At 71.1% G+C, this 46550-nt stretch carries 45 protein-coding genes and 1 riboswitch (1 of these 46 only partly in view); of the genes, 19 read left to right on the top strand and 26 right to left on the bottom strand.

The features are described 5' to 3' along the window. The coding region (locus ACT3UL_RS11920; RefSeq protein ID WP_444578432.1) for an MFS transporter at positions 1-1147 on the top strand (1147 nt) is incomplete at its 5' end. Between the two features lie 185 nt (positions 1148-1332). Here the strand turns inward: ACT3UL_RS11920 and ACT3UL_RS11915 are convergent. After that, positions 1333-1605 carry an HPr family phosphocarrier protein gene (locus ACT3UL_RS11915; RefSeq protein ID WP_444578431.1) on the bottom strand — a complete coding sequence of 91 codons (273 nt, stop codon included), beginning with the start codon at positions 1603-1605 and terminating at the stop codon, positions 1333-1335. Positions 1606-1983: 378 nt separating this feature from the next. Between ACT3UL_RS11915 and ACT3UL_RS11910 the strand changes: the two genes are divergently transcribed. Then, on the top strand, positions 1984-2661 hold the full coding sequence (locus ACT3UL_RS11910) for a TetR/AcrR family transcriptional regulator (protein WP_444578430.1): 678 nt from the start codon (positions 1984-1986) through the stop codon (positions 2659-2661). A gap of 72 nt (positions 2662-2733) precedes the next feature. Here the strand turns inward: ACT3UL_RS11910 and ACT3UL_RS11905 are convergent, their stop codons facing one another. Continuing rightward, the gene (locus ACT3UL_RS11905) at positions 2734-4095 is read right to left on the bottom strand and encodes a M20/M25/M40 family metallo-hydrolase (protein ID WP_444578428.1); all 1362 of its coding nucleotides are present in this window, start codon (positions 4093-4095) and stop codon (positions 2734-2736) included. Between the two features lie 141 nt (positions 4096-4236). Next, positions 4237-4728 (bottom strand): DNA starvation/stationary phase protection protein Dps, encoded by a 492-nt coding sequence (dps, locus tag ACT3UL_RS11900; protein WP_444578427.1) that lies wholly within the window; start codon positions 4726-4728, stop codon positions 4237-4239. 182 nt (positions 4729-4910) lie between these two features. On the opposite strand from dps, the gene ACT3UL_RS11895 reads away from it, so the two are divergent. Further along, positions 4911-5777 carry a hypothetical protein gene (locus ACT3UL_RS11895; RefSeq protein WP_444578425.1) on the top strand — a complete coding sequence of 289 codons (867 nt, stop codon included), beginning with the start codon at positions 4911-4913 and terminating at the stop codon, positions 5775-5777. Positions 5778-5849: 72 nt separating this feature from the next. Here the strand turns inward: ACT3UL_RS11895 and ACT3UL_RS11890 are convergent, their stop codons facing one another. The 3 genes from ACT3UL_RS11890 to ACT3UL_RS11880 all read right to left on the bottom strand — a co-directional run bounded on the left by ACT3UL_RS11890 (position 5850) and on the right by ACT3UL_RS11880 (position 8189). Continuing rightward, on the bottom strand, positions 5850-6620 hold the full coding sequence (locus tag ACT3UL_RS11890) for a PadR family transcriptional regulator (protein ID WP_444578423.1): 771 nt from the start codon (positions 6618-6620) through the stop codon (positions 5850-5852). Positions 6621-6816: 196 nt separating this feature from the next. Further along, positions 6817-7287: a SufE family protein gene (locus ACT3UL_RS11885; RefSeq protein WP_444578422.1), complete on the bottom strand. Its 471-nt coding sequence runs from the start codon at positions 7285-7287 to the stop codon at positions 6817-6819. Then, on the bottom strand, positions 7284-8189 hold the full coding sequence (locus ACT3UL_RS11880; protein WP_444578420.1) for a sulfurtransferase: 906 nt from the start codon (positions 8187-8189) through the stop codon (positions 7284-7286). The genes ACT3UL_RS11885 and ACT3UL_RS11880 overlap by 4 nt, the downstream gene beginning before the upstream one ends. 145 nt (positions 8190-8334) lie before the next feature. Between ACT3UL_RS11880 and ACT3UL_RS11875 the strand changes: the two genes are divergently transcribed. Next, complete coding sequence (locus tag ACT3UL_RS11875; RefSeq protein ID WP_444578419.1) at positions 8335-8757, top strand: VOC family protein; 423 nt, start codon at positions 8335-8337, stop codon at positions 8755-8757. Between the two features lie 85 nt (positions 8758-8842). Here ACT3UL_RS11875 and ACT3UL_RS11870 read toward each other — a convergent pair whose 3' ends face one another. Then, positions 8843-9682 (bottom strand): inositol monophosphatase family protein, encoded by an 840-nt coding sequence (locus ACT3UL_RS11870; protein WP_444578418.1) that lies wholly within the window; start codon positions 9680-9682, stop codon positions 8843-8845. Between the two features lie 99 nt (positions 9683-9781). Between ACT3UL_RS11870 and ACT3UL_RS11865 the strand changes: the two genes are divergently transcribed. After that, positions 9782-10345 carry a DUF2127 domain-containing protein gene (locus ACT3UL_RS11865; RefSeq protein ID WP_444578416.1) on the top strand — a complete coding sequence of 188 codons (564 nt, stop codon included), beginning with the start codon at positions 9782-9784 and terminating at the stop codon, positions 10343-10345. Here the strand turns inward: ACT3UL_RS11865 and ACT3UL_RS11860 are convergent. Genes ACT3UL_RS11860 through ACT3UL_RS11850 form a run of 3 tightly spaced genes read right to left on the bottom strand, consistent with a single transcriptional unit; the run spans position 10333 to position 13393 of the window. After that, positions 10333-11373, bottom strand: coding sequence for an asparaginase (locus tag ACT3UL_RS11860; RefSeq protein ID WP_444578415.1), 1041 nt, complete (start codon positions 11371-11373; stop codon positions 10333-10335). The genes ACT3UL_RS11865 and ACT3UL_RS11860 overlap by 13 nt on opposite strands. Beyond that, entirely contained in the window at positions 11370-12128 is a 759-nt protein-coding gene (locus ACT3UL_RS11855; RefSeq protein ID WP_444578413.1) for an SRPBCC domain-containing protein, read from the bottom strand. Before ACT3UL_RS11855 ends, ACT3UL_RS11860 begins: the two co-directional genes overlap by 4 nt. Beyond that, positions 12125-13393: a methyltransferase domain-containing protein gene (locus ACT3UL_RS11850; protein WP_444578412.1), complete on the bottom strand. Its 1269-nt coding sequence runs from the start codon at positions 13391-13393 to the stop codon at positions 12125-12127. Before ACT3UL_RS11850 ends, ACT3UL_RS11855 begins: the two co-directional genes overlap by 4 nt. Positions 13394-13580: 187 nt before the next feature. After that, positions 13581-13697: riboswitch (SAM riboswitch) on the top strand. A gap of 25 nt (positions 13698-13722) precedes the next feature. Between ACT3UL_RS11850 and ACT3UL_RS11845 the strand changes: the two genes are divergently transcribed. After that, positions 13723-14847: a hypothetical protein gene (locus ACT3UL_RS11845; RefSeq protein ID WP_444578411.1), complete on the top strand. Its 1125-nt coding sequence runs from the start codon at positions 13723-13725 to the stop codon at positions 14845-14847. 46 nt (positions 14848-14893) lie between these two features. On the opposite strand, the gene ACT3UL_RS11840 is transcribed toward ACT3UL_RS11845, so the two are convergent. Beyond that, positions 14894-15361 carry a DUF3817 domain-containing protein gene (locus tag ACT3UL_RS11840; protein ID WP_444578410.1) on the bottom strand — a complete coding sequence of 156 codons (468 nt, stop codon included), beginning with the start codon at positions 15359-15361 and terminating at the stop codon, positions 14894-14896. A 116-nt stretch (positions 15362-15477) separates the two neighbouring features. On the opposite strand from ACT3UL_RS11840, the gene ACT3UL_RS11835 reads away from it, so the two are divergent. Next, a complete protein-coding gene (locus ACT3UL_RS11835; RefSeq protein WP_444578409.1) occupies positions 15478-16122 on the top strand; it encodes a GOLPH3/VPS74 family protein in 645 nt (214 codons plus the stop codon). A 44-nt stretch (positions 16123-16166) separates the two neighbouring features. Here the strand turns inward: ACT3UL_RS11835 and hrpB are convergent, their stop codons facing one another. Both hrpB and ACT3UL_RS11825 read right to left on the bottom strand, forming a co-directional pair. Beyond that, on the bottom strand, positions 16167-18779 hold the full coding sequence (hrpB, locus tag ACT3UL_RS11830; protein ID WP_444578408.1) for an ATP-dependent helicase HrpB: 2613 nt from the start codon (positions 18777-18779) through the stop codon (positions 16167-16169). A 144-nt stretch (positions 18780-18923) separates the two neighbouring features. After that, entirely contained in the window at positions 18924-19508 is a 585-nt protein-coding gene (locus ACT3UL_RS11825; protein WP_444578407.1) for a hypothetical protein, read from the bottom strand. 147 nt (positions 19509-19655) lie between these two features. Here ACT3UL_RS11825 and ACT3UL_RS11820 point away from each other — a divergent pair, with 147 nt between their 5' ends. Then, positions 19656-20528 (top strand): type II toxin-antitoxin system HicA family toxin, encoded by an 873-nt coding sequence (locus ACT3UL_RS11820; protein WP_444578405.1) that lies wholly within the window; start codon positions 19656-19658, stop codon positions 20526-20528. A 267-nt stretch (positions 20529-20795) separates the two neighbouring features. On the opposite strand, the gene ACT3UL_RS11815 is transcribed toward ACT3UL_RS11820, so the two are convergent. Next, positions 20796-21479 carry a MerR family transcriptional regulator gene (locus ACT3UL_RS11815; protein WP_444578403.1) on the bottom strand — a complete coding sequence of 228 codons (684 nt, stop codon included), beginning with the start codon at positions 21477-21479 and terminating at the stop codon, positions 20796-20798. A gap of 123 nt (positions 21480-21602) precedes the next feature. On the opposite strand from ACT3UL_RS11815, the gene ACT3UL_RS11810 reads away from it, so the two are divergent. Next, positions 21603-22136 carry a DUF2306 domain-containing protein gene (locus tag ACT3UL_RS11810; protein WP_444578402.1) on the top strand — a complete coding sequence of 178 codons (534 nt, stop codon included), beginning with the start codon at positions 21603-21605 and terminating at the stop codon, positions 22134-22136. Here the strand turns inward: ACT3UL_RS11810 and ACT3UL_RS11805 are convergent. The 5 genes from ACT3UL_RS11805 to ACT3UL_RS11785 form a co-directional block, all read right to left on the bottom strand. Next, positions 22082-22708, bottom strand: a complete 627-nt coding sequence (locus ACT3UL_RS11805) for a DUF4352 domain-containing protein (protein ID WP_444578400.1) — start codon at positions 22706-22708, stop codon at positions 22082-22084. The two genes, ACT3UL_RS11810 and ACT3UL_RS11805, sit on opposite strands and share 55 nt — an antisense overlap. A 152-nt stretch (positions 22709-22860) precedes the next feature. Further along, positions 22861-23553 (bottom strand): hypothetical protein, encoded by a 693-nt coding sequence (locus ACT3UL_RS11800; protein ID WP_444578398.1) that lies wholly within the window; start codon positions 23551-23553, stop codon positions 22861-22863. Further along, positions 23546-23740, bottom strand: coding sequence for a hypothetical protein (locus tag ACT3UL_RS11795; protein WP_444578396.1), 195 nt, complete (start codon positions 23738-23740; stop codon positions 23546-23548). The genes ACT3UL_RS11800 and ACT3UL_RS11795 overlap by 8 nt, the downstream gene beginning before the upstream one ends. A gap of 75 nt (positions 23741-23815) precedes the next feature. Next, positions 23816-25141 carry an ISL3-like element ISPfr2 family transposase gene (locus ACT3UL_RS11790; protein WP_444578394.1) on the bottom strand — a complete coding sequence of 442 codons (1326 nt, stop codon included), beginning with the start codon at positions 25139-25141 and terminating at the stop codon, positions 23816-23818. A gap of 107 nt (positions 25142-25248) precedes the next feature. After that, a complete protein-coding gene (locus ACT3UL_RS11785) occupies positions 25249-25560 on the bottom strand; it encodes a putative quinol monooxygenase (protein WP_444578393.1) in 312 nt (103 codons plus the stop codon). A 107-nt stretch (positions 25561-25667) separates the two neighbouring features. Between ACT3UL_RS11785 and ACT3UL_RS11780 the strand changes: the two genes are divergently transcribed. After that, complete coding sequence (locus tag ACT3UL_RS11780) at positions 25668-26609, top strand: GlxA family transcriptional regulator (RefSeq protein WP_444578391.1); 942 nt, start codon at positions 25668-25670, stop codon at positions 26607-26609. Between the two features lie 378 nt (positions 26610-26987). On the opposite strand, the gene ACT3UL_RS11775 is transcribed toward ACT3UL_RS11780, so the two are convergent. Then, positions 26988-27422, bottom strand: coding sequence for a hypothetical protein (locus ACT3UL_RS11775; RefSeq protein WP_444578389.1), 435 nt, complete (start codon positions 27420-27422; stop codon positions 26988-26990). 292 nt (positions 27423-27714) lie between these two features. Between ACT3UL_RS11775 and ACT3UL_RS11770 the strand changes: the two genes are divergently transcribed. Next, positions 27715-29508: a BCCT family transporter gene (locus ACT3UL_RS11770; protein WP_444578388.1), complete on the top strand. Its 1794-nt coding sequence runs from the start codon at positions 27715-27717 to the stop codon at positions 29506-29508. Positions 29509-29592: 84 nt separating this feature from the next. Here ACT3UL_RS11770 and ACT3UL_RS11765 read toward each other — a convergent pair whose 3' ends face one another. The 3 genes from ACT3UL_RS11765 to ACT3UL_RS11755 form a co-directional block, all read right to left on the bottom strand. Continuing rightward, complete coding sequence (locus ACT3UL_RS11765) at positions 29593-30588, bottom strand: bile acid:sodium symporter family protein (RefSeq protein WP_444578386.1); 996 nt, start codon at positions 30586-30588, stop codon at positions 29593-29595. 93 nt (positions 30589-30681) lie between these two features. Further along, entirely contained in the window at positions 30682-32178 is a 1497-nt protein-coding gene (locus tag ACT3UL_RS11760) for a glutamate--cysteine ligase (protein ID WP_444578385.1), read from the bottom strand. Between the two features lie 122 nt (positions 32179-32300). Further along, entirely contained in the window at positions 32301-33824 is a 1524-nt protein-coding gene (locus ACT3UL_RS11755; protein WP_444578383.1) for an OFA family MFS transporter, read from the bottom strand. Positions 33825-34045: 221 nt separating this feature from the next. Here ACT3UL_RS11755 and ACT3UL_RS11750 point away from each other — a divergent pair, with 221 nt between their 5' ends. Next, positions 34046-34945 carry a DUF817 domain-containing protein gene (locus tag ACT3UL_RS11750; RefSeq protein WP_444578382.1) on the top strand — a complete coding sequence of 300 codons (900 nt, stop codon included), beginning with the start codon at positions 34046-34048 and terminating at the stop codon, positions 34943-34945. Positions 34946-34994: 49 nt separating this feature from the next. On the opposite strand, the gene ACT3UL_RS11745 is transcribed toward ACT3UL_RS11750, so the two are convergent. After that, positions 34995-36347 (bottom strand): MFS transporter, encoded by a 1353-nt coding sequence (locus tag ACT3UL_RS11745; protein WP_444578381.1) that lies wholly within the window; start codon positions 36345-36347, stop codon positions 34995-34997. A 204-nt stretch (positions 36348-36551) separates the two neighbouring features. Next, positions 36552-37250 (bottom strand): hypothetical protein, encoded by a 699-nt coding sequence (locus ACT3UL_RS11740; RefSeq protein WP_444578380.1) that lies wholly within the window; start codon positions 37248-37250, stop codon positions 36552-36554. Between the two features lie 190 nt (positions 37251-37440). Here ACT3UL_RS11740 and ACT3UL_RS11735 point away from each other — a divergent pair, with 190 nt between their 5' ends. From ACT3UL_RS11735 to ACT3UL_RS11715, 5 genes are all read left to right on the top strand, one after another. Further along, positions 37441-38127 carry an NUDIX hydrolase gene (locus tag ACT3UL_RS11735; protein WP_444578379.1) on the top strand — a complete coding sequence of 229 codons (687 nt, stop codon included), beginning with the start codon at positions 37441-37443 and terminating at the stop codon, positions 38125-38127. Between the two features lie 27 nt (positions 38128-38154). Continuing rightward, the gene (gene nadA, locus ACT3UL_RS11730; RefSeq protein WP_444578378.1) at positions 38155-39525 is read left to right on the top strand and encodes a quinolinate synthase NadA; all 1371 of its coding nucleotides are present in this window, start codon (positions 38155-38157) and stop codon (positions 39523-39525) included. 107 nt (positions 39526-39632) lie between these two features. Next, entirely contained in the window at positions 39633-41666 is a 2034-nt protein-coding gene (locus ACT3UL_RS11725; protein WP_444578433.1) for an FAD-binding protein, read from the top strand. Next, positions 41660-42520, top strand: a complete 861-nt coding sequence (gene nadC, locus ACT3UL_RS11720; RefSeq protein ID WP_444578376.1) for a carboxylating nicotinate-nucleotide diphosphorylase — start codon at positions 41660-41662, stop codon at positions 42518-42520. Before ACT3UL_RS11725 ends, nadC begins: the two co-directional genes overlap by 7 nt. A gap of 52 nt (positions 42521-42572) precedes the next feature. Further along, on the top strand, positions 42573-43721 hold the full coding sequence (locus ACT3UL_RS11715; RefSeq protein ID WP_444578375.1) for a cysteine desulfurase family protein: 1149 nt from the start codon (positions 42573-42575) through the stop codon (positions 43719-43721). 54 nt (positions 43722-43775) lie between these two features. Here ACT3UL_RS11715 and ACT3UL_RS11710 read toward each other — a convergent pair whose 3' ends face one another. Continuing rightward, complete coding sequence (locus tag ACT3UL_RS11710) at positions 43776-44195, bottom strand: DUF2695 domain-containing protein (RefSeq protein WP_444578373.1); 420 nt, start codon at positions 44193-44195, stop codon at positions 43776-43778. A 237-nt stretch (positions 44196-44432) separates the two neighbouring features. Here ACT3UL_RS11710 and ACT3UL_RS11705 point away from each other — a divergent pair, with 237 nt between their 5' ends. Further along, positions 44433-45290 carry a nucleotidyltransferase family protein gene (locus ACT3UL_RS11705; RefSeq protein ID WP_444578371.1) on the top strand — a complete coding sequence of 286 codons (858 nt, stop codon included), beginning with the start codon at positions 44433-44435 and terminating at the stop codon, positions 45288-45290. Beyond that, positions 45287-46550: the 5' portion of a GHMP family kinase ATP-binding protein gene (locus tag ACT3UL_RS11700; RefSeq protein ID WP_444578369.1), read on the top strand. 53 nt of this gene lie beyond the right edge of the window; the window shows 1264 of its 1317 coding nt (coding positions 1-1264); it begins with the start codon at positions 45287-45289; its stop codon lies beyond the right edge, outside the window. Before ACT3UL_RS11705 ends, ACT3UL_RS11700 begins: the two co-directional genes overlap by 4 nt.

The raw sequence follows: 46550 nt of genomic DNA, 5'->3' as shown, positions 1-46550 counted from the left end.
CTCTCGTCCCGCACCTCTGCATAATCCGATTGTGATCGCGCTCGCGCTCTCTGCCGGAACCGCTGCGCTTGTCAGCGCTGAGTTCCTCCCCGCCGGAGTGCTGCCTGGGATGGCGCATGACCTCGGCGTGAGCGAAGGTCGTGCCGGCCTGACCCTCGCGGCGACGGCTCTGGCGGGCGCCATCACGGCCCCCACCATCGCCTCCGTGCTTCCTCGGGCCGACCGACGCTCCGTACTCCTCGTGCTGCTGGCTCTGGCCGTCGTATCCAACGTCGTGGTGGCGATCGCCCCGAGCTTCGGGCTCGTGCTGATCTCCCGCCTGCTGCTCGGCGTGGCGATCTCCGGATTCTGGTCCTTCGCTCTGTCCGTCGGGGTGCAGGTGACCGGGCGACCGGCACTCGTGTCCACCACAGTGGCGGTCGGCACCAGCATGGCCACGGTCATCGGGGTCCCGGTCTCCTCCGTGCTCGGCGACATCATCGGCTGGCGTGCCGTGTTCGGCGTCGCCGCTGTCCTGACGCTCGGGGCCGGCGCGGTGCTGTGGCGTCTGCTCCCCCCTGTTCCTGCGCAGCACGGCGCCGGGCTCGCCATGATGCGCTCGGTGCTGGGGAATCGCCGGCTGGTCGCAGGTGTCGTGGTGATCTTCGGGGCGGCGTTCGCGAACTTCGTCGCCTATCCGTACATCCGTGTCGCCATCGAGGCGATCGATGGCTCGATGGTCGCCGTGCTGCTCCTGGGATGGGGCCTCGGCGGCCTGGTCGGGAACCTCGCTGCCGGCTATCTGTCCCGCTGGCTGCGCTGGGCGGCCACCGCTGGGCCCGCGGTCCTCGCGATCTCCCTCGCCGCACTGGCCGGGACGGAGAGCAGCGTGCTGCTCGCGGTTGCCGTCGTGATGTGGGGCTTCGGGTTCAGCATGGTGCCCGTGACCACGCAGCTGTGGGTCTCGGCGATCGAGCCCCGGCGCGTCGAATCCGCCGTGGGGCTCCAGGTGACCGCCTTCCAGATCGCGATCATGAGCGGGTCCGTGGTGGGAGGCATCCTGGTGGATCAGCAGGGCCCGTCGGCCGCGATGCTGGTGGGCGCGGCCGCCGCAGTGCTCGCCGCGATCGGGTTCGCTTCCCTGCGGATCGTGCCACGGGCTTCGTGAGCAGGCCGTGACCGGTGCGTCGGCGCGAGCTGGCGACACCCCCGCGGGGTGACGCGGGACGACACGGGCCGACGCGGGACGACACGGGCCGACGTGGGGTGACACGGGGACGACGCGGGAAGACGGGGCCGGCTGCATCCGGGTGATCGCGCCGGCGTTGTGCCGGTGGGCCACGCCGGGTCGCGTCAGAAGTTCTCGTCGAGGTTCTTACCGAGCAGAGCCGCCAGAGCGTCGAGCGCGGCATCGGCGCCATCGCCTTCGGCGCGAAGGATCACTTCGTCGCCGTGGTCCACGTTCAGCGTCAGGAGCATGAGGATGCTGGAGGCCCGGACGGGCTCGGCACCGGGCTTCTCGATGGTGACGGCGACGGGTTGCTCGCTCGCAGCCTGGGAGAAGATCGCTGCGGGGCGGGCATGGAGCCCGCTCGTGCTCGCGATCTTCACAATACGTTCTGGCATCGTGGGTGCCTTTCTGGACGGTACGGCCACCAGCGTATCGCCGGGAACGCCCTCTTTGTGACCCGCGAGCGGTCGCCGCGACGCCGAAGTGTTCTTCGGCAGATGCCGGTCGCCGAAGTTCCCGAAACGAAACCGGACAGATGCGCAGAATAGTTGCGCGACATCGGAGTGTGCCGTGTAGCGTTCTGCCTAGTCCGTCAGGGGTGGCGCGACGTCCCCGGTGCGTCGCGGCGAGGGTGTGCTCGTCGCGCCTGAGACAGGAAGCAACCGGTCCATAGGAAGCATCCGGTCCACAGGAGGCTACCGTCCGCAGGCAGCGAACGGTCCACTGTGCAACGCTGGGGCGAGCCGCTCAGGCGTCGGGGTTACCATCTGTTCATGCCCAGCACAGAAGGTCGTGCGCCGGATCCCCGGCCCGCACGCACACGCGCGGCGATCTTCGCCGCGGCCAGGGATCTCAGCGCTACTGACGGTGAGGTCACGGTCAATGCCCTCGCGCGGCGCGCCGGTGTCAGCCGCGCCGCGTTCTACAGTCACTTCTCCGGTCTCGACGACTTGATGGGTGCCATCCTCCGCACGATGTTCGATCTCCAGTACGCCCGCGCCGTCGAGATGGCGGCAGATGGCCGTACGACTCAGGAGATGGTCCAGTCCTCGGTGGCGACCATGGTGGCCTACGTCGAACGACACCATGCGTTCCTCCGTGGCGCGCTGGATTGGAAGTCCTCCCATTCGACATATCTGATCCTGGTCACAACCCTCTCGGGCCTCCACGTCAATGCTCTGAAGCGCGTGGCGGACCAGATGCCGCCGCAGATCCCGATGGAGCAGACGGCTCGATACTTCGCCGGGGGCACGCTCGACGTGCTCATCCAGTGGCTCGTCGAGACCGGGGGCGACGCCCACGCCGGCAAGGAGTTGGCCGACTCCGGCCTCACCGAGGTCATCCTGCGACTCCTGCCGAGCTGGTACACCGGCCTGCAGCCCCAGGACCCGATCCCGGCCGACCTGGTCGTCGGCGATCTCTTCGCCGATACCCTCACTCGAGACGACTGACCACAGCGGCCTGCGTCGGCCCTCCGAGTCGGAGATCCCCGCCGGTCAGCGGCTCGGGTCAGCGGTCCGGCCTCAGCAATCGCGCGTGAGACGCAGCAGCACCCGGGCACCGAACCGGACCGCCTCCACGGGCACCCGCTCGTCGATCCCGTGGAACAGCGGCGCGAAGTCCAGGTCCTTGGGCAGCTGCAGCGGGGCGAAGCCGTACCCGGTGATTCCGAGCTCCCGGTAGAGGGCCTTGTTGTCCGTGCCGCCGCTGAGGCAGTACGGCAGCACCTCGGCGCCCGGGTCCTCCGCCTGGATCGATCGTGTCATCACGTCCATCAGGGCGGAGTCGCGCGGTGAGTCCACGGAGTTGCCGATGTGGTCGATGATCACCTCGACCTGCTCGCCGGCCAGCTCCTCGAGGAGTGCGAGAAGGTCGTCCTGGTGGCCGGGGAGGAAGCGTGCGTCGAAGGTCGCCTCGGCGGTCTGTGGGATCACGTTGCCCTTGTATCCGGCGCTGAGCATGGTCATGTTGACCGAATCGCCCAGGGTGCCGGAGACGAACTGCCGTGCCCCGCCCAGCAGCGGCAGGAAGGCATGGATGTCCTGCTCGTCCCAGCCGACGCCGGTGATCTCCGTGACGCCGTCGAAGAGGGCCTTCACGCTCGCGATGTATTCGAACGGGAACACGTGCTCGTCGATGGCGGCGATGGCGCGTGCCAGGCGCACGATCGCGTTCTCGTCGTTGGGGACGGAGCCGTGGCCCGCGCGACCGGTGGCGCGCAGGCGACCCCAGGCCAGGCCCTTCTCGGCGGTCTGCACGAGGTAGGCGCGCACGTCCTCGCCGGTGTCCTTCTGAGGGAGGGTGATCGAGTATCCGCCCACCTCGCTGATCGCCTCGGACATGCCGGCGAACAGCTCGGGACGGTGCTCGACCATCCACCCGCTGCCCCAGACGCCCCCGTTCTCCTCATCGGCGAAGAACACGAACAGCAGATCGCGCGGCGGGGTCTGGCCCGTGCGCGCGAGATGCCGGACCAGGGCCAGGATCATGCCGACCATGTCCTTCATGTCGACGGCACCGCGGCCATAGATCATCCCGTCGTGGATCTCTGCGCCGAAGGGGTCCACGGACCAGTCCTCCGCGCGGGCCGGCACCACATCGAGATGGCCGTGGATGATGAGGCCTCCACGATCAGGGTCCTCGCCTTCCAGGCGCACGAAGACGCTGGGCCGGCCGGGCGCGGATTCGTGCACCTCGGGCTCCAGGCCCACCTCGCGCAGCTTCGCCACGACGTAGTCGGCCGCCTCCGTCTCGCCCGGTCCCCAGGTCGCAGGATCATCGCCCCCGAAGTTGGTGGTGTCGATCCGGATGAGCTCACGGGTGAACTGCACGGCTTCGTCCTGCAGCACGGTGAGCTCGTCGGCGCTCGGGTCGGCGATCGGCATGCCGGGTCCTCCTCGGGGTCGGGCCTTCACCGTACTCGGCAGATCAGCGGCCCCGCGCCGGCGCCCGCGCCGTGATCGGCGGAGGCGGGCGGACGGCGTGTGCGGAGCATCAGCTGCAGGGGCGCATCAGCCGGGACGAGGTCAGCTCTGCGAGCCCTCGAGGTGCGCACGCATGAACCACTGGAACTTCTCCAGGCCGCGGGTCTGCTCGATGAGGATGTCCTCGGTGAGCGGGTCCAGCTCGCCGGCCAGGGTGATGGCCTTGCGGTTCGAGGCGATGATCCCGGTGTAGACCTCGTCCAGGGCGCGCAGGTGATCCTGGGTGTCGGCCTTGCCGAGCGTGTAGTCCTTCCATCCGCGCTCGGCGACGAGGCGGCCCGGGGTGCCCACGGGGGAGGCGCCCAGCTGGGCGATCCGCTCCGCGAGGTCGTCGGTGAAGCCTCGCACCTCCTCGACCTGCGGGTCGAGCATCTCGTGGACGGCGATGAAACGAGGTCCGGTGACGTTCCAGTGCGCGTGCTTGAGCGTGAGGTGCAGGTCGTTCATCGCGTGGAGGCGGTCCTGCAGGGACTCCACGAGGCGCAGGGAATCCTCGGCTCCGAGTCCGGGAACGGTGTAGGCGAGGTCAGCCATGTCGTCTTCTCCTTCAGGTCGGGTCGGGTGCGGTGATCGTGCATCGATCGTCGTCCTGTTCAACGAGAAAGGGAAGGGCCGTGTTCCGTGACGGTCTACCGCCTGGTTGTTCCTCCCTGGTGCTCCGGGCGGAACCTGCTCCGTACGATGGTCACGACCCTGATCCCACCGGAGGTGCGCTCATGAAGCCGATCGACTCGATCCGTGGACGGCTCTCCGCCGTGCCGGAGGCGGTGCGTCAGCGAACCGACAGCTCCTCGGCCCGTGCCCGCCTCCTCGCAGATGCCCGAGCGGTGGTCCCTGATCTGCCGCGCGATGCCGATTCCGGCCATCTGGTCCGGGCGGCCCGTCGGCTCGTGCGCCGTGCGGCGCAGGACGAGTTCGCGCGCGAGGGCGTCGCCCAGGTGCGGCTGCCCGAGGTGCGGGGGAGGACCGAGCTGCGGCGGGCCGACGTGCCGGGAGAGGCCAGTTTCCACGCCTTCGTCGAGGACATGCTGCTCGCGCTGGACTTCGCTCCAAGCCCGCTCGAGCGGGATGACGCGGTCGAGCTGCGTCGCGCGCCGACGTCGTCCGACCAGTACGGGCTCTCGCCGGAGGTCGCCGCGGATCTTGCGTCCTACCTGCTGGGGAAGGCTTTCGAGCTCGATCCGGAGGCGCATGATCTCGAGGCCTTCTTCGCGGAGCATGCCGAGCAGCTCCGCGACGACGTGCGGGGAGCGCTCGTGCGCCAGGTGCGGGTCCCGCTCGAGCTGAAAGTGGCGCTGGACCGGCACGAGCTCATCGAGAACGGGCAAGGGCCTGTCGCCGGATTCGACGGGCCCGACGTCGAGGGCTTCGCCTCGCCGACCGGAGGACCGGGGGACGAGGATGCGACGGAGGAGGAACGGCGCAGCTTCGCACAGCGGGCCCAGGCTGCTTTCGAATTCGCCCAGTCCGAGGCGGGACGGACCGCGTTCAGCATGCTGCGCACCGGCGCGGAGAAGGCCTACTGGAAGTACGGACAGGGTGAGAGCCGCGGCCCGACGCCCAAGGGCCCCTCGAAGCGCTGAGCGACGCTGGTCCGAATCGCCACGGCGCGAGCCATCGCGATCCGGACCGCCCAGCCGCTGCAGGCCCGTGCGTCACGACTGCTCGGACGGCGGCTCGTCGGCCGACGGGCCCGCGAGGATCGTGTAGAGGCCGCGGCGGGCCTCCTCGAGGAGCGTGGCAGCCGCGCGGACCTGCGAGTCCGTCCCGGTGCGGGCGACCTCCCGCAGGGCGCCCATCAGACCATGGCCGAGCTCGCGCAGGTCGATGACCTCGTCGTCCGCCGAATGCGCGGCCGACGGAAACGGATCCGTCCACGACGAGGAGTTCTCCTGGACATGGGTGCGCCCTGCCTCGGTGAGGCTCGCGAGCTTGCGCCCGCCGCTCTTCTCGGTGACGACGAGCCCCTCGTCCTCCAGCTGGGAGAGCGTGGGGTAGATGGCGCCGGGGCTCGGGCGCCAGCGGCTGCCGGTGCGCTCGGTGATGGTCTGCATCAGCTGGTAGCCGTGCATCGGCTCCTCGGCGAGGAGCAGGAGCACCGCCGTGCGCACGTCCCCACGGGGAGCGCGGTGGGGTCCCCGGCCGCGCCGATCGGGGCCACCCCCTCGTCGGTCCGGCCCGCCGCGCCGTTCTGGGTCGAACCCGTCAGGGCCGCGCCCGCCGGGACCGAATCCGACGGGACCGAATCCGCCGCGGTCGGGATCGCCGGGCCCTCGTCGGCCGCGACCGCCCCGTCCGCGCCCGCGGCGATCGGGCCCGCCGTCGCCGGGGACCTCGGCGTCATGGGGCCCGTCATGGCGCCGGCGGCCGGCGCGGTCGATGTTCTCCCCGAAACGGGGCTGATGATGATCGTGATGGCGTCGCATGGTGCGACCCCCTTTCTGTTGACGTGTTATCACGATATATCGTTATGTATCGCGTGGCAAGGTCTCGTGGGTCTCATCGTCTTGTCAGCGTGGCGGTCGGCCTCGGCGCACGGCCTGGAACAGCACGCGGCGCCGGTCCCCGAAGAGGGGCCCGGCGCCGCGGCCTACGTCGTCTCAGCAGGTCAGAGGCGGGAGGTCAGAGGCCGGCCTTCAGGCGCAGCTGGCGCTTGATGCGGGCGAGCATGCCCGCCATGCCGTTCAGGCGCAGCAGGCTCACCACCTCGGCGAGGCCCAGGGCGCCGGTCACGGTGTCCGGGGTGTCGAGCACCTCGCCCACCGAGCGGCCGTCGAGCGCCTCGGCGAGGATCGAGGCGAAGCCGCGGGTGGTCGGGGCCTCCGGCGGCGCGGAGAAGAAGAGCCGCGCGGTCGCGTCGCGCCCGGTGCCCTCCACCTCCGTGACCAGGAAGATCGGCGACTGGCATTCCGGGACCGGCTCGAGCAGCTCGGGGTGCTCGGCGTAGCGCGGGGGCAGCTCCGGCAGATCGTTGGCGAACTCCAGCAGCAGCTGCAGACGATCCCGGCCGGTCAGGGCGTGGAAGTCATCGGCGATCTCGGCGAAGGCCGCCGGCAGCTCGGCGCCGTCGACAGGGGTCGATCCGGTGCTCATCGGGCGGGGACCTCCCCGGGCTCGGTGCCGACGGCGATCGGCAGGCGCACGGCATTGCCCCACTCGGTCCAGGAGCCGTCGTAGTTGCGCACGTCCTCGAAGCCCAGCAGGTAGCGCAGCACGAACCAGGTGTGCGCGGAGCGCTCGCCGATGCGGCAGTACGCGATCACCGGAGCGGAGCTGTCGAAGCCGAGCTCCTCGCGGTAGATCGCCTCGAGCTCGGGGCGCGTCCTGAAGCGGCCGTCCTCGGCGGCGGCACGGGCCCACGGCACCGAACGGGCCGAGGGGATGTGCCCGCCGCGCACGGTGCCCTCCTGCGGGTAGTCGGGCATGTGGGTGCGCTCGCCGGAGAACTCCTGCGGGGAGCGCACGTCGATCAGCTGCCCGCCCAGGAAGTCCAGGACGTCCTCGCGGTAGGCCCGGATCGGGGCGTCGTCCCGCTCGATGATCGGGTAGCCGGTGGTGGCCGCCGGGGCGCCGTCGGTCGACGTCGTCATCTCGCGGCTCTCGGCCTGCCAGGCGGCGCGGCCGCCGTCGAGCAGACGCACGTCGGCGTGGCCGAACAGCTCGAAGACCCACAGGGCGTAGGCGGCCCACCAGTTCGACTTGTCGCCGTAGACCACGATGGTGGTCTCGCGCGTGATGCCGGAGGCGTCCATGAGCTTCGCGAAGCCCTCGCCGTCGACGTAGTCGCGGGTCACCTGATCATTGAGGTCCAGGTGCCAGTCGACCTTCACGGCGCCGGGGACGTGGCCGGTCTCGTAGAGCAGCACGTCCTCGTCGGACTCGACGACGACCAGCCCGTCGGCGCCGAGGTTGTCGGCGAGCCACTGCGTGGTCACGAGCTTCTCGGGGTGGGCGTACTCCTGCAGGGCAGGGGTCGGATCGACGGGAACGGTCATGGAAGCACCTCTCGAACGCTGGATTATCTGGCTCCAGTCTGTCACCGGTGCGCGGGCAGTGGGGAAGCGCGAACTGCGCTGGGAGCGTACGACAGGCCGGCGTCGGGCTCTTCCCTCCGAGGGCTTCGGCTCCTACCGTGGCCCCATGGAGAACCTGGCGCAGGAACCCATCACCCCGAAGCTCGACCTGATCGTGCTGGACTGTCCCGATGCGATGGAGCTCGCGACGTTCTACGCGAAGCTGCTGCGATGGCGTCTGGAGGAGGGCTCGGACGGCGACTGGGCCACGCTCTCACCGCCGCGCGGCGGCCTCACGCCCGAGAATCCCGATGGCGAGGCGACCCTCGCCTTCCAGAAGATCGACGACTACCAGCGGCCCACCTGGCCCGGCGGCACCCATCCCCAGCAGTTCCACCTCGACTTCGCGGTGACGGACATCGAGGAAGCAGAGCCGAGGGTCCTCACCCTCGGAGCCGCCGTGCATGAGCACCAGCCCTCGAGCTCAGGCAGCTTCCGGGTCTACGTCGACCCGGCCGGACATCCGTTCTGCCTCGTCCAGGGGGCGTGACCGCGGCGGCCGGCACCGGAGCGGATCGGCAGCAGTCCCGGGCGACCGCAGGTCGAGCCGACGGGGTGACCATGCTCGCGAACCGTCACCGTGCGGCGGGCTCCACCCGAGGGTTCCGCGATGTCGCGTCCGCTCGCGAGCCGGTGACGCCGAGGAGAGCGTCGAGCTCGCGCACCGTCTGCGGCTTCCCGACCACGATCAGCTCCCCGGTGAGGTCGGTGCGCAGCTCGCCGCCTGCCTCGACGATGATCAGAGTGCCGCCCACGCGGTCCCAGATCTCATGGCGATAGGCGACCATCGCGCCGAGATGCCCGGTGGCCAGCAGCCCCCAGTCCGAGGACGGGGCCCAGCTGCGCAGCACCCGCTTCGTGCCGCGTTCGAGGGCGGCGAACAGGGCGTTGCGCCACTCGTCGTCGTGCCCGGTGTCGTAGCCCTGGGTGAAGGCGATCGTGGTGCGGTCCAGGGGCTCTGCGGCGCCGAGGTCCAGGCGGCGCGGCTCCTCCGCCTCGCCGTGGGAGAGCCAGGCGCCCTGCCCGGCGATCGCCCAGAAGGTGCGGCGGCGCGGGGAGTCGTGCACGACAGCCATCACCGGCCGTTCGCCGTCGCACAGGGTGATGCATACGCCGTACACGTCCAGACCCAGCACATAGTTGTTGGTGCCGTCCAGCGGATCGATCAGCCAGCCGTAGCGGGCCCCGGACCCGGCACCTTGCTCGCCCTCCTCCTCACCGAGGATCGCGTGCTCGGGATAGTGCTCGCGCAGTGCGTCGACGATCCGCAGCTCCGCCTCGCGGTCCACATGGGTGACGAGGTCCGAACCGGTGCCCTTGGCCTCGATCCGGGCGGTGTCGTGCTCGACGACGGCGAAGTCGCCGGCCTGCCGGGCGAGGGTGATGCCGAGTTCTGCTGCGCTGCGAAGATCCACCCGGTGACTCTAGTGGACGCGGCCCTGGATGCTGAGCGGCCTAGGATCGGTGGGACAGGGCGCGGCGCCCGTCCGGGCCCGCCGGAGGGAGGGTGCGGCATGGCCAGGCGTCGTCGCACCCGCCCCTCGCCCGTCCTGGATCTGATCTTCCTGATCGGCATCGTCGGCAAGGGGATCGACGGCCTGCTCGAGCTCGTCGGCGGGATCCTCCTGCTCGCGGTCGCACCGGGCCAGCTCGCCCGGCTGGTGCAGGTGCTCACGGCGGAGGAGCGCGCCGAGGATCCCCATGACCTCCTCGCGAACCTGCTCCTGCACGGGGTCACCCATCTCGGGACCGGGACCACCGCGATGCTGGCCGCCTATGTGCTGCTCCACGGGGTCGTGAAGGTCGCGATCGTGATCGCTCTGCTGCGCGGATCGCGGCGCGTGTACCCGTGGGCGATCGGTGCGCTCGGGCTCTTCCTCGTGCTCCAGCTGTACTCGCTCGTGGTGAGCCCGTCGGTGGGGGTCGTGGTGCTCACGGTGCTCGACGCCGTGATCATCCTGCTGACCTGGCGCGAATGGCACGAGAACCGCACCGTGCACGACACCTGGCGCTCGACGCTGAGCGCCCTGCGCGGGCGCTCACGCCCCGCCCCGGCGCAGCCTTCTCAGGACGCGTAGGCCGCGAACGCCGCATGGATCGTCTCGGCAGGCGCGTGCTCGGCGAGCAGTGCCCGCAGCAGCAGGCGGGCCTTCGCCGGGGACAGGAAGCCTGCCATGACCGCTCCGGCGTCCAGCAGGTCGACCTCGCTGCCGGGATAGGCGTAATGGTGGGTCGAGGTGCCGCCGGAGGGGATACGGGTCGCGACCACGACGGGCACGCCGACCTCCAGCAGACGGCGCAGGCGGGGCATCGCGGCGGGGGAGACGTGCCCCATCCCCACCCCGGCGATCACCAGTCCCGAGAGAGCCTCTGCGGGGAGATGATCGAGCAGGTCGAGGTCATCGTCCAGCCCCGCCATCACCGTGGGCACCGGCGGCTGGTGTGCGGACGGCGCTCCGGCGGACAGCCGTGCGACGCGCTCCGGCATGGCCTGCAGGAGCCGCAGCTCGGCGCCGTCCACGAGCGCGAGCGGGCCCGACGGTGCGGAGGCGAAGGCCGAGACCGAGCGCGAGGAGGCCTTGGTGACCTGGTCGGCCAGGTGCACCTGCGCGTCGAACACCACGAGCACCCCGACGCCGCGAGCCGACGGGCTCGCCGCCGTGCGGACCGCGTCGTGCAGATTGGCGGGGCCGTCGGCGCCCGGTGCGCTCGCCGGTCGCATCGCTCCGGTGACCACCAGCGGGGCGTCGCGGTCCCAGTACCGGTTCTGGAGGAACGCCGACTCCTCGAGGGTGTCGGTGCCGTGCGTGAGCACGACGCCGTGGGCGCCGTCGTCGACCGTCTGACGGGCCCGCTCGAGCACCTCGGCCAGGTGCCGGGGCCGCACGTCGGAGGAGGAGACGTTCGCGATCTCGTGCGCAGTGAGCCCCACCCCGTCGATCAGGGTGCTGGACACGCGCTCTCCAGCGGCGGCATCCGGGGCGGCATGGCCGCCGTCGGCGCCCTGGGTCATGAAGATCGTGCCGCCCAGGGTCAGCAGGGTGACGGCCGACGGGGCGGAGGGCGGCGTCCTGGAGGAGCCGGGAGCGCTGGACGTGCCGGTCACGACAGGTCCGGCTCCTCACCGAGGTAGAAGGCGGCGGCGCGCACGGACGCCTTGCGGGCCGGCTTCTTGTCGGACCCGGCGGCGACGTGTGCCTCGAACCAGGCGTCGGCCGTGGCGCGCGTGAACTCGGCACCCTCGGGGGAGCCTGCGAAGGCCCCCAGATCTCCCATCAGATCGGCCGACGGGTCCTGGAGGTGCAGGGCCAGCGCGTACAGCGCACCGTCCCAGCCGCAGCCGACCGCGGCGGGCCCGAAGGTCGCCCAGTGGGCGTCGGTCGGGACGGTGTGGCGCAGCTCGAAGCGGGTGCGCTGGCCGGAGGCGCTCGCGGCCTCGGAACCCTCGCCGGCCACAGACTCCGGCTCCGACGCCGTCTCCGACGCCAACGCCGGCTCCGTCTTCGGCTCCGTCGCGGTCCCTGACTCGGCATCCTCCACCGGGGTCACCAGCAGCTCCATCTCGCTGGAGCTCGTGCCGATCTCCCAGGTCAGGAGCAGTCGGTGGGGGGCATCAGCGGTGAGCACGGTGCCGCGGGTCTCCATGTCCGGCAGCTCGAAGGTGCCGCCCTCGACCGCCTCGCCGCTCGCCCGGCCGAACCACACCTCGAGGTGGGAACCGATGGTCAGGGCCGACCACAGCTCCTCGGGATCCGCGGTGAAGGTCTGCGCGAGGGAGACGGTGTTCCCGTTCTGGGCAGGCGTGACGGTACGGGTGACCTCGGTCAGCTGGGACTCGGGGGTCGGGGCGGGGGAAGTCATGGGCGTGCTCCTTCGTCGGCGGGGTTGTGGACCACTGTGTCAGGTCGTGGGGTGCGGCGCAGTCGCACGATGACCTCGGCGTGCTCGGTGTGGGGGAACATGTCCACGAAGCGTCCGGCGGTGATGCGCAGCGAGGGCATCGCAGCGAGGTCCGTGGCCAGGGTGGCCGGGTTGCAGCTGGAATAGATCACGTCGGCCACCCCCGAGCCCTCGAGCCAGGCGGCGAGCTCGGGGCCGATGCCGCGGCGGGGCGGGTTCACGACCACCACGTCCGGAGGCCCGGCCTCGGCCGCGGCCTCTCGGATCGCCCAGGCGGTCGCGTCATCGGTCAGGAAGGTCGCGGTGATGCTCTGCGCGGCAGAGGCCTCGCGGGCGCCTTCGATCGCCTGCGCCGAGACCTCCACCCCGGTGACGTGGGCGGCTGGCACGGCGCGCGCGATGTGGAGGGCGAAGCCACCCAATCCGCAGTACAGGTCCCAGATCCGCGGGGCGGGCACAGTGCCGGTGTCGACAGGGGCGCCGGTGGCCGAAGGCGGGACACGGTCCTCCAGGATCTCGCCGACCCAGGTCGCGGCCTGCCGGTAGAGGTCACCGGCGACCTCGGTGTTCGTCTGGAGGAAGGACTGCGGGCGGGAGAACAGGGTGACGTCCCCGGTGCGAACGGCGATCGACTCGGCGCCGGCGAGGTGGATCTCCTGCTCGCCCTCGACCCGGGTGGTGTGATCGGGATGGATGTTCGCGGTGACCGCGACGACCGAGGGGTGCGCGACCAGGAGGGCGGGAAGATGCTCGCGGATCCGATCCAGGGCCTTCTCGCTGCGCAGCACCAGGCGCAGCAGATGCTCTCCGTCGGGAGAGGCGGTGACCAGCACGTTCTTGAGCTCGCCGCGACGGCGGGCCACGTCGTACGGCGGCACCTGCGCCCGACGGATCAGCGCCTTCGCCCCCTCGAGCACCTCCTCGACCCCGGCGGGGTACAGCGGGCAGTCGCAGAGATCCGCGCTGAGCGCCTGGCCGGGCAGGCCCAGGATCGGTGCCTGCGCAGTGCCGCCCACGGCCATCTTCCCGCGGGCCCGGAAGCCGGCCTCCGGGCCGACGATCGGCTCCTGCCAGGCGCCGCCGCCCTGTCGCGGGTCGGAGCTCGCGAGATACGGGGCGAGCAGTGATTCGACACGCTCACGTCCCTCGGCGAGCTGCCGGGGGCGAGGGAGGTCCAGGAGGGTGCACGACCTGCACTCCCCGGACTCGAAATGATGACAGCGCACCCCCGGAGTCTACGAGGCGCGGGCGGGTCGCGGGCGCCTCGTCGGGCCCTCGCCGGGACCCACGCCGGACCCTCCGTCCGGCCCTCGCCGGGACCCGCGCCGGGTGCTCCGCAAGGACCGACGCCGGGCCATGCGCGAGCTCCTCCGGTGGTTCGTCCGTCAGAGCCCTCCGCTACCGTCGCAGACGGGTCACGAGACGCGGCTGCACTCCTTCGACAGAGGCCGCGCGGCAACCGGAACCGAACCCGGTGCCCGTCGAGGAAGACCCGGCCGGAGAGCATCCGCTCGTCCGGTCAGGAGGCCCGTGAGGGCCCCGTCGGAAGGCAGCCATGGTCATGCACCACGAGGACGATCCCACCACTCTCGACACCACCCCCGCCACCACCTGGCGCGACCAGCTGATCGAGCTGGACCTGCCGGGCGTCGGCCCGATCACCGCCTGCGCGGACCCGCGACTGCTGCGCGACGACACCGATGACGCCGATGACGACGCCGCGCACGTTGCGCACGCGGCCGGCGCGACGGGCGCCGCAGATGCCGCAGGCGCCGCGCACGCTGCCGACGAGATCGCCTTCCGCCGGAGGGAGCCCACGACCCCACCCTCGGGGGAGATAGTCCGCTCGACGCTGCAGGCCAGGCCTCCGCTCGAGCTCGAGCACACCTGGCTGGTGCTGCCGGCGCTCGGGCCCGTGCTGCCCACGCTCACCCCCGACGGCATGGTCGTCGCCGACGTCAGCGGACGCGAGAGCCCCTTCGAGGTACGAGTGCGGCCGATGGGAAGCCCGGCGCGGCCCAGCCCGGAGGGCGCGCTCGCCGGGGCCCCGGTGGAAGGGCGGCCGCGGCCGCCGCAGCCGTCCGCGCGCACCTGGTTCCGTCGGCCTGCGGTCGCGGGGGCTCTGCGTCGCCGGGGCGGGCCGGTGGCGCTCGGCGCTCTCGTGGGCACTCGCCGCGACTGGTTCGAGCCGGCCGCTGCCGCGCGGGAGGACCTGCTGGCCCCGCATCCGGACCAGGCGCTCGAACGGGCGCTGCTGATCGCGGTGGAGCACGGCCAGGTCGCCGTGCTGAGGATCGGACCGGCCGGACTGGACGTGATCCCCACCGGGTCGGACCCGAGGGTGCCGGCTCTGGAGGGGATGGAGCTTCAGGTCACGCGCCGTCCCGCGCAGTGCCCGCTGCACGGACGCGACGGGGAAGGGCCGTGCAGGCCCCATGGCGGTCCGTGGATCCGGGCTTCGCAGCAGGCGCAGGTGGAGTGGGAGGCGCGGCGGTCGCAGGCGCTCGCCGTGCAGGACTGCGGCGTGTGCTTCGGGGAGGCGCTGCCGCCGGAGCCCGATCAGCCGCAGGTGCCGCGCCTGGCGCCTCGCACCGCGGTGGTGGAGATCAGCAGACTGCACCTGCGCGGAGGCGAGATGGTGCGGATCGACCCGATCGCCCCGCCGCGACGGAGACGCTGAGGGCGCTTCGGATCAGGGAAGGGTGCTCCGGATCAGGAGCGTCGGATCAGGAGAACCACTCGGTGGGCGGGCCCAGCGACAGCAGCACGGAGAACACGATCGCCACCACGACGATCGCGATCAGCGCGGCCGGGATCGGGCGACGCAGCGCGAGGGAGACGACCTTCTCCAGCCCGTTGCGTCCCTGCTCCGCACGCAGCCGCCAGGAGTCGCCGAGCAGTCCGCGGCGCATCGCCGAGCGCTCGAACGGGACCGTCATGTACGGGATGACCGCAGAGCCGATGCCGAGCACCACATCCCGCAGCCGCCAGCGCTGATCGATCGCGACCAGCACCGTCACCACGAGGTAGCAGAGGAAGGTGAAGCCGTGCAGACCGCCGCCGATGCGCACGAGCACATCGGTCACGTCCAGCACGTACTTCAGGAGCATCCCCACGATCAGCAGGGTCCAGGTGACCATCTCCGCGAAGGCGAGCACGCGATAGAGACGGGAGGGGGTGGAGAGCAGACGCATGGGTCCATGGTGCCAGGGTCGTCTGGGCCTTGCCCGAGGGGAGCTTGCCCGAGGGAGGGGCGGCCCTCGACGATCGGCGGATGCCTCCCCGGGGAGTCCACGGCCACACTGGAGCGATGACGACCTCGACGATCCCCGCAGAACTCTTCCTGCTGCTGACCAACGACGCCGGACGCCAGGACTCCACCCAGTTCCGCAAGCAGGCGCTCGCCGCGGCAGCCGTCGTCGAGCTCACGCTGCGGGAGAAGGTCTCTCTGGCGGAGGGACGGAACCCGCGGGTCGAGGTGGTCGACGCCGCGCCCACCGGCATCGCCGAGCTCGACCAGGCGCTCGGCGCGCTCGGCGAGCTCGACGGCAAGCGGATCAAGTCCGTGGTCGGCCACCGCCGGATGGACCTCACCGAGGTGGTCGGAGAGGTCTGGGTCGCTGCCGGGGCGATCGAGCGCAAGGACGGCTGGTTCCTGACGAGCTGGCCCACCCAGGACGCCTCGACCGAGGAGGAGCTGCGTGCCCGGCTCGTCACCGCGCTCAGCGATCCGGCACGCAGGAGCCTGCAGGACGCGATCCTGCTCGAGATGCTGCGCGCCCTGAAGATCGCCCACCGCATCCTCAAGAACGACATCCCGGGCATGAGCAGGCGAGAGCTCGACCGCTCGATCAAGGAGCTCCACGTCGACAGCCCGGCGACGGCGGCGGTCCGTCAGATCATCGACGACATGGCCGCGGTGGTCATCGCCACGCAGGGGGCGGCCGCCAGCTGAGGGTCAGCACGTAGAACGGTCGACGGTGAGCGCATGGACGGATCCTATGCGCGCCCCATCGCGCGTTTCGTGCGGGAGGTGGCCGGGGCGGTCCAGGGGTCCTCGGGCCAGGGATGCTTGGGATAGCGGCCACGCATCTGCTTGCGCACGTCCTGGTACGGGCCGTCCCAGAAGGACCGCAGATCATCGGTGATCGCGAGCGGCTGCCGGGCGGGGGAGAGCAGGTGGAACAGCACCGGCACCCGGCCGCGCACCAGGCGGGGGGTCTCGGCGAACCCGAACAGCTCCTGCAGCTTCACCGCGACCACGGGGCGGCCGTCCTCGGCATCCGGCTCCGGATAGTCGATGCGTGCGCTCGACCCGGAGGGCACCGCGAGCCGCTGGGGTGCCAGGGCATCGAGCTCGGAGGCCTCGGGCCAGGGCAGCAGGTGACGCAGCCCGCCGGTCACGTCGACCGCGGACAGCTGGGTGGTGCGGGCGGAGAGCTGCGGTGCCAGCCATGTCTCCAGGGTGTCGAGCAGGGAGGCCTCGTCCATCGCGGGCCACGGGTCCCCGAGCTCGCGGCGCACCAGGGCCAGGCGGGCCCGCAGCGATCGGGCCGCGTCGTTCGCCGACAGCGCGTCCAGCCCGTGGGATCGCACATGGGCGAGGACCGCGGGCACGGTGTCCTGCTTCGTGGCACGCACCGGCGTGGAGGACAGCTCGATCGCGCCGAGCGTGCGCCGCTCCCGCGCGCGCACCGTTCCGTTCTCCAGCACGGCCGTGCGCTCGTCGGCCAGCAGCTCCGCCCCGGCGAGGAAGGCATCCTCCTCGGACAGCGGGGCGGCGGTGCGGATCACGGCGCCGGTGCCGTCGGCCGCACGACCGTCGGCCCGCTGCACCTCCCAGACCGCGAGCCAGTCCGCTCCCAGGAGTCCGCTGCTCTCCGGGAGAGCGGCCCGGGTGCCCGAGGCGAGCAGATAGGAGCGCGAGCCGTCGGTCGTGCGTCGGGCGATGCGTTCGGGGCGGGCCAGGGCGAGGATCGCGCCTGCCTGCTCGGCGGCGTCGGGGGAGGTCACGCGCTTCGTCCCGGCAGCTGAGCCGCCGGCGGCGTCGTGGGCGATGCGGGCCAGGCGGTCCCGCTCCCGGGCCCAGCGTTCCGTGCCGGGCGCGCGTCCGGCACGGAGATCCTGCAGCAGGCGGGGCAGATCGGCGCCGACGGGGCGGTGGTCGTCGGAGACGGCGGCGACGACCTCCGCCGCTCGGCGGGCGCTGTCGCGGCCGGGCAGTCCGTGGGCGCCGTCGACGAGGGCGCGGGCCTCGCGCACCCCGATCGGCATGCGCGCCACGCGGGTCCCGGATTCGGTGGGCAGGCCGGCGTCGTCGACCAGGGACAGGGCGCGCAGGGTCCGGTCGGCGGCGGTGATCTCGGCACGGGGCGGAGGCGTGAGCAGGGCCAGCCCCTCGCCCCGCGGAGTTCCCCAGCACGCGAGCCACAGGGCGGCATCGGTGAGGTCAGCGCTCGTGATGTCCGGGGCCGACTGCGCGGGCATCCCGGCGAGGTCCGACGGCGCGAACACCCGCACCGCCCGGCCGGGGCCCTGACGCGCGGCGCGGCCGGCCCGCTGATCCGCCGCGGCGCGCGAGGCGCTGACCGTGACCAGGCCCGACATGTCCCGGCCACGATCCCGGCGCACCTCGCGGGACAGGCCCGCATCGACCACCAGGTGCACGCCCGGCACGGTCAGCGAGCTCTCCGCGATCGAGGTCGACACCACGATCCGCGGGCTCTCCCCGGGGCGGCGCCCGCCGGTGGCCCGGTCCTGCTGCGCGGCGGGGAGACGGCCGTGGAGGGCGAGCACCTCGACGTCCCGCCCCTCGGTTCCCTCGCGGCCTCCGGCTCCGCCGCGGACCTCGCCGCCCACCAGCCCCTGCAGGCGGGAGACGACCTCGTCGACCTCGCGGGCACCGGGCACGAACACCAGGGCATCGCAGCCCGCCTCCCGCTGGGCACGGGCCGCGGTGCGGGCGAGATGGTCGAGGTACTCACGGGTGATGCCGCGCGCGTCCAGGCGCGGGGCGGGGGAGGGCGCATAGTCCACCGTGAGCGGATGCAGGGCGCTGGGCACGTCCACCACCGGTGCACCGTCGAGCAGGGTGGAGACTGCGCCGGCGTCGAGGGTCGCGGACATCGCCCCGACCAGCAGGTCCTCGCGCAGCTGCCGCACCTCGGCGAGCATCCCCAGCAGCAGGTCGGTCTCCAGGGAGCGCTCGTGGACCTCGTCGAGCACCACAGCGGAGACTCCGGGCAGGTCGGGGTCGGCGAGCAGACGGCGCAGCAGCACCCCGGGGGTGATCATCTCCAGGCGGGTCGAGCGGCCCACCTGGCGCTGCCCGCGCACCGTGAAGCCGACCGGCCCGCCCAGCTCGGTGCCGTCCAGGCTCGCGACCCGGCGGGCGGCTGCGCGCACGGCGACGCGCCGTGGCTGCGTGACCAGGGTGAGGCCCTCGGCGAGGTTCGCGACCAGGGGCGGCACGAGGGTCGTCTTCCCGGTGCCGGGCGGCGCCGTGACCACCATCGCCCCGGTGCGTGCGGCCGCCTCGAGCTCCGCGCGGGCCGCCGCGACGGGGAGGCCGGCCCCGATGGCATCGAGGTCGAAGCGGTGCGGGGAGGTCATCGTCCCATCATGCCGTGCCGCGAGGAACGGGATGACCCGGCCGCGCTCACCTCGTCGTGCACCTCCTGGGCTCTGCGAGCTCAGGTGAGGGCGACCCCAGGTGGTGGGGACTCCAGGTGAGGGCGACGTCAGGTGGCGGCGACCTCAGTCGATGAGGTCGAACTCGACCTGGTCGGTGTCCTGGCAGACGCTCGTCACGGAGATGGTCCACCCCTCGAGGGTGGCTGTCTCTCCGAGGGTGATGTCCTCGATCGGGCGGGGCTTCCCGTCTCCGATGGTCGCGGTGAGCTGGGCGGTGTCGCCCGAGATGCCCGTGGCCTCGATGGAGAGGGTCTCGCCGTCCCGCTCGGGGAGGTCAGGGGATGCGCTGCCGCCGTCCACCTCGACGAAGTAGGCCCCCTCGCCGGAGCAGGGGTCCGGTGGCTCGAAGCCGTCCGGCGCCGGCGTCACCGGAAACGGATCCCGGGGCACTGTGGCCGAGGACTTCCCTCCGCCGTCGGAGCTGCCCGTGACCACGATGTCCTCTCCGCCGTCGTCGGACCCGTCGCTCGATTCCGAGCCGCCTGCCTCCGACGAGCCGCCCGCGTCGGAGGCCTCGGGCGCGGCGGGGGCGTCGCCCTGATCGGAGTCGCCGGCGTCGCTGCAGCCTGCTGCGAGCAGTGTGATCGCGAACAGAGCCCCGGCGAGACGAGCACGGGACGGACGACGAGTGGCGGCGCTGATGGGCACGCAGGACCTCACAGATGGAGCGATACGGACGGCGTCCAAGGTACTGGACGCCCCCGGCACGTGACACCATCGGGGACGACCGCAGGACAGCCGGACGACGGGCCGCGGACGCGGCTGACGGCACGACGAGGACGGGCAGGGGGAGCGATGGGTTCGACGAAGAAGCGCCCGCGCGCCCGCCGGCCTCGCGCGGAGAGGCAGCAGACCACTCGGCCCGAGACGTCGACCTCGTCGGCCCCCGCCCCACCGACGCCCCGCCTCCTGGGCGGACGCACCGATCCCGCGCGCTCGGTGCGTCCCGTCGACTGGACCGCCACCGGGCGGCGCCCGTCGGCCCCCGAACCGTCCCCCGGCTCGTCCGGACCGGCCGGGAGATCCGGGACCCCGGCGCCGCAGGAGTCCCCGTCCGACGTCCTGCCCCGCCGTCGGACCCGGCGCCTCGATCCGCCCCGGTCGCCCGTGGCCCCACCGCCGGACGCCGTGCACACCCTCGCCCCCGAGGATCCCCGTCCGCTGCCGCGGCCGTTGCGGGTCCGGGAGGAGGAGATCCGCACCGTGGGGGTCGCGAGCCTGACCACCGCACAGATCGTGGAGGTCGTCGCCGATCCGGAGGACGCGTGGACGGCGGACGCCGGCGCGAGCGACCACTTCCAGCGCGGCGCTCTCGTGGTGCAGGTGCGACGTGCGGACAACGCGGTGATCGGTGCCTTCTCCACGCGGTACGCGCTCTCGGTGCGACCCGACGACTACGAGCCGGCCCTCGACATCGCCGAGGATGCCGCCGGACCGAGCGCCCGCGGAGGGAAGGGGACCCGGCACCCCACCTCGCGCCGGGAGCTGCTGCGCCGGATGGAATCGGCGGGTTTCGTCGTCACTGCCGGTTCGACCCACGGACGGGTGACGCATCCGGATCATCCCGGTCTGCTGGTGCCCTTCGCCTCGACGCCCTCGGATCGTCGCTTCACCCGGCACGCCGTGGCACAGATCCGTCGCGTGTTCGGGATCGATCTGCGGCACTGAGCGGCGCTGATCTCAACGGACGGCGAGTCCGTGCGCAGTGCTGTGGATCGCAGGACGACGGACCAGGGCCGGCGGGTGAGGCGGGGCCGGCAGGCGACCGGCCCGGACAGGAAAGTGCCCCGGCTCGTCCCCACGAGCCGGGGCCATCCCTTTCCCCCGCGTCCCGGATATATGGAGTTCCGCTTCCTCCTCAGTCGGCGGTTCCTCCGGTGACGCGTTGAGACGAGTACACACGCCCTCCCGGAAAAAGCTCTGCGCTGGCGCTGGTCATTCGCTGGGAATCGCGCTGGCCTGCACACTCAGCGACGTGTGCCCGAGGGCACGCAGCACCTGGGCCAATCGGTCGAACGCGATGGTGCCGGCCACCGAGCGCAGCACGACGACGTCGTCCGACGGGGCGGTGCCCAGCTCCGCACCCTCCTGGAGATACGCCAGATCCCCGCGCGCGATCTCCGCCATCGGTTCCGCATAACGCTGCAGGGTGTCCGGGTCCGCGGGCATCTCCCAACCCACCAGGGCGTGCAGCAGATCATCCAGCGCACGACGCGGCACGGAGTCGATGTCCGGCCAGCCCAATCGGTCCAGGAGCGTCCGGACCGAGGGATGCTCCGACCTCCCCGACCCGGATCCGTCGCCCTCCAGGTCCTCGGTGCCCGGATCGGCGGTGTCCGGAGCCGCGCCCAGCGCGATCGCCTGAGCTTCCTCGAGCGCCCGGATCACCGGTACCTCAGGATCATCGAGCAGCTGGGTGAGTCTGCGGATCCTCGCGATCGGAGCGTTCGCCATCTCCCGCAGGACCTGGATCAGCTGGAGCCGCTCGAGGTGCGCCGGCCCGTACTCCTGCCGGGTGGCGGTGAGGCGCTCGCCGGCAGGCAGCAGCCCTTCGCGACGGTAGTACTTGATCGAGGCCGCGCTGCACCCGCTCGCGTCCGACAGCTCCTGCAGCAGCATCCGGGCCTCCTCTCCTGCGTCTGTGCGTCTGTGCTTCCGGACGCTTCTGTCACTCTGGATAGTGCGACGACCAGCGACTATCTTGATGGCGCCGTCGTGGATAGTCACACTATCGTGCATGCCATGGAACCCTTCACGCCGGTCATCATCGTGCACGCCATCGCGGCTCTGTACGTGCTCCTGCTGGGACCGCTGCAGATCCTTCGACGGCGGCGCGACGGGGCCCACCGGCTGCTCGGCACGACCTGGGTGGCGGCGATGCTGGTGGTGTGCACCTCGAGCTTCGGCATCATGCCGGACGGCTTCTCCTGGCTGCACGGACTGTCGACCTGGACGCTGCTGTGCATGGTGCTCGCGATCGTCGCGATCCGACGGGGCAGCGTTCCCACCCACCGCGCGTTCATGGTCGGTTCGCACCTCGGTACGCTCACGGCCTTCGCCTTCGCGGCACTGGTGCCCACGCGGCTGATCCCGCAGCTGCTGCGCAGCGAACCGCTGGTGGCCGGGGTGACGGTGCTCGCGGTGGCCGTGACGATCGCGGTCTTCGCGACGCTCGTGATCCGTGCCGTGCCCCGGCCCGAGGGCCGCGGTGTGACGGACGATCAGGAGAGCGGGAGCCTGACGACTTCGCCGCCGGTGCCGACGGGATCGGAGTAGCTCACCGCTTCCAGCACGGTGTCCTCGCTGACGTCGACGTAGACGTTGGCCTTGGCCGTCTCGCCGGGGGCGATCTGCGGGCCGCTGGTGGTGAAGGACCCGTAGCGCAGCTCGTACGTCGAGCCGTCGTCGCCGTGGAAGAGGAAGTTGTCGAGATCCAGCCCGATCGTCTCCGTGCCCTGGTTCTCGATGGTGACGGTGGTGCCCACGAACTTCCCGTTCTTCGAGGTCAGCGTCTCGCCGTCGGCGTCGAGCGTGGTCCCCTCGCCGGTGTCCGACACCGACAGGGTCACCAGCGCGCCGTCGGTGGGACCTGCGGTGGGCTCATCTGTCGGCTCCTCGGTCGTCTCCGACGTGGGCTCGTCGGTCGGATCCTCGGAGGGATCGTCGGTCGGCTCCTGGGTGGAGGTCGGAGGCGGATCGTTCGGCTCCTGGGTCAGGAGATAGATCCCGGCTCCACCGGTGACGAGCACGAGCACCGCGAGGAGTGCGCAGCCGCAGCCGAGGGCGATGAACAGCGGTGAGCGGTTCCTCCGCGACGGCGTGCTCGGGATGCCATAGGGGTTGTTCATGCTGATGACCTCCGGGTCGGGAGCACGCTGAGGTGCGTCGTCGGAAGCGGGCTCCTGCGCCGCCTGCTCAGCCACCGTACGGGGCGGCCGTCGCGGGGTGCGATGGGGAGAACTGCCCGGTGGCAGGCGGGTCGGAGAGGTCGCGAACCGGGTCAGGGGCCAGGTCGAGGGGGCCGGTCCGTGCTCATGCCGGGGATCTGCGCCTGGGCGTCGAAGGAGCCGCCCGACAGGGCCACGATGCCGAACTGCTCCGACCAGCGGGCCAGGCGCGAAGGGCACCCTTCGCGTTCGAGACCGCTCCGGATCTGCCCGGCGATCTGCACGGCGTCCCGCGATCCGAACAGCACGATGCCGTTCCCGGGAGCCGGTGGCCGTGGCGCCGGGGAGAGTCTCCTGCCCCGGCGCGGCCCCAGGAAGGTCACCGCGAGGTCAGCGCCTCCGGTGAAGTGCCAATTCGCCCAGATCGGGGCGTAGAGGCCCCCGCGCACCGTGTCGATCCCGGAGAACACCCTGAGGGTGGTGGGGTCGAGCTCGGTGTATCGCATCGGTCGGCGCCGGCCCAGGACGGAGCGGCCGACGACGAGACCCCTCTCGTGCAGGTCCAGGTAGGCGGACCACTGCACCGCGCACACGAAGCCGGTGACGAAAAGGTAGAGCACGGCCACCATGAGGAGGGTGTCGATCCCTCTGCTGTCGCCGAGCAGCACGCTCCCGAGGGCCATGAGGACGAGGACGGTGGGGAGGCAGCCCAGGTAGGGGAACGCATGCGAGAGGTGGACCGACGGTCGACAGCGCCGAATCCGAGGGCCGAGAGTGGAGCACTCGTCCGCGGAGTACTCAGTCATCCTGCGAAGGCCTCCAGTCGCCGTCCATGCCGGGGATCTGCTGCACGGCCCGGTAGTGAGGTCCTTCCACGCGCTCGATCCCGAAGCGCTGTGACCAGCGTGCCAGGTGCGGCGGGCAGCCTCCTCGCTCGAGGCCCGCGCGGATCTGCTCGGCGATCTCCACGGCGTCCCGCGAGCCGAACAGCACGATGCCCTTGGCGATCGCCGGGCGGCGAGCCTGTGGACCCGGCTCTGACTCGGGGTGCGGGCCCAGGAATGTGGCTCATCCCAATCGGGGGTGTAGGAGTTGGGGTCCGAAGCCGCCGGTCTCGAGCAGGCTTCGGGCGATGTAGTTGGTCAGGTTGCGGAACCCGAGTGCGGAGCCGCGCAGGTGTTCGAGCCGTCCGTTGAGTGCCTCGGTCGGCCCGTTGCTGGTGCCGGGTCGTTCGAAGTAGGCGAGCACGTCGGCGGCTCGCTTCTTCAGGGTCCGGCCCAGGGTGGTGAGCTCGGTGAGCACCTTGGGGACGCCGGCGCTGAGGTCGGTGATCAGCTTCTCCATGAGCTCGCCGCCACGTTGCCGGTCCTCGTGGCGATAGGCGGCGATCATCCGCTGGTAGACACCCCAGGTCGCCTCGACCTCGACGTGAGCGTCATCAACGAACAGCGCGCGTAGCCTGTCGCTCTGCTTGTCGGTGAGCAGGTCCGAGCCGGTGTGCAGCGTGCGCCGCGACTTGTAGAGCGGATCGTCCCTGAACCCACGGTGCCCGTGGATCGCGAGTTGGACCCGGCGCCGGCACCTGTCGAGGGCGTCACCGGCCAGGCGCACGACGTGGAAGGGATCCATCACCGTGACCGCGTCCGGGATCTCCTCCGCAGCGGCGGTCTTGAACCCGGTGAAGCCGTCCATCGCGACCACCTCGACCGCGTCACGGAAGGCGTCGTCGCGGTCGGCGAGCCAGGTTTTGAACGCCGCCTTCGACCGGCCCTCGACCATGTCCAGCAGCCTTGCTGGGCCGGCGCCATCGCGGACCGGGGTGAGGTCGATGATCACGGTGACGTACTTGTCGCCACGCCTGGTGTGGCACCAGACGTGCTCATCGACGCCAATCACCTTCACGCCCTCGAACCGCTTGGGGTCGTTGATCAGCAGCCGCTTGCCTTCGGCCAGGACCGCGTTGTTGGCGGTGTCCCACGCGACCCCGAGTCCCTCGGCGACACGGGCGACGGTGAGGTGTGCGACCACGATCCCTTCCAGCGCCCACCGCAGCCCGGTGCGCGAGAGCTTCGCGCGTGGCTCCGCCGCGGCGCTGGTGTCTTGGCGCCACACGTGTCCGCAGTCTGCACAGCGGTAGCGGCGCACTACAACTTCCAGCACGGTCGGTCGCCAGCCCAGCGGCTCGTGGGCCAACCGCCGGATCACGGTGTCACGAGCGGCGCCTTCGCTGCCGCACCGTCGGCACCACTGATCTGGTTCCACCACGCGGCACGCGAGGACCGCACGATCCGGTTCAAGTCGTTGCCCGATCACGCTCAGACCGAGGCCGTCGAGTCGAGCGAAGGTGGTCAGGTCAGGGCGGCCGAAGCCGGCCGGCGGGGTAGCGTCGGGCACGTCGAGGTCTTTCCGATGGATGGCGTAGGAACCTCCATCGTCGGGAGACCTCGACGTCTATCTGCGGACCGACTCGGCGGGGCGCGATCGTCTCGTGCGTTGGCGGACTACGGGAGCTTGGACGCGAGGACGTCGGCCGCCAGGATCTCGGGTGCTGCGCTGAGGAGGTGCTGGTTGGCCATCAGGGCTGCGACGATGGCGCCGTTGGCGTGGGCGTCGCGAGCGGCTTCGTCGGGGAATGCATCGAAGATCCAGAAGGTGTCGGCGTGGGTCCTGACCGCGAACCAGACAATCGTTCCTACTTCTTCGTTGGCGAGTGCGACAGCGCCGGCGAGCAGATCTGCGACCGCGTCGTGCTGTCCATCGGCCGCGACGATCTTGGCGACGAAGGCATACGGAAGTGATGAGGGTGTGGACATGAGGGACTCTCCTTGACGTCGGGGTTCTTCGTGGGACGAGTTCAGCGTATGACGAGCGAGGGCCGGTGGGGAGTGGCGTATACGGCAGTATTGCTATTGTTTACGTCATGCGTATCGGACTGATCGCGATCGACGGCTGCTTCGGTTCGGCTATCGCGTCGATCATCGACATCGTGCGGGTGGCCGACGGAGCCCGCGGCGATGTCGACCCGCGGATCGACCCGATCGAACTCGCCATCCTCGGACCGAAACGGCGAGTGACCACGACGGCATCGATGACCCTGTCGGTGGACCACCCGCTGCCGGAGTCCGGAGAGTTCGACGTGGTCGTCGTCCCTGCGCTTGGAACCCTTACGGCCGCCGCTACCAACGATGCCCTCCAGAGCCGAGATGCTCGTTCGGTCATCGCCTCGCTCGGGCGCCTCGACGAGGCGACCACCCGGATCGCCGCGGCGTGCACCGGCGTGTTCGCTGTCGCCGAGACCGGACGGATGCATCATCGGCGGGCGACGACCAGCTGGTTCCTGGGGCCGGAGTTCCTGAAGCGCTATCCGACCGTCGCCCTCGATCTCGACACCATGGTCGTGGTCGACGGGAACCTCGTCACCGCCGGCGCCGCGTTCGCCCACATCGACCTCGCGCTCTCACTCGTGCGATCGATCAGCCCCGACCTGGCCCAACATGTCGCCAAGCTCCTCATCATCGACGAGCGCCCGTCGCAGGCGGCCTTCGTCGCCTACGAACATCTCCGGCACGAGGACCCGATCGTCGTCGAGTTCGAACGCTTCGTGCGCGCCCGCCTGGACGAACCGTTCAACGTCGCCTTCGTCGCGCAGTCGCTCGGCACCAGCCGGCGCACCCTCGAACGACGAGTCCGTGCGGCGCTCAACCTCACTCCGCTCGGCTTCGTCCAACGGCTTCGCATCGAACGAGCTCGACACCTCTCAGCAACCACGGACCTCACCTCCGCCGAGATCGCGCTACGGGTCGGCTACGCGAACGCCGAGACTCTGCGCTCCCTCCTGCGTAGGGAGCGACGCCGTTCCTGACCTATCGCCATGCCTGTAGCCGGTGTGCTAGTGCTCGACTGGAACCACCTCTCAGCACGTCGCGTCGACGCTCCTGCGTCGCCCCTGGACTACCCACTCGACACGCCCGCAGCACAGGCCGTGTGACGTGTCCTGGCTTCCCGGACGGTCGGGGTTGGGTGGCTGTGATGTCGCTGCGTTCTCGTCGAGGGGGTCAGCAGACCCGATCAGGGTCGATTGGGATGAGCCGCGAAGGCGGTTAGGTCAGGGCGGCCGAAGCCGGCCGGCGGGGTAGCGTCGGGCACGTCGAGGTCTTTCGGATGGATGGCGTAGGAACCTCCATCGTCGGGAGACCTCGACGTCTATCTGCGGACCGACGCGCCCGGCCGACCTACACCTTCATCTGGGAAGAGCCAGGAATGTCACCGCGAGATCCGCTCCGCCGGTGAAGTGCCAGTTCGGCCAGATCTGGGCACGGTAGGGCCCGCGCACGTTGTCGATCTTGGAGAACACCCGGATCGTGGTGGGCTCGATCTCGGAGTACCACATCGGCCGCACCTTCCCGATGACGGAGCGCCCCACGACGAGACCGTTCTCGTGCAGGTCCAGGTAGGCGGACCAGTGGAACGTCGCCACCGCCGCCATGATCGGAGGGAAGACGACCAGCAGCAGCACACCGAATCCCGCCATGTCCCCGCTCGAACTCAGCAGGCCGGCGAGGACGCAGACGGCCCCGAAGGAGGGTCCGCATCCCAGCAGCGGTATGGCATGCGAGAGGTGGATCGAGGGCCGATAGCGCCGGATCCGAGGGCCGAAGGCGTATGCAGGGTGCATCTGCTCAGCGGTCCCCGCCGCGAGCCGGAGGAAAGTGCTGGGGTGCGGGCATCGTCAGGCCTCCTGGGCTCGGTCCGGGGCGGAGCTGGATCCTCCGCCATGGTCGCGAGGACAGTCAACACGGAGCCCTGACCCGGCGAGATGGGGAGTTTCCCCCCGTGCGGGGAATCCGCGCCCGGACGTCGGTGTGACGTGCCAGACTGTCCGAAAGTTCCACCGCTCGAGATGACGCGCCGCCGTGGGGTGCACGCCGCGCGCCACGCCGCGTGACGACGACGAGGAGTCGAGAACGATGTTGAATCGATTGCATGACGCGCTGCACCTGCGCACATCGCCGGTGATCTTCTTCGGATCGGCGGCGATCATCATCGCCTTCGTGATCGGGACGATCGCCTTCACCGATCCGCTGAACGCTGCGGTGTCCGTGGCTTCGGACTGGCTGCTGACGAACCTCGGCTGGTTCTACATCCTCGGCGTGACGATGTTCCTCGCGTTCCTGATCTTCATCGCCGTGGGCCGCTTCGGCCGCGTGAAGCTCGGCCCCGACGAGGAGCCGCCGGAGCATTCCGGTGCCGCGTGGTTCGCCATGCTGTTCGCCGCCGGTATCGGCTCGATCCTCATGTTCTGGGGAGTCGCCGAACCGATCAGCCACTTCGGTGATCCTCCGCGCGGCGCCTCGCTCGGCATCGAGGCCGGCTCCGTAGCAGCCGCCAAAGACGCCATGAACTACACGTATTACCACTTCACGCTGCACACCTGGACGATCTTCACACTGCCTGCGCTGTGCTTCGCGTACTTCATCCACAAGCGCAACCTGCCCCCGCGCGTGAGCTCGATCTTCCAGCCGATCCTCGGTGAGGGCATTCACGGCCCGATCGGCAAGATCATCGACATCGTCGCGATCGTCGGCACCGTGTTCGGCATCGCCGTCTCCATCGGCCTGGGCACCCTGCAGATCAACGGTGGCCTCAACGAGCTGTTCGGCATGCCGGAGACCTCCGGCTGGCAGCTCATCATCATCGCCGTGGTCTGCGGCCTGGCCCTGATCTCCGTCTCGCTCGGGCTCGACAAGGGCATCAAGATCCTGTCGAACGTCAATATCGTCGCCGCCGTGCTGCTGCTGCTGTTCGTGCTGTTCGCCGGGGGTTCCACGCTGTTCGTCCTCAAGGGCACCTTCGAGTCCTTCGGCAGCTATATCGTGAACCTGCCCGAACTGGCCCTGTGGAACGACACCTTCGCGAACACCGGCTGGCAGAACACCTGGACGGTCTTCTACTGGGCGTGGACCATCACCTGGTCGCCGTTCGTGGGCATCTTCATCGCCCGCATCTCCAAGGGCCGCACCATCCGCCAGTTCGTCTCCGGCGTGCTCGCCGTCCCGTCCGCCTTCTCGGTGGTCTGGTTCGGGATCTTCGGCTTCTCGGCCTTCGACATCGAGCTCAACGGTGAGGGCGGCCTGGTCGACACGGTGGTCGGTGACGGGGACATACCCGGTGCCCTGTTCGCCTTCCTCAGCTACTACCCGGCGGCGTTCTTCGTATCCGTCGTCGCCATCATCCTGGTGATCGTCTTCTTCGTGACCTCGGTGGACTCTGCCGCACTGGTCACGGACTCCATGGCCAACGGCCACGAGGACTACAACCCGCTGGGCCAGCGCATCTTCTGGGGCCTGGCGATCGGACTGATCACCGCGACGCTGCTGGTGTTCTCGGGCTCCAACGGTCTCGAGGCGCTCCAGTCCACGATCATCCTCGTCGGCCTGCCGTTCTTCATCATGGGCTTCTTCCAGATGTATGCGCTGTACAGAGCCTTGCAGGAGGATGCCGGCGAGCTGCCGAAGATGCGCACCAGGAACTGGAAGCAGGTGCTGCCCCCGGAGGAGTACGAGCGTCGCGAAGGGGACGAGGAGTACGACACCGACGAGGTGGTGGTCGAACCCGAGGCGGTGGACGAGGTCCCCGTCATGCGCGATCCCTACGAGGACGGCGACGAGGCCGACGGCGGCACGGGTCGAGGGAGCCTGCCGGCCCGTACGGGAAGCGCCCGTGCGGATATCCCGGGTGACGGCCCTCCGCGTTCCCGCTGACCTCTACCGACGAGGCCCGGTACCCCGCAGCAGCGGGGCACCGGGCCTCGTCGGTGCCGTCCGGAGACGGCGGAGTGGTGGAGGTCAGACGGCATCCACCGGATGCTTGTCGGCGCTGCGCCGGTAGTACACCGCCAGCATGGCGCCGGAGAGGTTGTGCCAGATCGAGAAGATCGCGCCGGGCAGGGCCGCCGCGGGGCTGAAGGCGCTCGCCGCGAGCGTCGCGGCCAGACCGGAGTTCTGCATGCCCACCTCGATCGAGGTGGTGCGGGCGGCGCGCTCGCCCTGTCGGAGCAGGCGCGCGAGCCAGTAGCCGGCGAGGTAGCCGATCCCGTTGTGCAGCACCACGGCGAGCAGCACCAGGGCGCCGGCGGAGACGATCGCCTCGGTGGAGCCGCTGACCACGGCCACGACCACGAGCGAGATGCCCGCGACGCTGACCCAGGGCAGGGCAGGCATGATGCGGTCCACGAGCGACCCCAGCAGCAGACGGATCACGATGCCGGCGATCACGGGCACCAGCACCATCTTCACGATCGACATCGCCATGTCACCGGCGGCGATCGGCAGGTACGAGCCGGCCAGCCACAGGGTGAGCAGCGGGGTGAAGATCGGTGCGAGCAGCGTCGAGATGGAGGTCATCGTGACCGACAGGGCGGTATCTGCCTTGGAGAGGTACGTGATGACGTTCGAGCTGGTCCCGCCCGGGGCGCAGCCCACCAGGATCACGCCGACGGCGAGCTCGGGCGGGAGCTGCAGGAGCACCGAGACGCCCAGGCCCACTAGCGGCATGATCACGAACTGGGCGACGACGCCGATCAGCACCGGCAGGGGGCGGCGCGCCACGAGACCGAAGTCGGGGATCGTGAGGGTCAGCCCCATCGCGAACATGATGACGCCGAGGAAGATGCTCGTGAACGGCGCGATCGACTGGCCGGCCGCGGGCACGAAGAAGGCGAAGGCGGCCGCGGCGAGGATCAGGGCAGGGAAGACGGTCACCGCGATGCGCGCGGAGCGGTCCTCCCTCGACAGCTTCGCGGTGCGGTGCGGGGAGGTGGTGTTCGGGGCGGGGGAGGTCATGCCGGAAGAGTACGACCGCATCCGCGATACGAGACGGCCGTCTCAACCTTCGGAAGTCACCGGGCGGACCTCACCCAGCGTCGCTCGCAGACCTCAGCGCCGCTGGCGCGCCGGCACCGGCCAGTCATGCACCGGCTTCCCGGAGTCCACGCCCTCCCGGTACAGCCGCGTCATCTCCGCGAGCGCCTCGGAGCGACTGGCGCCGCGCAGCTCGAGGGACGTGACGGTGTCGATCTGCCAGCGTGCGCCGTTGCGTCCGGTGCGGGTGCGCTCGCTGAGGAGGTTCCCGTAGTGATCGGCGACATCCGCATCGGCCCCGAGCTCCTTCAGGCCGTCCATGGCCTGCGGAATCAGCTGCTCGCGCAGCAGATCAGCCACGCGCACCCGACCCACCTTCGGCCAGCGCACCCGGGCCTCGAGGCCCCAGCGGGCGCACTGCTGGAAGGACTCGTCGGCCTGCTCGAAGCTCATCCGCGACCACAGCGGGCGTCGCTCGTGCACCAGCGAGTGGAGGATCCCGTAGAAGAAGGCGGCGTTGGCGGCCATATCCGCGGCCGTCGGCCCCGCCGGCAGGATCCGGTTCTCCAGGCGCAGGTGCGGGACGTCGGTGCCGGGATCGTAGATCGGACGGTTCCAGCGCCACACCGTGCCGTTGTGGAGCATCAGCTCGTGCAGCCGCGGGGAGGCACCCTCGGTGAGCAGCGGCTCCTCGGCCATGTCCCGCGACTCCGGGATCAGCGCCGGGAACAGCCGCACGTTCTCCTCGAAGAGGTCGAACATCGAGGTGATCCAGCGCTCGCCGAACCACACCCGCGGCCGCACGCCCTGGGTGGCGAGCTCGGGCGGGCGGGTGTCCAGCGCCTGCACGAACGTGGGGATGCGGGTCTCGTGCCACAGCCGCTTGCCCAGCAGGAACGGCGAGTTCGCGGCGAGGGCCACCTGCGGACCGGCGATCGCCTGCGCGGCGTTCCAGGCGGCCGCGAACTGCTCGGGCGGGACCTGGAGATGCAGCTGCATCGACGTGCAGGCCGATTCCGGGGCGATCGAGTCGAAGCTGGTGTCCAGCCCCCGGCCCTCGCCGTCGATGCGCAGGTTGATCTCCTCGCCGCGGGCCACCATGACGGAGTTCTCGAGCGCCTCGTAGCGGGCGCCCGGCGCCCGCCACTCGTCGTCCGTGAACAGCTCCTCGGTGATGGTGGGGAGGTGGCCGATCGGGATGACCCGGGCGCCGTGGCGCTGCGCGACGGCGTCGGCGCGTTCCATCTTCTCGCCCAGCTCGGTCTCCAGATCGCGCAGGCCGGAGCCGGCGGGATGGGAGACCGGCAGGTTCGCCTCGAGGTTGAAACGGCCGATCTCGTGGACGAAGTCCTCGTCGTCCAGATCCTCCAGAATGGTGTCCACCAGCAGGGCGGGCGCCATCCCGTCGGCCTCGGCGAGATTCATCTCCAGCTCGACGCCGACGGTTCCCTCATCGACGAACTCCGCCGTGTCCAGGAAGGTCTCGAACAGGTCGAGGTTCCGACGCAGCTCCCGGCGATAGCGGGTGCGCTGGGAACGGGTGTACTCCGTGGTGCCGATCTCGCGTCCCATGGTGACCTCCGGGTGGTGACGGGGCAGGTCCGGCAATACAAGCACGCCGCAGGGCCTGCCGGGTACCACGAGCCGTGGCGCGGGACGAGTGGTCGGGACGCGAACCCCTCGGCGTCCCGGGATCAGGCGGTGAACAGCGCCACGGCGCGGATCGCGGTCTCGACCAGGCCGTAGGCGAGAGCGGCGACCACGAGCACGGCGAGCACGCCGGCGGCCACCGTGTGGCTCGCGCCGGCCTTCGCGTGCGCCTCGGCGCCGCCGTTGCCGCTGATCGCCTCATGGGCGCCCGCGCGGTCGGCCTCCTTCTTCTGCGCGACCACGGCCTCGTCCTCGAAGTGCGAGGGCTTGACCGCGCGGATCAGCAGGTTCGCGACGAAGCCGACGGCGAGGATGCCCGCCATCAGCCACATCGAGAGCTTGTACAGGTCCATGCCGGAGTGACCGGCGGAGGCCTGCGACTCGACGATGCTGTTGACCAGCAGCGGTCCGGCGATGCCGGCGGCCGCCCAGGCCGTGAGCAGACGCCCATGGATCGCCCCGACCTGGTACACGCCGAACAGGTCCCTCAGGTAGGCGGGGACCGTGGAGAATCCGCCGCCGTAGAAGGAGATGATCACGAGGGCGGAGAGCACGAAGACCGCGAGCGACGAGGAGCCGACGGTCGCGATGACCACGTACAGGATGGCGCCGATGCTGAGGTACAGCGCGTAGTTGAGCTTGCGTCCCAGGTAGTCCGAGGTCGTGGACCACACGAAGCGCCCGGCCATGTTCGCCAGGGACAGCAGGCCCACGAAGCCGGCGGCCGCGGCGGCGGCGATGCCGAAACCGTCCGAGACCATCGGGGCGGCGTTCTCGAGGATGCCGATGCCAGCGGTGACGTTGGTGAACAGCACGATCCACAGCAGCCAGAACTGCGGGGTGCGGATGGCCTGCTTCGCCGAGACCGAGCCCGTCGTCTGCGCCGCCTTCGCGGTGGCGCTGCGGGGGTCGAAGCCCTTCGGCGCCCAGTCCGGGTGGGGCAGGCGGATCACATAGGCGCCCAGCGCGATCGCCAGCAGGTAGCAGCCGGCGAGCGTGAGGAAGGTGGGGGTGAGCCCCGCGACCAGGTGCGAGGGTTCGACGCCGCCGCCGAACAGAGCCATCAGCTTGTTCGAGGCCGGGCTGGCGATCAGCGCGCCGCCGCCGAAGCCCATGATCGCCAGGCCCGTGGAGAGCCCGGGGCGGTCGGGGAACCACTTCATGAGGGTGGAGACCGGGGCGATGTAGCCGATGCCCAGGCCGATGCCGCCGATCACGCCGTAGCCGAGATACACCAGCCACAGCTGTCCGGTCGCGATGCCGACCGCCGAGACGAGGAAGCCGAGCACCCAGAAGCTGCCGGCGGCGACCATCGCCATCCGCGGCCCCACCCGCTCCACCCAGGTGCCGGCGATCGCCGAGGAGATGCCGAGCATGGCGATGGCGAGGGAGAAGATCCAGCCGACGGCGACCTCGCCGACGCCGAAGTGACTCTGGAACGGGGTCTTGAACACGCTGAACGCGTAGACCTGGCCGATGCACAGGTGGATCGCGAGCGCCGCCGGCGGGATGAGCCAGCGGTTGAAGCTCGCCGGCGCGATGATCGCGCTGCGGTCGAGGACGGACATGGGGCCTCCGGGGAGAGAAAGGGGAGAGCGTCTCCGATGACGCCCACCGGGAGAGGATATGGGTGCTCTCGGCTCCGTCCCAAGCGCTTGGCGGTGGTGTTGCCCGGCGAACCCGAGGAGCGCCTGCCGCGCAGCGACGTCCCGGCTCGCGCACAACTCCTCTCCAGGTCCGCCCCGATCTCTGCGCCGACGACGGCTCGGGCGTGAATAGGGTCGTGACCATGAGTCGTGACGGCGAGCAGCCCCGCAGCGCAGCGGGCCGGGCGTTCACCCCGCTCGAGGAACGGCTGGATGCGTGGGCGCACCGGCGGTCGCGGGCGCTCGCGGTCGACGCGGGCCCGTGGCGCCGGGGTCTGCTCGAATTCGCCGTGTTCACCGCGAAGCAGGCGTGGGCCTGTGTGTTCGGTGCTGCGATGCTCGTGCTCCTGGTGCTGGCGCGCCTGGTCTACCCCGATGACGCCCTGCTGGTGCGCAGCGACGCCCTCGTGCTCGCCGCCGTCGCCGTGCAGGCGCTGATGCTCGCCCTCCGCCTCGAGGGCGGCCGGGAGCTGTGGGTGATCGTCATGTTCCACGTCGTCGGCACGGCCATGGAGGTCTTCAAGACGCACATGGGCTCCTGGGCCTATGAGACCGACGGGCTGCTGCGGATCGGGGGAGTGCCGCTGTACACGGGGTTCATGTACGCCGCCGTCGGCTCCTACATGGTGCGCGTGTTCCGCCTGTTCGACCTGCGCTTCACCCGCTACCCGCCGATCTGGGCGACCGCGCTGGTGGCGGCCGCGATCTACGCGAACTTCTTCACCCACCACTACCTGCCGGACGTGCGCTGGGTGCTGGTGGGGGCCGTCGTGCTGCTGTATGCGCGCTGCGTGATGAGCTTCCGCAACCAGCGCACCGGGCCGCGTCGTCGCATGCCGATCCTGCTCGCCTTCGTGGGTGTCGCGTTCTTCCTGTGGGTCGCGGAGAACGTGGGCACCTGGGCCGGTGCGTGGATCTACCCGCACCAGGCCGCCCAGTGGCACCTGGTGCCGCCCACGAAGTTCGTGGCCTGGCTGCTGCTGATGATGATCTCGGTGGTGCTGGTGACCTTCGTGCACCGGCCGCGGCCGCCGACGGAGTGAATCGGCCAACGGGGTCGGCACCAATGGGGCTCGTCTGCTCGCCTGCTCGTCAGCTCGACGAGCCGCCGGTCTCCCCGTCGGCCGGCACGGTGGGTCGGCGTCGGCCCTCGCGGCGCGCGGCCACGGCCGCGGCGAGCGTCACCGCGGAGAGCGCCACGAGCACGATCCCGGGATGCCACCAGGCCTGCGCCGTCCACAGGCCGAGCGCCGAGGTGGCCAGCGGGACCACGCCGCCCACCGTGGCGGCCACCGCATAGGCGAAGGACAGTGCCGAATAGCTGAAGCGTCCCGGGAACAGGTCGCTCATCAGCCCGCCGAGCGCCGCCCACGACATGGTGGGCAGGATCCCGCCCACCACCATCAGCGTCACCAGCCCGCCGAAGCTCGCCGACTGCAGCAGGAAGTACAGCGGGAAGGCGATCAGGGCCGTGCCCAGGGCGCCGGCGCCCACCACCAGGGCGGAGCTGGTGCGCGCCGCGAGCGCCCCGAACAGGGGGATCGTGAGCAGCTGCAGGAGCGCGCCGATGGTCGCGGCGCTGAGCAGCTGCAGGGGCGGGTAGCCGAGCACCACCGAGCCGTAGTTCATCGTGTACGTGTTCATCAGCGCGTACGAGCCGATGCCCAGCTGGGCGGCGCCGATCGCGATCAGCAGCGCCCACGGGCGGGTGCGGAACATCGTGAGCACCGGTCGGCGAGCGCGGTCCCCGGTCTGCGCCAGGCGGGCGAAGACCGGGGTCTCGTCGATCGCGCGGCGCAGGTACAGCGAGACCAGCAGCAGCGGCAGCGCGAGGAAGAACGGCACCCGCCAGCCCCAGTCCGCCATGGCCTGCTCGGGCAGCGTCAGCGTGAGCACGATGAACACCGCGGCCGAGAGGATCGAGCCGACGGGCGAGCCCAGCTGCGGGATCGCCGCATAGAACGCCCGCTTCAGGGGGTGGGCATGCTCGGTGGCCAGCAGCACGGACCCTCCCCATTCGCCGCCGAGCGAGATCCCCTGCACCAGGCGCAGCACCACCAGCCCGATCGCCCCCAGCCATCCGGCCTGCGCATAGGTGGGCAGTATGCCGATCAGCGCGGTCGCCACGCCCATCAGGCCCACGGTCCACAGCAGCGTGGTGCGTCGGCCCAGCCGGTCGCCCATGTGCCCGAACACGAGCGCGCCGACCGGGCGGATCACGAACGAGACGGCGATGGTGCTGAAGGACGCGAGCGAGGCACCGGCCGCGCCGAGGGGTTCGAAGAACAGCGGGCCGACGAAGAACGCGGAGAAATACGCGAAGAGGTAGAAGTCGAACTGCTCGAGCGAGGTGCCGACCATGGAGGCCCAGGCGACCCGCCGGGGTGTGCGGGTGCTCGCAGGCAGGGCCGGCTGAGGCGCCGGAGCCGTGGTCGAGGGGGTCATGGAGGGCTCGCTTCCTGGGGATCCCGATGCGTTGCTGCGGTGCCGTGCGGCAGCGCCGACGCGGTGCTGGCAGGGCGCTGACCAGCGTAAGCAGATCCGGCGGTGAGGGGGTGGTGCGAGCGAGGGGCGTCACACGGCCCAGCTGGCCGGCAGGCTCGGTGGATCAGCGGGCCCGGTGAGCCAGCCGACGGTGGCACGGGCGGATCAGTCCCCGGGGGCGGGGCTCCCGCTGCCGGGGAGCGTGAGGATGCGCGTCGTGCCGTCTGCGAGGGAGAGCTCGGCGGTCATGGAATGGTCCAGCTCGTGCTCGTCCTCTGTGGGCCACCAGGCGCCGAACCAGCCGTTCGAGAGGGTCGCCTCGGTGTCGCCGGCCGCCGTCTGCAGCGTCACGGCGGTCACCAGGTCGCCGACCTCCCCGGCGACGACATGCTGCGACGAGGTCTCCGGAGCGTCCACCGCAGTCGGATCCGTCTGCAGCAGCGCATCGCTGCGCACCATCGCACCGTCCATCGGGATCGTGGCGGCCTCGTCGTACGGAGTGGCGATGGTGATCGCCGTCCACTCGTCGTCGATCTGTGTGGCCAGGCAGGTCAGGGTGTCGCTGTTCTCGTCCGTGCGAACGCTCAGGGTGACGAGGCCGCGCTGCTCGCCGACGAGCTCGGTCGTCGGCTGCCCGCCTGCTGGTGGCTCGGGCGGCGCGGTGCAGGGGCTGAGCGACATGCTCGCCGCGGTCCGCTTCCCGGGGCTCGCCGTCCAGCCCTCGGCGGCGGTGGCGGGAGTGCGGACGGCCAGCACGCAGACCGTGATCGCGAGAACGGTGACGACGACAGCGGCCAGGATCAGCAGCGCCCTCAGGGTGCGAGGGGAGGAGGCTCCGGCCGCAGTGGTGTCATCGCTGGACATGGAGGGATTCTGCCACGGGCGGTCGAGCTGAGGACGGGGCGTGACGGCGACGAGGCGACGACAGTTAAAGTCACCTCCACAGTGACCCCGGTCACACGATCGCGTCACATCGTGCACTTCTGGTCATGGTGAGCCTAATGTCTCGTCACCAGTAAAGGTGCTCGCGACTTTAACAGGAGGTGTCGTCGCCATGAGCTCTCGGACAGCCCTCGCCGTCTCGACGGTCATCTTCGCCCTGCGCCCGCATCCGACCACCCGTCGCCTCGCCCTGTGGCTCCCGCTCGTGCGTCGCGTCCGGGCTCCCCACCAGGGGCTCTGGGCACTTCCGGGCGGTCCGCTGGCGCCGGACGAAGGACTCGCCGCGTCGGCCGCGAGGAACCTCCACGAGACCACCCGGCTCACCCCGCAGTACCTCGAACAGCTCTACGCCTTCGGTGGGCTGGACCGCTCGGATTCGGCCGACGAGCGCACCGTCTCGGTCGTCTACTGGGCGCTCGTGCGCCCTGAGGAGGCCGACGCGGGCGAGGCGGGCGTGAACGTGCGCTGGTTCGTGGCCGACGAGGTCCCCGAGCTCGCCTTCGACCACTCGCTCATCGTCGAGTACGCCCTGTGGCGCCTGCGCAACAAGGTCGAGTACTCCCGCATCGCCGCCGCGTTCCTCGGGGAGTCCTTCACCCTCGCCGAGCTGCGCGGAGTCCACGAGGCCGTGCTGCAGCGCACCCTCGACCCCGCGAACTTCCGCCGCCAGATGGAATCCTCCGGGCGCCTGGTGGCCACCGATGCCTATCGCACCGGCGGCCGCCACCGTCCCGCCCGGCTCTACCGGCACGACCAGTCCATCCACCTCGCCGACAACGGCCCGCTCACCGGTCTCTGACCGGCCACACCCCACGGAGAGCACGACATGACGATCACCGATCCCACTGCCACCGCCGCCCCCGCTGACGCAGCCACCCCCACCGCCTCGGTCGACCTGACCCTGCGCGACATCTCCACCGGCGCGGCCTCCGGCAGCAGCTGCTCGACCGAGCTGCTGGATGCCCCGTGGGACGTCGACGCCCGCGACCCCGGCTACGGTCCCGGCGCCTCGATGGCCGACCCGATCCCCGCCACCGCTCCCCGCCAGGGCGAGATCCCGCAGGAGTACCGCGACGCGAGCGCCGAGGAGCTGGACCGCAGGATCCGCACCGCGAAGGCGGAGCTCGGGGACCGCGCGGTGGTGCTCGGGCACTTCTACCAGCGCGACGAGGTCATCCAGTACGCCGACTACGTCGGTGACTCCTTCCAGCTCGCCAACGCCGCGAAGGCCCGCACCGAGGCCGAGGCGATCATCTTCTGCGGCGTCCACTTCATGGCCGAGACCGCCGATCTGCTCTCCGGGCCCGACCAGGCCGTGATCCTGCCGAACCTCGCCGCGGGCTGCTCGATGGCGGACATGGCGGACATCGACCAGGTCGAGGAGTGCTGGGAGCAGCTGATGGAGGTCTACGGCGGCGAGGTGCCCGGCGAGGACGGGCGCCTGCCGGTCATCCCCGTGACCTACATGAACTCCTCCGCGGACATCAAGGGCTTCGTGGGCCGCCACGGCGGCATCGTGTGCACCTCCTCGAACGCCTCGACCGTGCTGGAGTGGGCCTTCGAGCGCGGGCAGCGGGTGCTGTTCTTCCCCGACCAGCACCTGGGCCGCAACACCGCCAAGGCCATGGGGATCTCCCTGGACGAGATGCCCATGTGGAACCCGCGCCGACCGCTCGGCGGGAACGACGAGCAGACCCTCCAGGACGCGAAGGTGGTGCTGTGGCACGGGTTCTGCTCGGTCCACAAGCGCTTCACCACCGCACAGATCGGCAAGGCCCGCGCCGAGCACCCGGGTGTGCGCGTGATCGTCCACCCCGAGTGCCCGATGCCCGTGGTCGATGCGGCGGACGAATCCGGTTCCACCGACTACATCCGCAAGGCCATCGAGGGTGCGAGCGAGCCCACCACCTTCGCGATCGGCACCGAGATCAACCTGGTCCAGCGCCTCGCCGCCCAGCACCCGCAGCACACGATCTTCTGCCTGGATCCCGTGGTGTGCCCCTGCTCGACGATGTACCGCATCCATCCCGGCTACCTCGCCTGGGCCCTCGAATCGCTGCTGGACGGCGAGGTCATCAACCAGATCTCCGTGGGCCAGGACGTCGCCGAGCCCGCCCGCGTCGCGCTCGAGCGCATGCTCGCCGCGAAGCCGGCTCCGGTCGGGGCCGCCCCGGAGCGCACCACCGCGGAGCGCTGAGCATGGGCGCGCACGAGCAGCTGCCCACGGAGCTGCCGCCCACGGAGCTGCCGCCCACGGAGCGGCCGCCCACGGAGCGGCCGCCCACGGAGCGGCCGCCCACGGAGCTGCCGCCTACCGATCTGCTGGTCATCGGCTCCGGGATCGCCGGGCTCACCGCGGCGCTGCACGCCGCCCGGTCGGTGGACGTCCTGCTGGTCACCAAGACCGCACTCGTCGAGGGCTCCACCCGCTACGCCCAGGGCGGCATCGCCGGGGCGATCGACCCCTCCGACACCCCCGCCGAGCACGCCCAGGACACGCTGAGCGCCGGGGCCGGGCTGTGCGATGCGGAGGCCGTGCGGGTGCTGTGCGAAGAGGGCCCGGCCGCGATCGCGGACCTCATCGACCGCGGTGTCGTCTTCGACCGCGCTCATGACCTCGACCCTGCTGGGGAACTCGATCCCGACCCCGACCCTGCTGGGGAACTCGATCCCTACCCCGACCCCGAGAGCGCGGCGGCTCGGAGCCTGTACGCGCTGGGCCTCGAGGGTGCTCACTCCCGCCCCCGGATCCTCCACGCAGGCGGCGACGCCACCGGCCGGGCGATCGAGGACGCGCTGGCGGGCGCCGTGCGCGCTCTCACCGCGGTGCCATCCGGCAGCACGGCGCGCGGCTCCCTCACCCTGCGCGAGGACACCGCCCTGGTGGATCTGCTGCTCGAGGGCGGTCGCGTGAGCGGCGCCGAGCTGTTGGCGGCCGACGGGACCCGGCTCGCGGTGCGAGCCCGGGCCACGCTCCTGGCCACCGGCGGCGCCGGACAGCTCTTCTCGCACACGACGAATCCCGCCGTCTCCACCGGTGACGGGATCGCCGCGGCCTGGCGGGCCGGTGCCGCGGTCGAGGATCTGGAGTTCTACCAGTTCCACCCCACCGCGCTCGCGGCTCCCGGCTCCTTCCTGATCTCCGAGGCCGTGCGCGGGGAGGGCGCCGTGCTGCGCGACGAGCACGGCCGACGCTTCCTGCCCGCCATCGACCCTCGCGTCGAGCTCGCCCCGCGCGACGTCGTAGCCCGTGCGATCGCCCAGGTCATGGCCGCCCAGGACGGCAGGCCCGTGGTCCTGGATGCGACCGGGATCGGAGCGCAGCGGCTCCGGGAACGGTTCCCCACCATCGACGCCGCCGTGCGCGGAGCCGGATTCGACTGGGGTCGCGAGCCGGTGCCCGTGACCCCTGCCGCCCACTACTGGATGGGTGGGATCCGTACCGACCTCGACGGCCGCACCACTCTTCCGGGTCTTCTCGCAGCGGGGGAGTGCGCTCGTACCGGGGTGCACGGGGCGAACCGTCTCGCCTCGAACTCCCTGCTCGAGGGGGCCGTGTTCGGGGCCCGTGCCGCATGTGCCGCCCTTCGAGACGCATCCAGTGGCGCCGTGTGTGCAGCCTCGCCCCATACGGCGCTGCCTGCACACCACGCGCCAGTGGACGCGGCTACCTCAGCCGGATCGGACCGCAGCCCGGCCCCAGCCGGGTCAGCGCCCAGCCCAGCGCCCGCCGGGGCAGGCCCCAGTCCCGCCCTTGCCGGGCCAGACCTCAGCCCAGTCCCCACCGGGTCAGGCCCCAGTCCCGCCCTTGCCGGGCCAGACCTCAGCCCAGTCCCCACCGGGTCAGGCCCCAGTCCCGCCCTTGCCGGGCCAGACCTCAGCCCAGCCCCTGCCGGTCCGAGAGCCGCGACGCCGCACCCCATGCGGGCCGCGTCCGGGCCCGGCCGCTCGGAACGGTGGACCCGTGCTGACCTGCAGGAGCTGCTGTGGAGCCATGCCGGCCTGCTGCGCACGGGCGAGCAGCTCGACGCGGCCGCGGCGCAGCTCTCCTCTTGGCAGGACCAGGACCCTGACTCGTGCACCACGGTGGCCGAGCTCGAGGACCGCAATCTGCTCCATCTCGCCCGACTGCTGATCGGGCACGCCCTGGCCAGGCCAGGGTCCGTCGGCGCCCACCACCGGCTCGACGATCCCCGTCCTCTCGCCGCCCAGGGCCCTGTCGATACCCAGGGTCCTGCCGACGCTCGTGGTCGTACTGACGCTCATGAGCTCGTCGACGCCCGCACCCCTGCTCCCTCCACCGACTCCGAGCCCGCCCAGGAGGCCCTCGCATGCTGACCACCACCCAGATCGACACCGTCGTCGCCGCAGCCCTCCTCGAGGACGCCCCGTGGGGCGACCTCACCGGCCAGGTGTTCCTCCCCGCCGATGCCACCGCGACCGCGGAGCTCACCGCCCGCGAAGCCGGGGTCCTCTCCGGGATCGATGTATTCGCTGCCGCGTTCCGGCTCACCGATGCCGCCGTGGACGTCACCGCACACGCGGCCGACGGTGACCGCTTCGCCGTCGGCGACGTGCTCGCGACCGTCGTCGGCCCGGCCCGAGCCGTCGTGCAGGCCGAGCGCATCGCCCTGAACTTCACCCAGCGCATGACCGGCATCGCCACGCTCACCCGGAGATTCGTCGACGCCATTGAGGGCACCGGGGTGCGCATCACCGACACCCGCAAGACCACGCCCGGACTGCGCGCGATCGAGCGCCATGCGGTGCGCAGCGGCGGGGGAGTGAACCACCGGTTCTCGCTCTCGGATGCTGTGATGGCGAAGGACAACCACCTCGCGATCCTGCAGCAGCAGGGGCTGGACCTCACCGTGGCGATCCGTCACGCCCGCGCCCAGCTCGGCCACACCACCCGGCTCGAGGTCGAGGTGGACCGGATCGATCAGATCGAGCCGGTGCTCGCCGGCGGCGTCGACATCATCATGCTCGACAACTTCTCTCTCGCCGACCTCGCGCGCGGCGTGGAGATCGTGGCCGGTCGCGCGATCGTCGAGGCCAGCGGCACCGTCACCCTCGACACGGTCGCCGACATCGCCCGCACCGGCGTGGACGTCATCTCCTCCGGTGCGCTGACCCACTCGGTGCGGAACCTCGACCTCGGCCTGGACAGCACGCTGACCGCCGGGGCCTGACCAGAACCGCCCGCTCGCCCGCTCGCCGCTGGACCGACAGGAGGATCCGGTCATGCTCTATCTCGACACCGCCGCCACGACCCCGGTGCGCCGTGAGGCTCTCGAGGCCGCTTGGCCGTATCTGACCGGCATCTTCGGCAATCCCTCGAGCCACCACAGCGTGGGGGAGTCGGCCGCGGCCGGTCTCGAGGACGCCCGCCGACGGGTCGCCGCGGTGCTCGGCGCCAGGCGCAGCGACATCGTCTTCACCGCCGGCGGCACCGAGGCCGCGAACCTTGCGATCAAGGGGCTCGCGCTCGCCACCCCTCGCGGGAAGCACCTGGTCACCGCGCCCACCGAGCATGAGGCGGTGCTCGAGAGCATCAGCTTCCTGCAGCGGGCGCACGGCTTCGAGGTCTCCTTCGTCGACGTCGGGGCCGACGGGATCGTCACCCCCGAGGCACTGCGCGCCGTGCTGCGCTCGGACACCACTCTGGTCTCCCTCGCCCTGGCGAACAACGAGATCGGCGCGATCGCCGACATCCCCGCCCTCGCCGCGGTCGCCCACGAGGCCGGGGCACTCCTGCACACCGATGCGGTCCAGGCCGCGGGCTGGGTCGACCTCCGCGATCTCGGTGCCGACGCGCTGACGATCTCGGGGCACAAGCTCGGCGCTCCCAAGGGGATCGGCGCCGCGGCGATCCGGGGACGACTGCCGCTGGAGCCCCTGATCCACGGCGGCGGCCAGGAGAACGGCCGACACTCCGGTACCGAGAACGTGGCCTTCGCCGTCGCGCTCGCCGTCGCGCTGGAGCTCTCCGAGGCAGAGCGGGAGGAGAAGGTCGCGCGGATCGAGCCGCTGCGCAATGCCTTCCTCGACCGGGTCCTCGCCGCCCGCGACGGGGTGCTGCTGACAGGACCTCCCGTGGACGAGGTCGAACCCGGCGGGCGCTCCGCGCGACTGCCCGCCCATGCCTCCATTTGCGTCCCCGGGCTCAGCGGCGAATCGGTGCTGCTGGACCTCGAGGAGCGCGGCGTGGTCGCCTCGAGCGGTTCTGCCTGTGCGGCCGGCAGCGACGAGCCCTCCCACGTGCTCACCGCCCTCGGCATCCCGCGGGAGGTCGCCCAGACAGCGGTGCGGTTCACCTTTGGAGCCGAGGTGAACGCCGCGCAGCTCGACGCGGCGGCCCTCGCCGTCGAAGAGGTCCTCGCCTCGACGTGATCGGCCTCGACGTGATCGGCCACGACATGACCGGCCGCGACATGATCGGCACGATCACCACCACCCGGACCGATAGCGGTACCGCGCGAGCCAGAGCGTGCACGGCTGGGTCGAGCCTCGGCGCACCCCACGGCAGGCGGGCATCGGGTCGGGATACTCGGGGTCGCATCTCAGTGCAGTCCCGTCGGGGTCGAACGCGATGGGCACCACCAGGAACTCGGAGCGCAGGTCGAAGGCGTTCATGAACAGTCCGCAATCGCAGCCTGCGCCCTTGGAGCGCAGCCTTCGCAGCAGAGCTGTGGCGTTCGGGGCCCGCAGATCGCGATAGCGCCGGGTCCAGCGTGAGCCCGTGCACCCGAAGGCGAGCATCCGGAACACGTAGCACTGGAGGCACTCGCGCTCTGCCGGATCGGTCAAGGACGCGGCCAGGCAGCGCAGGTACTCCTCGGCTTCGTCAAGGGGAGTCGATGACATGGACCCAGTCGACCATCACCAAACGCCCGGGCGGAGGCGTCCGCCACGGGATGTGGACACAGATGCGATGGGGAGGAAGGGCGAGAACCTTGCGCTCGGCGCTCGGCGCTCGGCGCTCGGCGCTCGGCGCTCAGCACTCAGCACTCAGCACTCAGCGCTCGGCTCCCTGCGGAGAGTCTTCTCGACCTTCTGTGAAACGTTTTGGGTTCAGTGCGGGCCTCACCGTAGACTCTCCCCGTGACTGCTCAGAGCTCCCCGCCCCCCGCCGCTCCCTCTGCCGCGAACAGCGCCGTGACCCGCGCCGTGATCCTCGCCCGTGGCCTGGGCACACGCATGCGCAAGGCGGACGATGCCGCCCAGCTCGACGAGAAGCAGGCCGCCGTCGCCGCGAGCGGCGTCAAGGCCCTGATCGACGTCGGCCGCCCCTTCCTCGACTACGTCCTCTCCGTGCTCGCCGACGTGGGCGTCACCGAGATCTGCCTGGTCATCGGCCCCGAGCATGACGTCCTGCGCGAATACGCCGCGGCCAGCAGCGGCGGCCGCGTCACCGTCACCACCGCCGTGCAGACCGAGCCGCTGGGCACCGGGGACGCCGTCGCCGCAGCCCGCGACTTCGCCGGCGACGAGCGGGTCATCGTGCTGAACTCGGACAACTACTACCCGCGTGAGGCCCTCGCCGCGCTCGCCGCCGCGCCCGGCAGCGCCCTCGTCGGCTTCGATCGCGACGCGCTCGTGACCGGGTCGAACATCCCCTCGGACCGCATCCGCTCCTTCGCTCTCGTCGCCACCGATGAGGTCGGCGCCCTGCGTGACATCGTCGAGAAGCCCGACGAGGCCACCCTCGCCGCCTACGGCGAGCAGGCCCCCGTCTCGATGAACGCCTGGCTGTTCACCCCCGCGATCTTCGACGCCTGCGCCCGCATCGAGCCCTCCGTGCGCGGGGAGCTCGAGGTCATCGACGCCGTGCGCCTGCTGGTCGCCGAGGGCGAGGCGTTCACCGTGGTCCCCGCCGCCGTGGGCGTGCTGGACATGTCCTCGCGCGGCGATGTCGCCGCCGTGCAGGGCGCTCTCGCCGGGATCGAGGTGCGCCTGTGAGCGACGTGCTCGCCGCGCTCACCGCAGGGATCCGGACCGAGCCCCTCGACGGCTCCTCCGCCGCTGCATCCGGAATCGCGGCACGCTGGTTCGTGCCCGGCCGCATCGAGGTGCTCGGCAAGCACACCGACTACGCCGGCGGGCGCTCCCTGCTCGCCGCGGTCGACGCGGGCCACACGATCACCGCCGTCCCGCGCGGGGATCGTGCGCTGCAGGTGCACTCGGAGGGCGCGGACGGCGCCGTCACCCTCGGCCTGGACGAGGCGAGCGCCCGTCCCGCCGAGCAGGCCGACGCACAGACAGCCGAGCAGACCGATGGGCACTGGGGCGGCTACGTGCGCACCGTCGTCGAGCGGCTCGAGAAGAACTTCCCCGGCCGCCTGCGCGGGGCCGACGTCACCGTGACCTCCACCCTGCCCCTCGCGGCCGGGATGTCCAGCTCCTCGGCACTCGTCGTCGGCCTGGCCCTGGCCCTGATCGACCTCTCCGGGATCGCCGCGGACCCCGCCTTCACCCGCGAGATCACCACCACCGAGCAGCTGGGCGAGTACTGCGGGACCATCGAGAACGGGCAGAGCTTCGGGACCCTCGCCGGCGACCGCGGCGTGGGCACCTTCGGCGGCAGCGGTGACCACACCGCGATGCTGTGCGGCCGGCGGGATGCCCTGGTCCAGTACTCCTTCTGCCCGGTGCGCCACGAACGCACCATCGCCCTGGGGCCGGAGCTGACCTTCGTGGTCGCCGTGAGCGGCGTCGAGGCCGAGAAGACCGGCTCCGCCCGCGACGACTACAACCGGGTCTCCCTCGCCGTCGCCGAGATCCTGCGCCGCTGGCATGAGGACACCGGTCGTGCCGACGCCTCGCTCGCCGACGCCGTGGCCGGCGGGCCCGCCGCCGTGCAGCGCCTGCGCACCCTCGTCGCGGCCGACGGGTACCTCGTGGGTCGCCTCGAGCAGTTCCTCGCCGAGTCCGAGCGGATCGTCCCCGCCGCCGCGGTCGCGCTCGAGGACGGCGACCTCGCCGAGTTCGGGCGGCTGGTCGACGAGTCCCAGGCCGGCGCCGAGGACGGACTGCGCAACCAGGTCCCCGAGACCTCCTCGCTGCAGCGCCTGGCCCGCGGGCTCGGCGCGCACGCCGCGAGTGCCTTCGGAGCCGGTTTCGGGGGCAGCGTGTGGGCTCTGGTCCCGACGGCCGACGCCGAGGACTTCGCCGCCCGCTGGCTCGACGCCTACCGGGCCGAGCATCCCGAGCGCACCCGGG

This window comes from Brachybacterium sp. 107 (assembly GCF_052379725.1).
In the GTDB taxonomy this organism is placed as follows: Bacteria; Actinomycetota; Actinomycetes; order Actinomycetales; family Dermabacteraceae; genus Brachybacterium.
Note: the sequence above shows the minus strand (reverse complement) of the source record. Positions and strands in the feature narration are given on the sequence as shown.

What these genes read in the sequence shown, in the direction of transcription:
- ACT3UL_RS11890 (WP_444578423.1), bottom strand. Translation starts at nt 6,620, where the DNA reads ATGCGACGCCATCACGATCATCATCAGCCCCGTTTCGGGGAGAACATC.
- nadC (WP_444578376.1), top strand. Translation starts at nt 41,660, where the DNA reads ATGCTGACCACCACCCAGATCGACACCGTCGTCGCCGCAGCCCTCCTC.
- ACT3UL_RS11755 (WP_444578383.1), bottom strand. Translation starts at nt 33,824, where the DNA reads ATGTCCGTCCTCGACCGCAGCGCGATCATCGCGCCGGCGAGCTTCAAC.
- nadA (WP_444578378.1), top strand. Translation starts at nt 38,155, where the DNA reads ATGACGATCACCGATCCCACTGCCACCGCCGCCCCCGCTGACGCAGCC.
- ACT3UL_RS11805 (WP_444578400.1), bottom strand. Translation starts at nt 22,708, where the DNA reads ATGAACAACCCCTATGGCATCCCGAGCACGCCGTCGCGGAGGAACCGC.
- ACT3UL_RS11880 (WP_444578420.1), bottom strand. Translation starts at nt 8,189, where the DNA reads ATGACCGTTCCCGTCGATCCGACCCCTGCCCTGCAGGAGTACGCCCAC.
- ACT3UL_RS11810 (WP_444578402.1), top strand. Translation starts at nt 21,603, where the DNA reads ATGGAACCCTTCACGCCGGTCATCATCGTGCACGCCATCGCGGCTCTG.
- ACT3UL_RS11820 (WP_444578405.1), top strand. Translation starts at nt 19,656, where the DNA reads ATGGGTTCGACGAAGAAGCGCCCGCGCGCCCGCCGGCCTCGCGCGGAG.
- ACT3UL_RS11760 (WP_444578385.1), bottom strand. Translation starts at nt 32,178, where the DNA reads ATGGGACGCGAGATCGGCACCACGGAGTACACCCGTTCCCAGCGCACC.
- ACT3UL_RS11775 (WP_444578389.1), bottom strand. Translation starts at nt 27,422, where the DNA reads ATGCACCCTGCATACGCCTTCGGCCCTCGGATCCGGCGCTATCGGCCC.
- ACT3UL_RS11910 (WP_444578430.1), top strand. Translation starts at nt 1,984, where the DNA reads ATGCCCAGCACAGAAGGTCGTGCGCCGGATCCCCGGCCCGCACGCACA.
- ACT3UL_RS11895 (WP_444578425.1), top strand. Translation starts at nt 4,911, where the DNA reads ATGAAGCCGATCGACTCGATCCGTGGACGGCTCTCCGCCGTGCCGGAG.
- ACT3UL_RS11815 (WP_444578403.1), bottom strand. Translation starts at nt 21,479, where the DNA reads ATGCTGCTGCAGGAGCTGTCGGACGCGAGCGGGTGCAGCGCGGCCTCG.
- ACT3UL_RS11915 (WP_444578431.1), bottom strand. Translation starts at nt 1,605, where the DNA reads ATGCCAGAACGTATTGTGAAGATCGCGAGCACGAGCGGGCTCCATGCC.
- ACT3UL_RS11835 (WP_444578409.1), top strand. Translation starts at nt 15,478, where the DNA reads ATGACGACCTCGACGATCCCCGCAGAACTCTTCCTGCTGCTGACCAAC.
- ACT3UL_RS11855 (WP_444578413.1), bottom strand. Translation starts at nt 12,128, where the DNA reads ATGACTTCCCCCGCCCCGACCCCCGAGTCCCAGCTGACCGAGGTCACC.
- ACT3UL_RS11740 (WP_444578380.1), bottom strand. Translation starts at nt 37,250, where the DNA reads ATGTCCAGCGATGACACCACTGCGGCCGGAGCCTCCTCCCCTCGCACC.
- ACT3UL_RS11765 (WP_444578386.1), bottom strand. Translation starts at nt 30,588, where the DNA reads ATGACCTCCCCCGCCCCGAACACCACCTCCCCGCACCGCACCGCGAAG.
- ACT3UL_RS11735 (WP_444578379.1), top strand. Translation starts at nt 37,441, where the DNA reads ATGAGCTCTCGGACAGCCCTCGCCGTCTCGACGGTCATCTTCGCCCTG.
- ACT3UL_RS11770 (WP_444578388.1), top strand. Translation starts at nt 27,715, where the DNA reads ATGTTGAATCGATTGCATGACGCGCTGCACCTGCGCACATCGCCGGTG.
- ACT3UL_RS11745 (WP_444578381.1), bottom strand. Translation starts at nt 36,347, where the DNA reads ATGACCCCCTCGACCACGGCTCCGGCGCCTCAGCCGGCCCTGCCTGCG.
- dps (WP_444578427.1), bottom strand. Translation starts at nt 4,728, where the DNA reads ATGGCTGACCTCGCCTACACCGTTCCCGGACTCGGAGCCGAGGATTCC.
- ACT3UL_RS11865 (WP_444578416.1), top strand. Translation starts at nt 9,782, where the DNA reads ATGGCCAGGCGTCGTCGCACCCGCCCCTCGCCCGTCCTGGATCTGATC.
- ACT3UL_RS11885 (WP_444578422.1), bottom strand. Translation starts at nt 7,287, where the DNA reads ATGAGCACCGGATCGACCCCTGTCGACGGCGCCGAGCTGCCGGCGGCC.
- ACT3UL_RS11780 (WP_444578391.1), top strand. Translation starts at nt 25,668, where the DNA reads ATGCGTATCGGACTGATCGCGATCGACGGCTGCTTCGGTTCGGCTATC.
- ACT3UL_RS11905 (WP_444578428.1), bottom strand. Translation starts at nt 4,095, where the DNA reads ATGCCGATCGCCGACCCGAGCGCCGACGAGCTCACCGTGCTGCAGGAC.
- ACT3UL_RS11845 (WP_444578411.1), top strand. Translation starts at nt 13,723, where the DNA reads ATGGTCATGCACCACGAGGACGATCCCACCACTCTCGACACCACCCCC.
- ACT3UL_RS11750 (WP_444578382.1), top strand. Translation starts at nt 34,046, where the DNA reads ATGAGTCGTGACGGCGAGCAGCCCCGCAGCGCAGCGGGCCGGGCGTTC.
- ACT3UL_RS11715 (WP_444578375.1), top strand. Translation starts at nt 42,573, where the DNA reads ATGCTCTATCTCGACACCGCCGCCACGACCCCGGTGCGCCGTGAGGCT.
- ACT3UL_RS11800 (WP_444578398.1), bottom strand. Translation starts at nt 23,553, where the DNA reads ATGACTGAGTACTCCGCGGACGAGTGCTCCACTCTCGGCCCTCGGATT.
- ACT3UL_RS11875 (WP_444578419.1), top strand. Translation starts at nt 8,335, where the DNA reads ATGGAGAACCTGGCGCAGGAACCCATCACCCCGAAGCTCGACCTGATC.
- hrpB (WP_444578408.1), bottom strand. Translation starts at nt 18,779, where the DNA reads ATGACCTCCCCGCACCGCTTCGACCTCGATGCCATCGGGGCCGGCCTC.
- ACT3UL_RS11785 (WP_444578393.1), bottom strand. Translation starts at nt 25,560, where the DNA reads ATGTCCACACCCTCATCACTTCCGTATGCCTTCGTCGCCAAGATCGTC.
- ACT3UL_RS11840 (WP_444578410.1), bottom strand. Translation starts at nt 15,361, where the DNA reads ATGCGTCTGCTCTCCACCCCCTCCCGTCTCTATCGCGTGCTCGCCTTC.
- ACT3UL_RS11710 (WP_444578373.1), bottom strand. Translation starts at nt 44,195, where the DNA reads ATGTCATCGACTCCCCTTGACGAAGCCGAGGAGTACCTGCGCTGCCTG.